At 65.2% G+C, this 57,671-nt stretch carries 37 protein-coding genes (1 of these 37 running past the window's edge); 15 read left to right on the forward strand and 22 right to left on the reverse strand.

The genetic code is table 11. The features are described from left to right. Positions 1 to 205: 205 nt before the first annotated feature. From ACCQ16_RS12325 to ACCQ16_RS12340, 4 genes are read right to left on the reverse strand one after another with little or no spacing between them, the layout of a single operon-like run. Complete coding sequence (locus ACCQ16_RS12325; RefSeq protein WP_008571346.1) at positions 206 to 484, reverse strand: hypothetical protein; 279 nt, start codon at positions 482 to 484, stop codon at positions 206 to 208. After that, entirely contained in the window at positions 474 to 2,822 is a 2,349-nt protein-coding gene (locus tag ACCQ16_RS12330) for an FdhF/YdeP family oxidoreductase (protein ID WP_277572699.1), read from the reverse strand. Before ACCQ16_RS12330 ends, ACCQ16_RS12325 begins: the two co-directional genes overlap by 11 nt. Beyond that, entirely contained in the window at positions 2,819 to 3,664 is an 846-nt protein-coding gene (fdhD, locus tag ACCQ16_RS12335; protein ID WP_127168119.1) for a formate dehydrogenase accessory sulfurtransferase FdhD, read from the reverse strand. Before fdhD ends, ACCQ16_RS12330 begins: the two co-directional genes overlap by 4 nt. A 6-nt stretch (positions 3,665 to 3,670) precedes the next feature. After that, the gene (locus tag ACCQ16_RS12340) at positions 3,671 to 5,350 is read right to left on the reverse strand and encodes an OFA family MFS transporter (RefSeq protein WP_008571350.1); all 1,680 of its coding nucleotides are present in this window, start codon (positions 5,348 to 5,350) and stop codon (positions 3,671 to 3,673) included. A gap of 515 nt (positions 5,351 to 5,865) precedes the next feature. On the opposite strand from ACCQ16_RS12340, the gene aptA reads away from it, so the two are divergent. The 6 genes from aptA to ACCQ16_RS12370 all read left to right on the forward strand — a co-directional run bounded on the left by aptA (position 5,866) and on the right by ACCQ16_RS12370 (position 16,904). After that, positions 5,866 to 7,230, forward strand: a complete 1,365-nt coding sequence (gene aptA / locus ACCQ16_RS12345) for an omega-aminotransferase AptA (protein WP_206516386.1) — start codon at positions 5,866 to 5,868, stop codon at positions 7,228 to 7,230. Positions 7,231 to 7,364: 134 nt separating this feature from the next. Next, positions 7,365 to 8,213 (forward strand): hypothetical protein, encoded by an 849-nt coding sequence (locus ACCQ16_RS12350; RefSeq protein ID WP_008571354.1) that lies wholly within the window; start codon positions 7,365 to 7,367, stop codon positions 8,211 to 8,213. Positions 8,214 to 8,444: 231 nt separating this feature from the next. After that, on the forward strand, positions 8,445 to 9,749 hold the full coding sequence (locus ACCQ16_RS12355; RefSeq protein WP_014090415.1) for a DUF445 domain-containing protein: 1,305 nt from the start codon (positions 8,445 to 8,447) through the stop codon (positions 9,747 to 9,749). A 143-nt stretch (positions 9,750 to 9,892) separates the two neighbouring features. Next, positions 9,893 to 13,987: a CHASE domain-containing hybrid sensor histidine kinase/response regulator gene (locus tag ACCQ16_RS12360; protein ID WP_277572698.1), complete on the forward strand. Its 4,095-nt coding sequence runs from the start codon at positions 9,893 to 9,895 to the stop codon at positions 13,985 to 13,987. Between the two features lie 30 nt (positions 13,988 to 14,017). Beyond that, positions 14,018 to 15,004 carry an HD-GYP domain-containing protein gene (locus ACCQ16_RS12365; RefSeq protein WP_008571357.1) on the forward strand — a complete coding sequence of 329 codons (987 nt, stop codon included), beginning with the start codon at positions 14,018 to 14,020 and terminating at the stop codon, positions 15,002 to 15,004. 472 nt (positions 15,005 to 15,476) lie between these two features. Beyond that, entirely contained in the window at positions 15,477 to 16,904 is a 1,428-nt protein-coding gene (locus ACCQ16_RS12370; RefSeq protein WP_277572697.1) for a DHA2 family efflux MFS transporter permease subunit, read from the forward strand. 229 nt (positions 16,905 to 17,133) lie between these two features. Here ACCQ16_RS12370 and ACCQ16_RS12375 read toward each other — a convergent pair whose 3' ends face one another. Next, entirely contained in the window at positions 17,134 to 22,143 is a 5,010-nt protein-coding gene (locus ACCQ16_RS12375; RefSeq protein ID WP_014090417.1) for an NAD-glutamate dehydrogenase, read from the reverse strand. A gap of 278 nt (positions 22,144 to 22,421) precedes the next feature. Between ACCQ16_RS12375 and ACCQ16_RS12380 the strand changes: the two genes are divergently transcribed. From ACCQ16_RS12380 to ACCQ16_RS12390, 3 genes are read left to right on the forward strand one after another with little or no spacing between them, the layout of a single operon-like run. After that, entirely contained in the window at positions 22,422 to 23,081 is a 660-nt protein-coding gene (locus ACCQ16_RS12380; protein ID WP_008571360.1) for a TetR/AcrR family transcriptional regulator, read from the forward strand. A gap of 14 nt (positions 23,082 to 23,095) precedes the next feature. Continuing rightward, positions 23,096 to 24,403, forward strand: coding sequence for an efflux RND transporter periplasmic adaptor subunit (locus ACCQ16_RS12385; protein WP_011347808.1), 1,308 nt, complete (start codon positions 23,096 to 23,098; stop codon positions 24,401 to 24,403). A 12-nt stretch (positions 24,404 to 24,415) separates the two neighbouring features. Continuing rightward, a complete protein-coding gene (locus ACCQ16_RS12390; protein WP_011347809.1) occupies positions 24,416 to 27,586 on the forward strand; it encodes a multidrug efflux RND transporter permease subunit in 3,171 nt (1,056 codons plus the stop codon). Between the two features lie 344 nt (positions 27,587 to 27,930). Here ACCQ16_RS12390 and ACCQ16_RS12395 read toward each other — a convergent pair whose 3' ends face one another. After that, positions 27,931 to 28,929 carry a LacI family DNA-binding transcriptional regulator gene (locus ACCQ16_RS12395; protein WP_008571279.1) on the reverse strand — a complete coding sequence of 333 codons (999 nt, stop codon included), beginning with the start codon at positions 28,927 to 28,929 and terminating at the stop codon, positions 27,931 to 27,933. A gap of 161 nt (positions 28,930 to 29,090) precedes the next feature. Here ACCQ16_RS12395 and ptsP point away from each other — a divergent pair, with 161 nt between their 5' ends. The 4 genes from ptsP (at position 29,091) to ACCQ16_RS12415 (ending at position 35,905) form a co-directional block, all read left to right on the forward strand. Continuing rightward, the gene (gene ptsP / locus ACCQ16_RS12400) at positions 29,091 to 31,607 is read left to right on the forward strand and encodes a phosphoenolpyruvate--protein phosphotransferase (protein ID WP_277572695.1); all 2,517 of its coding nucleotides are present in this window, start codon (positions 29,091 to 29,093) and stop codon (positions 31,605 to 31,607) included. Further along, positions 31,604 to 32,560, forward strand: a complete 957-nt coding sequence (gene pfkB / locus ACCQ16_RS12405; RefSeq protein ID WP_011347812.1) for a 1-phosphofructokinase — start codon at positions 31,604 to 31,606, stop codon at positions 32,558 to 32,560. The genes ptsP and pfkB overlap by 4 nt, the downstream gene beginning before the upstream one ends. 153 nt (positions 32,561 to 32,713) lie before the next feature. Continuing rightward, a complete protein-coding gene (locus ACCQ16_RS12410) occupies positions 32,714 to 34,456 on the forward strand; it encodes a PTS fructose transporter subunit IIC (RefSeq protein ID WP_029819650.1) in 1,743 nt (580 codons plus the stop codon). Positions 34,457 to 34,627: 171 nt separating this feature from the next. Beyond that, positions 34,628 to 35,905 carry a carbohydrate porin gene (locus ACCQ16_RS12415; protein WP_218505800.1) on the forward strand — a complete coding sequence of 426 codons (1,278 nt, stop codon included), beginning with the start codon at positions 34,628 to 34,630 and terminating at the stop codon, positions 35,903 to 35,905. Positions 35,906 to 36,208: 303 nt separating this feature from the next. Here the strand turns inward: ACCQ16_RS12415 and ACCQ16_RS12420 are convergent, their stop codons facing one another. The 11 genes from ACCQ16_RS12420 to ACCQ16_RS12470 all read right to left on the reverse strand — a co-directional run bounded on the left by ACCQ16_RS12420 (position 36,209) and on the right by ACCQ16_RS12470 (position 47,319). Continuing rightward, positions 36,209 to 36,727, reverse strand: a complete 519-nt coding sequence (locus tag ACCQ16_RS12420) for a hypothetical protein (protein ID WP_218490650.1) — start codon at positions 36,725 to 36,727, stop codon at positions 36,209 to 36,211. 71 nt (positions 36,728 to 36,798) lie between these two features. Then, a complete protein-coding gene (locus ACCQ16_RS12425; protein WP_218196158.1) occupies positions 36,799 to 37,086 on the reverse strand; it encodes a hypothetical protein in 288 nt (95 codons plus the stop codon). Between the two features lie 495 nt (positions 37,087 to 37,581). Continuing rightward, complete coding sequence (locus ACCQ16_RS12430) at positions 37,582 to 37,695, reverse strand: hypothetical protein (RefSeq protein WP_506175198.1); 114 nt, start codon at positions 37,693 to 37,695, stop codon at positions 37,582 to 37,584. Positions 37,696 to 37,775: 80 nt separating this feature from the next. Then, positions 37,776 to 38,878 (reverse strand): IS3 family transposase gene (locus ACCQ16_RS12435; RefSeq protein WP_506175357.1). Its coding sequence is split into 2 segments (ribosomal slippage): positions 37,776 to 38,620 and positions 38,620 to 38,878, totalling 1,104 coding nucleotides; the frame shifts between segments, so codons are not numbered across the junction. Positions 38,879 to 38,926: 48 nt separating this feature from the next. Continuing rightward, a complete protein-coding gene (locus tag ACCQ16_RS12440; protein ID WP_506175199.1) occupies positions 38,927 to 39,145 on the reverse strand; it encodes a MafI2 family immunity protein in 219 nt (72 codons plus the stop codon). 1,701 nt (positions 39,146 to 40,846) lie between these two features. Then, the gene (secF, locus tag ACCQ16_RS12445) at positions 40,847 to 41,815 is read right to left on the reverse strand and encodes a protein translocase subunit SecF (RefSeq protein ID WP_010372305.1); all 969 of its coding nucleotides are present in this window, start codon (positions 41,813 to 41,815) and stop codon (positions 40,847 to 40,849) included. Between the two features lie 89 nt (positions 41,816 to 41,904). Beyond that, the gene (gene secD / locus ACCQ16_RS12450; protein ID WP_014090428.1) at positions 41,905 to 43,749 is read right to left on the reverse strand and encodes a protein translocase subunit SecD; all 1,845 of its coding nucleotides are present in this window, start codon (positions 43,747 to 43,749) and stop codon (positions 41,905 to 41,907) included. 190 nt (positions 43,750 to 43,939) lie between these two features. Beyond that, entirely contained in the window at positions 43,940 to 44,293 is a 354-nt protein-coding gene (gene yajC / locus ACCQ16_RS12455) for a preprotein translocase subunit YajC (RefSeq protein ID WP_003489768.1), read from the reverse strand. Positions 44,294 to 44,424: 131 nt separating this feature from the next. Next, positions 44,425 to 45,570, reverse strand: a complete 1,146-nt coding sequence (gene tgt / locus ACCQ16_RS12460) for a tRNA guanosine(34) transglycosylase Tgt (RefSeq protein ID WP_218505795.1) — start codon at positions 45,568 to 45,570, stop codon at positions 44,425 to 44,427. Positions 45,571 to 45,651: 81 nt separating this feature from the next. Beyond that, the gene (gene queA, locus ACCQ16_RS12465) at positions 45,652 to 46,722 is read right to left on the reverse strand and encodes a tRNA preQ1(34) S-adenosylmethionine ribosyltransferase-isomerase QueA (protein WP_277572694.1); all 1,071 of its coding nucleotides are present in this window, start codon (positions 46,720 to 46,722) and stop codon (positions 45,652 to 45,654) included. 165 nt (positions 46,723 to 46,887) lie between these two features. Beyond that, entirely contained in the window at positions 46,888 to 47,319 is a 432-nt protein-coding gene (locus ACCQ16_RS12470; RefSeq protein WP_008574410.1) for an Lrp/AsnC family transcriptional regulator, read from the reverse strand. A 122-nt stretch (positions 47,320 to 47,441) separates the two neighbouring features. On the opposite strand from ACCQ16_RS12470, the gene ACCQ16_RS12475 reads away from it, so the two are divergent. Then, positions 47,442 to 48,938, forward strand: a complete 1,497-nt coding sequence (locus ACCQ16_RS12475; protein ID WP_218534425.1) for an aminotransferase class III-fold pyridoxal phosphate-dependent enzyme — start codon at positions 47,442 to 47,444, stop codon at positions 48,936 to 48,938. Positions 48,939 to 49,288: 350 nt separating this feature from the next. Here the strand turns inward: ACCQ16_RS12475 and ACCQ16_RS12480 are convergent, their stop codons facing one another. From ACCQ16_RS12480 to ACCQ16_RS12495, 4 genes are all read right to left on the reverse strand, one after another. Beyond that, on the reverse strand, positions 49,289 to 49,996 hold the full coding sequence (locus ACCQ16_RS12480) for a glycosyltransferase family 32 protein (RefSeq protein ID WP_008574407.1): 708 nt from the start codon (positions 49,994 to 49,996) through the stop codon (positions 49,289 to 49,291). A gap of 369 nt (positions 49,997 to 50,365) precedes the next feature. Further along, positions 50,366 to 51,745, reverse strand: a complete 1,380-nt coding sequence (locus tag ACCQ16_RS12485) for a purple acid phosphatase family protein (RefSeq protein WP_277572693.1) — start codon at positions 51,743 to 51,745, stop codon at positions 50,366 to 50,368. After that, positions 51,742 to 52,863 carry a phytase gene (locus ACCQ16_RS12490; RefSeq protein ID WP_041469682.1) on the reverse strand — a complete coding sequence of 374 codons (1,122 nt, stop codon included), beginning with the start codon at positions 52,861 to 52,863 and terminating at the stop codon, positions 51,742 to 51,744. Before ACCQ16_RS12490 ends, ACCQ16_RS12485 begins: the two co-directional genes overlap by 4 nt. Further along, a complete protein-coding gene (locus ACCQ16_RS12495) occupies positions 52,860 to 55,418 on the reverse strand; it encodes a TonB-dependent receptor (protein WP_277572692.1) in 2,559 nt (852 codons plus the stop codon). Before ACCQ16_RS12495 ends, ACCQ16_RS12490 begins: the two co-directional genes overlap by 4 nt. 151 nt (positions 55,419 to 55,569) lie before the next feature. Between ACCQ16_RS12495 and upp the strand changes: the two genes are divergently transcribed. Next, a complete protein-coding gene (upp, locus tag ACCQ16_RS12500; protein ID WP_011347830.1) occupies positions 55,570 to 56,202 on the forward strand; it encodes a uracil phosphoribosyltransferase in 633 nt (210 codons plus the stop codon). Between the two features lie 149 nt (positions 56,203 to 56,351). On the opposite strand, the gene ACCQ16_RS12505 is transcribed toward upp, so the two are convergent. After that, positions 56,352 to 57,671 carry the 3' portion of a glycoside hydrolase family 9 protein gene (locus ACCQ16_RS12505; RefSeq protein WP_218556295.1) on the reverse strand. It continues 441 nt past the right edge of the window, so only the last 1,320 of its 1,761 coding nucleotides appear in the window; its start codon lies beyond the right edge, outside the window — the gene reads right to left on this strand; the stop codon is at positions 56,352 to 56,354.

Here is a 57,671-nt window from a genome sequence, read left to right on the forward strand (position 1 = left end):
TCAACTGCTCAGCCTGCAAGGTGCGAGGTCTTGGCGTTTGCTGCAGGCCCTTGCGCGCCCACCATCGCAGGACACGCCGCAGGTACGCACTTGTAGGCTCCGTGGCGGGCACCCATGCCGCCAAGGGTCCCGCGACGATGGGCCGGCAAGGACCAGTTGAGTTGGTCGGTCTGCAGAGCTTTCAATCAAGCAGCGGGAAGCTCGCTCAACCGCCCTGCAACGTTTGCGCAGCTGATCGCTGCGCATGCTCGGCCAAACCAACCGGCGTCAGTACTGCAAACTGCCGCTCGCCGCGATCTTCCACGCGCACCCAATCCGGACCCGGCTGGCCGTCCAGGTTCGCTGTCCCCAACCAGGCGAGCGTGCGCAGCAGCACGCTCATGCGCACGCCCAGGTGCTTGCATAGCCGGGCCAGCGACACGCCATCGGGCGCGTCGGCAAGCGCATGCAACAGCTGTACGGTGAGCTGTGGATCAGCGGACAAGCACCGCTCCGATATCGCGCGGCGCCGCATCGGCGGTTTCGGCGCGGTGCGGCAGCACGATGACCGGAATCGACTTGGAGGTCGGCGTACGCGCCTCGTCGGCGAAACTGGACAACGGCACCAGCGCATTGGTTTCCGGGTAGTACGCGGCCAGGCAGCCACGCGGGATGTTGTAGTCCACCAACAGGAAACGCCGCGCCTCGCGGCGCACGCCGTCCTCGCACAGGCTTTCCAGGTCCACCCAATCGCCGGCCTTCATGTTTAACGCCGCGATATCCGCCCCATTGATGAACAGCACGCGGCGCTCGCCGAACACACCGCGATAGCGGTCGTCCAACCCATAGATGGTGGTGTTGTACTGATCGTGCGAACGCGTGGTGGCCAGCGTAAACACCATCTGCTCGGCGCGGCTGCGGCGCGCGCGGTGGATGGGATTGTCGGTGGGCACCGCATGCGGCTTGAACACGGCACGTTGTTCCGGCGTCACCCACTGGCGATCGCGGGCGGTGTTGGACAAACGGAACCCACCCGGCGTACGCACGCGTTCGTTGAACCCGGCAAAGTCCGGAAACACCTGCGCGATGAGATCGCGCACGCGGTCGTAATCGCCCACCAGCCAGCGCCAGCGGATCGCGCTGCGTGCGCCCAGCGTGGCTTCGGCCATGCGCGCCACGATCGCCGGTTCCGACAGCAGGTCCGGCGAGGCCGGCGGATTGATGCCGGCCGACAGGTGCACCATGCTCATCGAATCCTCCACCGTCACGCCTTGTGCGCCGGCATCCTGGATGTCGATCTCGGTGCGCCCCAGACACGGCAGGATCAACGCATCGCGCCCATGCACCAGGTGGCTGCGATTGAGCTTGGTGGTGACATGCACGGTCAATTCGCAGTTGCGCAACGCGCGGTGCGTGGCATCGGTATCCGGCGTAGCGGCAGCAAAATTGCCGCCCATCGCGAAGAACACCTTGCCCCGCCCATCCAGCATCGCCTCGATCGCACCCACGGTATCGAACCCGTCTGCGCGCGGGGGCGCGAAACCGAACACCGATTGCAGCTTGTCCAGGAACGCGGCCGGCGGCTTTTCATAGATCATCATCGTGCGGTCGCCCTGCACGTTGCTGTGCCCGCGCACCGGGCAGACACCCGCGCCGGGCCGGCCCAGGTTGCCGCGCAGCAGCAGCAGGTTGGTGATCATGTGGATGGTCGCCACCGAATGCTTGTGCTGGGTGATGCCCATGCCCCAGCAGGCAATCACGCGCTCGGCATTGAGATAGATCTCGCCGGCCTTGCGCAGCGCGGTTTCGTCCAGCCCGGATTCTTCGACGATGGTGTCCCAGCGCTCCGCGTGCACGTCGGCAGCGAACGCCTCGAAATTGGCGGTGTGCGCCTGGATGAACTCCAGGTCCAGCAAGCGCGGCGTGCCATCGCGCTGCGCCTGCGCATCGCGCTCCAGCACGTGCTTGATGATGCCCTTCACCGCAGCTAGGTCGCCGCCGATCTTGAGCTGGAAATAATCCGAAGCGATGCGCGTGGAGCCGTTGTGCAACATCTCCAGCTTGTCCTGCGGGTCGGCGAACTTTTCCAGCCCGCGCTCGCGCAGCGGGTTGAACGCCGCAATCGCCGCACCGCGCTTGGACGCCTGACGCAACTCGCCCAGCATGCGCGGATGATTGGTGCCCGGGTTCTGCCCGAAGATGAAGATGGCGTCGGCCAGCTCGAAATCGTGCAGCGACACCGTGCCCTTGCCCACGCCGATCTGCGACCGCAGCGCGGTGCCGGAGGGCTCATGGCACATGTTGGAGCAATCGGGGAAATTGTTGGTGCCGAACTCGCGCACGAACAACTGATACAGGAACGCTGCCTCGTTGCTGGTGCGCCCGGAGGTGTAGAAGATCGCCTCATCCGGCGTTGCCAGGCCATTGAGATGCCGCGCGATCTGCGCAAAGGCATCGTCCCAGCTCACCGGCACGTAGTGGTCGGTCGCAGCGTCGTAGCGCATCGGGTGGGTCAGGCGACCCTGCCCTTCCAACCAGTAATCGCTGTATTGCGACAGCAGGCTGACGGTGTGCGAAGCGAACAGCTCCGGCCCGGCGCGACGTGCGGTGGACTCGGCCGCCACGGCCTTGGCGCCGTTTTCGCAGAATTCGAACGTGGACGTGTGGTCGCGATCCGGCCAGGCACAACCGGGGCAGTCGAAACCGTCCGGCTGGTTGGCGTGCAGCAGCGTCTTGGCGCCCTGCACGGCGATGTCCTGTTCCATCAGGTGCTTGGCCACCGAGCGCAATGCGCCCCAGCCGCCCGCGGGATTGTCGTATTGCTTGATGGTTTTCTTGCTCATGCGGGCTCTCCCACCGCAATGCCCAGATCCAGGCGCTGCGGATGGCTGTAAACGACACAATCGTGATCGCGGGCAAACCCGATCAGGGTCAGTCCCGCACTCTCGGCCAGGCTGATCGCCAGCGCAGTTGGCGCCGAAATCGCTGCGAGCAGCGGAATTCGGGCCTGCGCGGCTTTCATGGCCATTTCGTAACTGGCGCGGCTGGTGACCACCGCGAACCCGTGCGATGCATCGATGCGCGCGCGCGCCAATGCACCGATCAATTTATCCAACGCGTTATGCCGGCCCACGTCTTCGCGGACCAGCTGCACATTGCCCTGCGCATCGGCCCAGGCAGCCGCGTGCACGGCGCCGGTCTGCGCGGCGATGGGCTGCCGTGCATGCAGCGCATCCAGCGCATGCGCCAAGGCATCCACGTCGATCTGCAGCGACGAGTGCAGCACCGGCGGCACACGCAGCACCGCTTCGATGGACTCGTTGCCGCACACCCCGCAACCGCTGCGCCCGTCCAGATTGCGGCGCCGTTGGTCCAACGCGGCTGCGCGCTCGGGCGGGATTTCTATTTGCAGCGAAGCGCCTTCCAGAAACGTCTCCACCGCGATCACGCGCAAGTCCTGCGCGTGATCGACGATGCCTTCGCTCAACGAGAACCCCAGTGCGAAATCCTCCAGGTCCTCCGGCGTGGCCATCATCACCGCGAACGGCACGCCGTTGTAGATGAAGGCGACCGGCATTTCGGCTGCCACCATGTCCTGCACCGTGGCGCTGCGGCCGCCGCGATGGCGACGGACCGTGCGTACCACACTGCCCGGACGCACGGAGCGGGAAGACGGACTGGTCATCTCACCTCAATGGAACAGCACGAAGGCTTTTTGCAGCGTGACCCAGATACCGAACAGCATCGGGATACCCACCGCCAGCCAGGCAAACGCGACCAGCGCGGGGTTGCCGCCATGACCGATGCGCGCCATTTGTTCCGGTGGAATCGTGCCGTGCCCGGTGCGGTCGACCTTTTCGTGCGCCAGCTGCTTTTCGCGTGCCAGTTCGTCGGGCGTCATGAAGTGACGTGCGGCCACCGGGCGCACCAACAGATTGCAGATCAGGCCGAGCACGAGCATGCCGGCAAGGATGTACATGGTGGTGTTGTAGACCTGTGACGGCGGGCTGCCGTGCGCCAGCTGGTACTCGCGCATGTAACCCACCACCACCGGACCCAGGATGCCGGCGGTTGCCCAGGCAGTCAGCAGCCGGCCGTGGATGGCGCCGACCATCTGGGTACCGAACAGGTCGGCCAGATACGCCGGAATGGTGGCGAAACCGCCGCCGTACATCGACAGGATGATGCAGAAGATGCCCGCAAACAGCGCGATGCCGCCAATACCGCCAGCCGACGGCGCCGCTGCATACAGGCAGATGCCCAGCACGAAGAACAGCGTGTAGGTGTTCTTGCGGCCGAGCTTGTCGGACATGCTGGCCCAGAAGAACCGGCCGCCGATGTTGAACAGGCTGAGCAGACCGGTGAAGCCGGCCGCGATGGCCGCGATGCTGGCCAGCTGGGTGGGATCCAGGCTGGCGAAGCCCACATCCACGCCGATCAGACGGCCGCCGAACACTTCCTGCAACATCGGCGAGGACATGCCGATCACGCCGATGCCGGCCGAGACGTTCAGGCACAGCACGCCCCACAGCAACCAGAACTGCGGGATGCCCCAGACCTTTTTCACGTGCACGTGGTTGGCGGTGATCATGGCGTTGCTGCTGGCCACCGGCGCGGTCCAGCCGGCCGGGGTCCAGCCGCTCGGCGGCACGCGGTAACCGAACGCGCCGGCCATCATGAAGACGAAGTACAGCGCCGCCATCACCAGGAAGGTTTCCATCACGCCCACCGAGGTGGGGGTCGCGAAATGGCGCATCAGCGCATCGGCCAAGGGGCTGCCGATCATCGCGCCGCCGCCAAAGCCCATGATCGCCATGCCCGTCGCCATACCGCGTCGGTCCGGGAACCACTTGATCAGCGTCGACACCGGCGAGATGTAGCCCAACCCCAGGCCGATGCCGCCGATCACGCCCGAGCCCAGCCACAGCATCCAGATCTGATGGAAGTGGATGCCGACTGCCGAGATCACCAGCCCGCCGCACCAGCACAGCGCCGAGACCACGCCGGCCTTGCGCGGGCCGGCCCGTTCCAGCCAGCCGCCCCAGATCGCTGCCGAGCACCCCAGCAGCACGAAGAACAGCGTGTACATCCACTGCAGCTCGCTGATCTTCCAGTCGCAGGTGGTGGCCACCATGCGTGCGAACAGGCCCATATCGGCCGGGCATGCGATCGACTCGGTGATGCCCAGCGCCTTGGACAACGGCAGCCAGAACACGCTGAAGCCGTAGGCCATGCCGATGCACAGGTGGATCGCCAGTGCTGCCGGCGGTACCAACCAACGATTGAACCCCGGCCGCGCAATGATGCGCTCCTTGGACAGTAAACCGGCGTCTGCGCCGCTGGCTGTCGCCACGGTGGACCCTTGCGTCATTCTCATTTCCCCCAAAAAACCAACGATGAACTGCGAAAACACGGCTGACAGGACTACTACCAACGCCTGGCGGGCGATGGCGACGTCCTGTCGGCCGTTCCGAATACGATTGATAGCTGCAATCAAATAACGCGTTGCGATATGGGCAGCGACACCGACCAGGCCCAACTGGCGGTCGTCTGGCGCATCATCGGCGATCCCTGCCTGTTTGCAATGCTTGCCAGCGCCCTGCAGTGTTGCAAAGCGCCGCCCATGCCCATGTCACGTAAGCGTGCCTTGGTGTTAGCGGCCGCAGCTGCGACTAATTGACTAGTCTGTCTGCACTTCGCCAACCGCGTCGCGAAACCCGTCCCCGCGCCTGCTGCACGCGCAGCGCTGTGGCGGGTGCCGGCATCATCCGGTCCTGGTGTCGCTCGACCGGAATACGCACGATGCGCCTGCTACTCCTGTGCGCCTGCCGGCCTGTCAGGTGACGGCCGAGGCGCCAGCTGCGTACAGTCGGGCGATCCTGCACGATGGAGCCTGCCATGCCCCTCCACCTTCCCAGCGATGCCGCCGATGCGCTGCAGGCACCGACGCAGCTGGATGCCTTCTGGATGCCGTTCACCGCCAATCGCCAGTTCAAGGCACGGCCTCGCCTGCTGGCCTCGGCGCAGGGCATGCATTACCGCGATGTCCACGGCCGCCAGATTCTGGACGGCACGGCAGGCCTGTGGTGCTGCAATGCAGGGCATGGCCGCGAGCGCATCGTGGCCGCCATTCGCGAACAGGCCGGCACGCTGGATTTCGCGCCGACCTTCCAGATGGGCTCGCCGCTGCCCTTCGTACTGGCGCAGCGGCTGGCCGCAATCGCCCCGCCCGGCTTGGGCCATGTGTTCTTCACCAACTCCGGCTCGGAGGCGGTGGATAGCGCGATGAAGATCGTGCTGGCCTACCACCGGCTGCGCGGCGAAGGCCAGCGCACCCGTTTTATCGGCCGCGAAAAGGCTTACCACGGGGTCGGCTTCGGCGGCATGTCGATCGGCGGGCTGCCCAACAACCGCAAGTGGTTCGGTCCGCTGCTGGCCGGTACCGATCATCTGCGGCACACGCTGGATCTGCAGCGCAACGCCTATGCGCGTGGATTGCCCGCACACGGCGCGGAGCTGGCCGACGATCTGGAACGGCTGATCACCCTGCACGATGCATCCACCATCGCCGCAGTGTTCGTCGAACCGGTGTCCGGTTCGGCCGGCGTGATCCTGCCGCCGGAAGGTTACCTGCAGCGGTTGCGCGCCATTTGCGACCGCCACGGCATCGTGCTGGTGTTCGACGAGGTGATCACCGGTTTCGGCCGCGTGGGCGACGCATTCGCCGCGCAGCGCTTCGGCGTCACCCCGGACATCATCACCGCCGCCAAGGGCCTGACCAGCGGCACCGTGCCGATGGGCGCGGTGCTGGTGGCCGATGCGATCTTTGATGCCTTCATGCACGGGCCGCAAAACGCGATCGAGCTCTTTCACGGCTATACCTATTCCGGCCACCCGCTGGCCTGTGCAGCGGCGATTGCCACGCTGGACACCTATGCCGAGGAAGAGCTGTTCACGCGCGCGATCACGCTGGGCCCGCAGTGGGAAGACGCACTGCACGGCCTGCGCGGCTCGCCGCATGTGATCGACATCCGCAACATCGGCCTGATCGGCGCGATCGAGCTGGCACCACGCGACGGCGCCCCGGGCGCGCGCGGTTACGAGGTCTTCGAGCGCTGTTTCCACGAGGGCGGCCTGCTGGTGCGCGTCACCGGCGATGTCATCGCACTGTCACCGCCGCTGATCGTCACCCCGGAGCAGATCGGGCAGATGGTGGAGACGCTGGGCAAGATGCTTCGCCAGGTGGACTAGGCTCGGCTGGCCATAGGCAACGACCGCAACGTCGGCGACGGGCGCCCGCGTGTCACGCATGCAGGCAGCCGTCAAGCGCGCAAAGCCGGGGCCGGCTCACTACAATGCCCGCCCCGCATCCCAGCAGTTGCCGTATGAACATCGTTGTCAAAGAAGAACTCAAGGCCTATATCGACCCGCTGACGCCCGACGAGCACGAGGCGCTGGAACGCAGCCTGCTGGCCGAAGGCTGCCGCGATGCCTTGGTGCTGTGGGGCGATGTGCTGGTGGATGGCCACAACCGCTACGGTATCTGCCAGAAACACGGGCTGCCGTTCCAGACGGTGCAGAACCCGCGCTTCCAGTCCATGCAGGACGTGCACCTGTGGATGATCGAACAGCACCTGGGCCGGCGCAGCGTGTCCGACTTCCAGCGTGGCGTACTGGCGTTGCGCAAGCGCGAGATCCTGGCCGCACGCCAACGCAGCCAGCGCGACGCCGAAGCCGAAGCGCCGGCGGTGGCCGGCGACCAGCCGGACACTGGCCTGGAGCAGAGCAGCACGCACACCGCCGACGACACCGACAGCCCGCCGTGGGACGAAACCTCTACCCCGGTCAGCCGTGCCGAGCTGGCCCGCGAAGCGCGTCTGAGCAGCAACCAGGTGGTGATGATCGAACGCATCCACAAGCAGGCCGCGCCGGAAGTGGTGCAGGCGGTCAAGGCGGGCGAGATTTCGATCAGCGCCGCCGCTGCGGTGGCCACGCTGTCGGAGGACGAACAACGCGCCGCCGCGCAGGCCGGCAAGGCCGAGCTCAAACAGGCCGCCAAGCGTGTACGCGATGCCAAGCGCAAACCCAAGGCCGACGAGGCCGAAGGTGGCGAAGCCGAACGCCGCGACATCAAGGCCCTGCAGCGCCGCGTCACCGAGCTGGAAAACGAGAATGCCGCGCTGCAATCGAAGGTGACCGCACTGCAGGCGCAGCTGGAACGCCTGCGCGGCTGAGTGCACCCGACAGTCGACAGCAGCACGTAGGAGCGCACCTGTGTGCGACAGGCATTCCCGATAAAGCCCGTCGCGCCCAGGTGCGCTCCCGCGACAGCAACAGCCGCTGGGTCGCCCCAACCCAGGCGCAGCTGGAGCACAAGGCACGCAAGACGCGGCCACAACCTGCACACGCGATGGCGCCACCTGCCGTGGACATGCCCTGGTCAAACGACTGGGTACACTTCACCGATGGAACCCAGTCTCAGCACTCCCCGTCCGATCGATCCTCGTCGTGCCCAGTTGCAGCGCATGAAGCTGCTGGCGGTGGCCTTGTTGCTGGCAATGTTCGCCGGCTTCGTCGTCAGCCACCTGATGGGCGAACACGGCATCTGGGCCTGGGTGTCGGCCTTCTGCGAAGCGGCCACGGTGGGCGCATTGGCCGACTGGTTCGCGGTGGTGGCGCTGTTCCGCCACCCGATGGGCCTGCCGATCCCGCACACCGCCATCCTGCCGCGCGGCAAGGAACGGCTGGCCGACGGGTTGGCAGTGTTCGTGCGCGACCAGTTCCTCGCCCCGGATGCGTTGATGGAAAAGCTGCGGGTATTCGATCCCGCCAGCCGGCTGGGCGATTGGCTGGCCAAACCAGAGCAGGCACGCATGCTGGCGCAGATGACGCGCGGCTGGATGCTGCAGGCGCTGGAACTGCTCGACGAGGCAGCCGTCCGCCGCGCGATTCAAGGCTTCGTGGTCGACCGCCTGCGCAAATGGAACGCCGCCGCCACCATCGGCGATGTGATGGCCCTGCTCACCACCGACGGCCGCCACCAGAAGCTGCTGGATGAAGTGCTGCTGCGGCTGGGCGAATGGCTGGACCAGGAGCAGGTCAAGACGCGCGCGTCTGCATTGATCGTGCGTTACGCGCGCCGCGAATGGCCCAAGCTGGTCGGCACCGTGAATTGGGTCAAGCCGATCGAAGAGATCGGCGACAGCCTGGCCGACCGCATGGCGCGTGCGGCGATCGAAGAACTGCAGGACATCCTCAAAACGCCCGAGCATCCAATCAGGCTCGACTACGAAGCGTGGCTGCAGGGCTACATCACGCGCTTGCGCGACGAACCGGAGATGGCCGTGCGCGTGGAAGAACTCAAGCAACGCGCCATCGAACACCCGGCACTGCAGGACTACGTGCAAGGTTTGTGGGGCGAAATTCGCGACGCACTGCGCAATGACCTGGCGCGCGAACAATCGTCGATGGCCGCGCACGTGGAGCGTTCCATGCAATCGCTCGGCCGGGCCTTGTCGCAGGATCCCTCGCTGCGTGAAGCGCTCAATCAACATATGTTGCAGGCCGCCGACAAACTCACCGCGCGCTTGCGCACATCGGTCACCGACCATATTGCGTCGACGATGAAAAGTTGGGACGAACGTCACCTCGTCGAACAATTGGAATTGGGGGTGGGACGCGATCTGCAATACATTCGGTTCAATGGAACGTTGGTCGGTGGACTGATCGGACTGATCCTTCACGCGTTGTCGATCTGGCTGTCGTTTTGATGCGGGAACGTCGATCGCCCATCCGAAAATGACGTGCAGGCTTGGGGGACTGCACACAGCCGCCGGATATCGGGCGGCACCACGAGGTCGACGCAGGTCGGCCAGCACTCTGGGCACGTAACAGGCAAGGCGAAGGAACGAACATGCCGAAGGGCCGCTGGGATTTGCGCAGGACATACGGGCGTCGCGCATTCTTTGGTGCACTGCTGATTCTGAGCGCCGGCCTGGTTGCCGCCATCGTCACCGGCGTGTGGCTGCAACGGCAGAACGAGCTCGAGCGCCAGCAACGCTTCGACTACGTAGTGCGTACGCTGGCGCGCAACATCAGCGAGCGCATGTCCACCTTCGAGCATGGCTTGCGCGGCGCACGCGGTGCGGTGATCGGCGCGGGCAGCGACATCATCAGTCGAGAACGCTTCACCTTGTATAGCCGCTCGCGGGATTATCCGCGCGAGTTTCCCGGGGTGCTGGGTTACGGCTATATACATCGGGTCGCCCCGGCCGACGAAGCCGCATTTCTGCAGGCCGCGCGTGCCGACGGCGCGCCGGACATCCATCGCCGGTCGTTGGCGCCATGGGATGGCGAGCGTTACATGGTGCTGTATTTCGAGCCGGAATCCTCGGGCAACCGCCCGCTCGGCATCGATATCGCCTCCGAGCCGCGCCGGCGTGCTGCCGCCCTGCAGGCCGCACGCAGCGGCGAGCCGGTCATGACCTCGCCGATCTCGCTCTCCGGTTACCGCGTTCCCAGCGAAAGCGGCTTTCTGGTGCTGCTCGCGGTCTATCGGGAAGGCATGCCGTTGCAGACCCCGCAACAGCGCATGCTCGCCACCAGCGGCTGGGTGTATGCGCCTTTCAGCGTCGAGCAGATGGTGCGAAGCGCATTGGGTGAGCGCGACGACGTGGCGCTGGACCTGTCCGACCGCAATGAGCCCACCCACAATTTCTATCGCAGCGGCACGCCAGCCAGCGACAGCGCGCTGCGTCCGCCGGTGGTGCGGCTGTTGCCGATCTACGGCCGCACCTGGGTCATCACCGCCCACCCCACCGCCGGCTTCGTCGCATCGCTCAACCAGAGTTCGCCCTGGTTGATCGGCGGGCTGGTGATGGCCGCCGCGGTCCTGTTTGCCGCCCTGCTGGTGCTGTATTTCAGCAATGGGCTGCGCCGCGAGGAAGTGCTGCGCAAGCAGATGGAACTGGCCGCGCTGGTCAGCCATTCCAGCGAAGCCATCGTTGCCGAAACCCCGGATGGCCGTATCACGCACTGGAATCCGGCCGCCGAGGCGATGTTCGGTTACACGGCCGACGAGGCGATCGATCAGGACCTGACCATGCTGCTGTCGCCGCAGCCGTATGCGATGCCTGAGGTCGACCATGCCGACGCGGCACTGGCGGGCAACGCATCGGCGGCGCAGACCATGCGCCATCGCGACGGGCATCAGGTGCATGTGCTGGCCAGCAAGGCGCCGATCATCGAAAGCGAAGGCACGCTCAGCGGCCATTCGCATTTCTTCCGCGACATCTCCGACCGCGTGCGCTCGCATCAACGCATCATCGACCTCAATGCCTCGCTCGAACACCAGGTCGCCGAACGCACCAGCGAGCTGGTGAAGTTCTCGGTGCTGCAACGCGCGATCCTGGCACACGCCGGCTACGCCATCATCGCCATCGATTCCAGCGGCTTCGTCACCCTGTTCAATCCGGCCGCCGAAAAACTGTTGGGCTACAGCGCGACAGAAGTGATCGGACGACGCAAGGCCAGCCAGTTCGTCGAGCCCGAGGAACTGCAGGAGCGCGCGCACATGCTGGCCGAACAGACCGGTACGCCGGTGGCGCATACGCTGGAGGCGATCGCCGCGCTCACCAGCCTGGGTCGCAGCGACACCAGCGAGTGGACCTACGTGAGCCATGACGGGCGCCGCCTGCCGGTGCTGCTGACCTTGAGCACCCTGCGCGACGACCACGACCAGGTGATCGGCTATCTCGGCGTGGCGGTGGATCTCACCGAGCAGAAGCTGCACGAAAAACAGCTGCGCCTGGCGATGGATGCGGCCAAGAGCGCCAACCAGTCCAAATCCGATTTTCTGGCCAACATGAGCCACGAAATCCGCACGCCGATGAACGCCATCCTGGGCATGCTGTACCTGCTTCAGCGCAGCGAACTGCCCGGCGCCGCGCAGGACATGGTCGCCAAGATCGATCGTTCCGCGCGCACGTTGCTGGAGATCATCAACGACATCCTGGACTTTTCCAAGATCGAGGCCGGGCGTATCGACCTGGAATGCGCGCCGTTCGATCTGAACCAGCTGTTCGATAACATCGCCGACCTGATGCGCTCCTCGCTCAGCGCCAAACCGGTGGAAATGATCGTCGAACCCCTGCCACGCGACAGCCGTTGGCTGCTGGGCGATGCGCTGCGCATCAACCAGGTGTTGGTCAACCTGGTCGGCAATGCGATCAAGTTCACCGAACAGGGCGAAGTGGTGCTGTCGGTACGCCGCTTCCCCAGCGGCGACCCCAACAAGTTCAAGCTGCTGTTTTCGGTCCGCGACACGGGCATCGGTATTTCCAAGGAAAAGCAGAGCGTGATCTTCTCGCCGTTCCTGCAGGCCGACACGTCCACCAGTCGGCGTTACGGCGGCAGCGGCCTGGGTTTGACCATTAGCCGGCGCCTGGTCGAATTGATGGGCGGCGAACTGGAAGTGGAAAGCGTGCCCGGCCGCGGCAGCGAATTCTATTTTGTGGTGACGCTGGAAAAATCCGCGCCACCGCAGGCACAGCGCGAATTGCCGGCCTTGCCGCCGGAAGCGATGCCGCGCGTGCTGATCGCCGACGACCACGATGCAGCGCTCAACAACCTGGTGCGCATCGCCACCGAACTTGGCTGGCGCGTGGATGCGGTGGCCAGCGGACAGGCCGCACTGCAGGCCATCGAACACGCTGCAGAGCCCTACGATATTTTCCTGCTCGACTGGCGCATGCCCGATATCGACGGGGTGGCCATCGCGCGCGAGATTCGTGCACGCGCCACGCCCGGCCCGCATCCGGTCATCGTGATGGTCACCGCCTACGAGCGCCGCCTGCTGGAGCAGCATCCCGAGCAGCAGGATCTGGATGCGGTGATGACCAAGCCGGTGACCGGCGCGGCCCTGCACCGGCTGGTGGAACAGCTGCTCGAGCAACGCCCGGGTACCCGCCCTGCCACGCCGACATTCGTTGCGCGACGCCTGGAGGGCGCCCACCTGCTGCTGGTCGACGACAGCGACATCAATTGCGAAGTCGCCCAGCGCATTCTGGAGGGCGAAGGCGCCATGGTCACCGTCGCCCACGATGGCGAACAGGCAGTGAGTACGCTCAAACGCGCGCCCAACCTGTTCCACCTGGTGCTGATGGATGTGCAGATGCCGGTGGTGGACGGTTACGAGGCCACGCGCCGGTTGCGCCAGATCCCGGCCCTGGCCAGCCTGCCGGTGATCGCGCTGACCGCCGGCGCGTTCCGCCCGCAGCAGGAAAAAGCGCTGGAAGCAGGCATGAACGGCTTTATCGCCAAGCCATTCAACGTCGAAGAACTGGTCACTGCCATTCGTCATTTCCTGCAGCCGGGCACACGGCGCATTCCATCGCTTCCGCACGAGGCGCAGGCGCACGCCGGTCCCGAATGGGAATACAGCGACCCGGAACTGCTGGACGCCGCACGCGCGCGCAGCCTGTGGCGCGAGCGCGAACCCTATGCGCGCTATCTGATCAAGCTGCTGCGCGACAACCCGGACCCGGCTGAGGTAGCCGCCGAGCATCTGCGTCGCAACGAACTGCCGGCCATCGGCGCGATGGCGCACAAGCTGCGCGGCGCGGCCGGCTCGCTCGCGCTGCCGGCCCTGGCCGGTGCAGCCGGCGACCTGGAGACGCGTATCGAGGAAGGACACGACATCACCGCATCGCTGATTGCGTTGAAGGACGTCATGCAGCGCACCGCCGACGCGATCCGGGCATTCTTGCAGCATGGCGACAGCGACGTTGCCGCCGACGAGGAGGGCGTTGCGTTGGATGCAGACAGCGTGCAGATCCTGACATCGGCCTTTGCCAGCGACGATGCCGACCAGATCGACCATGCGCTGTTGATCTGTGCGCCACGCTTGCCGCGCGCACTGCAGGAAGCCCTGCAACGCGCGGTCGAAGATTTCGACTTCCGCCGCGCCGAAGCCACGTTGCGCGAGTGGCAGGCCACCCACCCGCACTGATCGCTCCCCGAGCGTCTGGCAAGGATCACCATGCCGTCCCGCCCCCTGCTCTGTGTCGACGACGAGTCCAGCAACCTGGCCACCCTGCGCCAGCTGCTGCGCGATGACTTCGCGCTGGTATTCGCCAAATCCGGCGGCGAAGCCCTGGATGCGGTCAGCCGCCACGCCCCAAAGCTGATCCTGCTGGATGTCGAATTGCCCGACATGGACGGCTATGCGGTGGCGCGCGCGCTCAAGCAGCAGCCGTCCAGCAACGCCATCCCCATCCTGTTCGTGACCTCTCGCAACAGCGAACACGACGAACGCCTCGGGCTGGAAGCGGGCGCGGCCGATTACGTCAGCAAGCCCTACTCGCCTGCGCTGCTCAAGGCACGCATCGGTACCCAGTTGAAGCTGGCCGAAAACGCACGCCTTGCCCAGCAATACCGCGAGGCGATCCATCTGCTTGGTACCGCCGGCCAGGGCCAGGACGCCGACACCGGCGCGCATATCTGGCGCATGGCGGTGTATGCACGTGTCCTGGCGGAGGCGGTGGGCTGGTCGCCGCAGCAGGCGCAGACCCTGCAGGACGCCGCCCCGTTGCACGACGCCGGCAAGATCGCAGTGCCAGGCAGCATCCTGCAAAAGCCCGATTCGCTGGACGAACACGAACGCTCGGTGGTGCGCCAGCACCCGCAAGCCGGCCATGACCTGTTGCGCCACGGCCGCGGCCCGGTGTTTCAGTTGGCAGCGGAAATCGCGCTGCATCATCACGAATGCTGGGACGGCAGCGGGTATCCGCAAGGCTTGTCGGGCGAGGCGATTCCCGAATCGGCACGCATCGTGGCGGTGGCCGACGTCTTCGATGCGCTCTGCGGACGACGCGCCTACAAGGCGCCCTGGACGGTGGAAGACGCCCTACGCAAGCTCGACAGCATGGCAGGCAAGCAACTGGAGCCGCGGCTGGTCCAGCATTTCCACGACGCGTTGCCGCAGATTCTGCAGATCAAGGACGCTTGGGACAGCCCTGCGGCTTAGCGCTGATTCGGGCAGGTCAGGCAACCGCCCATTCGCGATGTCAGGTGGGCTGTCTTTCGCCTTACCCTCACCCCTCTCCCGCAGGAGAGGGGCGTTTCCCAGCCGCGATCACTGTCCGCGTGCCGCATCTTGATTCTTCTCCCTCTGGGAGAGGGTGGCGCGTCGCGCCGGATTGGGTGCGGGCAGCTCGGGGACAACCGCCCCACGATGCATCACTTCGCGCATCCCACATCGCCATCGCGCGCTCACCTCACCGCCAGCCGCGTTAGCCGCCACCTTTTGCATCACGCCAACACCCACCACCAAAACGCCGCGTCTGCATCCACAAGCACGCACTGTTACCCACGTGCGCTTGAACCCCGCCCCACACCAGCAGACAATACCTATGTTGCGCCGCACAACACCGTGCGACGCGGGCCGCTCCTGCTGTCGTCTGCGGCGCAGGCGGCGCGGCCCCGCAACCGAGAGTCCGATGTCCTCCAGCGTGTCCGAGGCAGGCGCTACGCCGCCGCGTTATCCCGATTACCGCATCATCTCGCTGATCCTGGCGTGCTCCATTTTCATGGAGCAGATGGATGCCACTGTGCTGGCCACCGCGCTGCCGACCCTGGCGCGCGATTTCGGCGTAGCGGCACCAGCCATGAGCATCGCGATGACCAGCTACCTGCTGGCGCTGGCGGTGCTGATCCCGGCCAGTGGCGCCATCGCCGACCGCTTCGGCCTGCGCCGCGTGTTCGGCGCCTCCATCTGGGTATTCGTCGGTGGCTCGATCCTGTGTTCGCTGGCCGACAGCTTGCCCACCATGGTCGCCGCACGTGTGTTGCAAGGTGCGGGCGGCGCCATGATGGCCCCGCTGGGCCGGCTGATCCTGCTGCGCACGGTGGAACGACGCCACCTGGTGTCGGCCATGGCCTGGACACTGGTGCCGGCCTTCATCGGCCCGATGCTCGGCCCCCCGCTGGGCGGTTTTTTCGTCTCGTACCTGGACTGGCGCTGGATCTTCTACATCAACGTGCCGATCGGTATTGCCGGTTTCCTGCTGGTGCGGCGTTTCATTCCGGAGATTCCCACCGAATCGACGCCGGCGCGTTTCGATCTGCGCGGCTTCGTGCTGTGCGGTACCGCACTGGGGTGCCTGCTGTTCGGCCTGGAAATGGTCAGCCAGCAAAACGGCATCGGCGAAGCCAGCTGGCTGCTGGCGATCGGCGGCAGCGCTGGGTTGGGCTATCTCTGGCACGCACGTCACCACCCCGCTCCGCTGCTGGACCTGAGCTTGTTGCGCATTGCCTCGTTCCGGTTGTCGGTGATCGGCGGCGCGCTAATGCGCATCACCCAGGGTGCGCAGCCGTTTCTGTTGCCCTTGCTGTTTCAGATCGGCTTCGGCATGAGCGCCGCGCACAGCGGCCGGTTGATCCTGGCCACCGCGCTCGGCGCACTGCTGATGCGCAGCATCACCCCGCAATTGCTGCGTCGCTTTGGCTATCGCAACAGTCTGATCGGCAACGGCGTCCTCGCCAGCCTGGGCTATATGGTGTGCGCGTTCTTCCGCCCCGATTGGCCGCCGGCATTGATGTTCGGCCTGCTGCTGTGCTGCGGCGCCTTCATGTCGTTTCAATTTGCCGCCTACAACACCATCGCCTACGAGAACGTGCCGGCCGCGCGCATGAGCCGCGCCAGCAGCCTGTATACGACCTTGCAGCAACTCATGCTCTCGGTCGGCGTGTGTGCCGGCGCGATGATCCTCAACCTGGCGATGCTGGCCGGCGGCCACGCAACGCCGCATCAGAGCGATTTCTCGCTGGCCTTTTGCATCGTCAGCCTGATTTCGCTCAGCGCCACCTGGTGGCACGTACGCTTCGACAAGCACGCCGGGCAGGAAATGAGCGGGCATCGGGCGTAAGCCAGGCCCGCCTGCAGGGCGGCGTGTGTTGGCCCTGTGCTTGAGCCGCACGACATAGCGCCTGGACATCCAGCGGGGGCCGCACTCAGGGCACGTGGGCGTACGCCGTGCACCGTGCCCTGCACGCAAGAGGCCGCCCGGAGGCGGCCTCTGCATCGACTCAATCACGGCGCTGTCGCGACCACCACGATAGCGAAGCGCTCGCTCCGCCACCGCGGCATTAGGCCACTTACACCCCGTGCGCAGCCAATTGGCCCAACCGCTGCACTGCCACCGACACGGTCGGATAGTCCAGGGTCTTCTGCTCGGCGACGTCGGCGAGCATCGCCAGGGTGAAGCGCAGGCTGGAATCGTCGCGCGCCATCCAGTTGGCGACCTTGTCCTCGGCACTGCTGCCGGACATGGTCAGCACCTGGCCCACCAGCGCACGCTGATGCGCGGCCAGCTCGTCGCGCAACACGCCACGTGCCACGGCATGCCAGCGGCCGTTGACCTCCAGTGCGTCGATCTGTTCGAACAGCCACGGCAGCCGCAGCGCTTCGCCCAGGCGGAAATGCACCTTGGAAACGTCCACCGGCTTGAGCTTGCGGGTGCGTGCGGTTTCGATGATGTCGAAGGCCGGTTCCAGATAACGCAGCTCGGACAACTGCTGCGCCAGTGCCGGGGTCAGGCCCTTGTCCTGCCACTCCTGCACGCTGGCTTCGTACTGCGGGCGCTGCGCGTCCGACAGCACGCCCGACGCCACGCGAATGTCGTTGAACGGGCCGTGGTAACGCTCCACCGCCGCGGTGATGCCGGGCATCTGGCCGGGGCGCAGCAGCAACCAGCGCACGAACGAGCGTTGCAGGCGCCAGATCACTTCCAGCGCGTCGATCTGCACCGACTCGGGCACCTTGCCGTCCAGCGCATCGATCTGCGTCCACAGCGCGCGCGCATCCAGCGTTTCGCGGCTGATGGTATAGGCCTTGGCAACCTCGCCGATGCTGCGACCGGTGTCTTCCTGCATGCGCATCAGGAAGGTGGCGCCCATGCGGTTGATGGTGGTGTTGGTGACCGCGGTGGCGATGATCTCGCGCTTGAGGCGGTGACGCTCCATCGCATCGGCGTACTTCTTCTGCAGCGGCTGCGGGAAGTAGCGCTGCAATTCCTTGGACAGGTACGGGTCTTCGGGAATGTCCGATTCCAGCAGCTGCTGGAACGCCACCAGCTTGGAGTACGACAACAACACCGACAGCTCCGGCCGGGTCAGGCCCTGGCCGCGCGCCTTGCGTGCCGACAGCTCGGCATCGGACGGCAGGAACTCGATCTGCCGGTCCAGCAAACCCTGCAGTTCCAGCGTGCGGATGAAATGCTGCTTGGAGCCGAGCCGCTTGACGCTCATGCGCTCCATCAGGCTGATGGCCTGGTTCTGGCGGTAGTTGTCCCACAGCACCAGATCGGCCACTTCATCGGTCATCGACGCCAGCAGCTTGTTGCGCGCGTCATAGGTCAGCTTCTTGGCCTGCACCATGTCGTTGAGCAGGATCTTGATGTTGACCTCGTGATCGGAGGTGTCCACGCCGGCCGAGTTGTCGATGAAGTCGGTGTTGAGCAGCACGCCGGTCTGCGCCGCTTCAATACGACCCAGCTGGGTCAGGCCCAGGTTGCCGCCCTCGCCCACCACCTTGCAGCGCAACTCGCCACCGTTGACGCGCAGGCCGTTGTTGGCGCGGTCGCCCACATCGGCGTGCGATTCGCTGGCCGCCTTGACGTAGGTGCCGATGCCGCCGTTCCAGAACAGGTCCACCGGCGCCTTGAGGATGGCGTTCATCAGCTCGTTGGGCGAGAGCTGCTTGACGTTGGCGTCCAGGCCCAGCGCTTCGCGCACCGGCGCACTGATGTCGATGGATTTGAGCGTACGCGGATAGATGCCGCCACCGGCGCTGATCAGCTTGGCGTCGTAATCGGCCCAGCTGGAACGCGGCAACTTGAACAGGCGATCGCGCTCGGCAAAGGAAACCGCCGCATCCGGGTTCGGGTCCAGGAAGATGTGGCGGTGATCGAACGCGGCCAGCAGGCGGATATGCCTTGAAAGCAGCATGCCGTTGCCGAACACGTCGCCGGACATGTCGCCGATACCGACCACGCTGAAGTCCTGGCTCTGGCAATCGCGGCCCATGGCGCGGAAGTGGCGCTTGACCGATTCCCACGCGCCGCGCGCAGTGATGCCCATGCCCTTGTGGTCGTAGCCGACCGAGCCACCGGAGGCGAACGCGTCGCCCAGCCAGAAGCCGTGGTCCAGCGCCAGACCATTGGCGATATCGGAGAAGGTGGCGGTGCCCTTGTCGGCCGCAACGACCAGGTACGGGTCGTCCTGATCGTGACGCACCACCTGCGGCGGAGGCACGATCTTGCCGCCGACGATGTTGTCGGTGATATCGAGCAGGCCCTGGATAAAGAGCTTGTAGCAGGCGATGCCTTCTGCCTGGATGGCATCGCGGTCACCGCCGACCGGCGAACGCTTGACGTAGAAACCACCCTTGGCACCGACCGGCACGATGACGGTGTTTTTCACCATCTGCGCCTTGACCAGGCCCAGCACTTCGGTGCGGAAATCCTCGCGCCGGTCAGACCAGCGCAGGCCGCCACGCGCCACCGCGCCGAAGCGCAGATGCACGCCTTCCACGCGCGGGCCGTAGACGAAAATTTCGCGATACGGACGCGGCTTGGGCAGGTCCGGCACGCGCGCCGAATCCAGCTTGAAGCTGATGCAGTGGGGGTGCTTGCCGTTCTTGTCGGTCTGGTAGTAATTGGTGCGCAAGGTCGCATCGATCACATCGATGAAGCTGCGCAGGATGCGGTCCTCGTCCAGGCTGGAGACGCGGTCCATCAGCTTCAGCAAGGTGGCGCGGGTGGCGTCCTGCTGCGCGTTGCGATCGCCGCCACGTGCCTCCAGCACGGCGTCCAGCGCCTTGAGCGTGGCCTCGTCGCCGCCTGCCAACGCAGACAGTTCTTCGCGCAGGCGTTCCTGGCCGGCGAAGATCTGCGCCTTGGTTTCAGAGCCGGTGGACGGATCGAAGCGTGCTTCGAACAATTCCACCAGCAGGCGCGCCAGCAACGGATAGCGGGTGAAGGTGGCTTCGACGTAGGCCTGCGAGAACGGCACCGCCGTCTGCAGCAGGTATTTGCAGTAGCCGCGCAGCAAAGCCACCTGGCGCCAGTGCAGGCCGGCCGCCAGGATCAGGCGATTGAAGCCGTCGTTTTCGGCATCGCCGTTCCAGATGCGCTCGAATGCTTCGCCGAAGCTGGCATCGGCGTGTGCGGCATTGATCTTGCCGGACGTCGATTCGACCTCGAAATCCTGGATATAGACCGGCGTTTCGCCGACCTGCAACCGATATGGCCGCTCGGAAATCACGCGCAGGCCCATGTTTTCCATCATCGGCATCGCATCGGACAGCGGAATGTCGTCGAGCTGGCGGTACAGCTTCAGGCGCAGGCCTTCGCCCGCGTCCAGACGCATGCCGTCGTCGCGACGGATTTCCTGCAGGCTCAGATGCAGATCGTCCGGGCCATCCAGCGAGGCGAGATGCTCGACGTCGGACACCGCCGATTCGATCGAGGAATCTTCGATATAGCCGGCCGGCAGTGCGCGACCGAAGTTGGCCGCCATGCGCAGGCCGTTGGCCTCGCCATGCCGCGCAACCAATGCCTCACGCAGGGCATCGCGCCAGTTGCGCAGCAGGTGCGCCAGCCGCGATTCGAGTTCGGTGGTGTTGAACTCCAGCGCCTCGCCGCTCTTGGGGCGCACGATCAGGTGCAGCTGCGCCAGCGGCGATTCGCCCAGCACCACGCTGGAGTCGATGTATTCGCCGTGCAGCGCATCCTTCAACAAGGCTTCGATGCGCAGGCGCACATCGGTGTTGAAGCGTTCGCGCGGGATGTACACCAGCGCCGAGATGAAACGCCCGTACTTGTCGCGGCGCAGGAACAGGCGGCTACGCACGCGCTCCTGCAGCCCGAGAATGCCCATCGCGGTGCGGTACAGCTCTTCTTCGTTGGACTGGAACAGCTCCTCGCGCGGCAGCGTTTCCAGGATGTGGCGCAAGGCCTTGCCGCTATGGCTGCTCGGGGTGAGCCCCGACTTGCTCATCACGTATTCGTGGCGCTGACGCACCAGCGGAATTTCCCAGGGGCGGCGGTTGTAGGCGCTGGAAGTGAACAGGCCCAGGAAGCGCTGCTCGCCGACGATGCGGCCCTTGGCGTCGAATTCCAGGATGCCGATGTAATCCATGTAACCGACCCGATGCACGCGCGAGCGTGCATTGGTCTTGGTCAGGATCAACGCATCCTTGAGCTTGGACGAGGCATTCAGGCCATGCGCGGCCAGCGTGGTCACCGGACGCGCCGGCGAGGTGTCGCGACCGCGCAGCAAACCCAGGCCGGTCTCTTCCAGCGGTGCCAGCACATCCTGGCCACCCTGCTTTTCCACCCGGTACTCGCGGTAGCCGAAGAAGGTGAAGTGGTCGGCCGCGGCCCAGCGCAGGAACTCCTGCGCCTCGTGCCGGTTGATGTCGTCGATCGGCAGGCGGCGGGTCGCCAGATCGTCGGCCAGCATGACCATGCGCTCGCGCATCGCCGACCAGTCCTGCACGATGGCGCGCACCTCGGCCAGCACCTTGCGCACGGCCGCTTCCAGCTTGGGCATTTCTTCCGGCGGCTGGCGGTCGATCTCCAGCACCATCAGCGATTCGCCCTTGCCCTCGCCCACTGCGGTGAGCTTGCCGGACTTGTCGCGCGCGATGCGCAGTACCGGGTGGCCCAGCACGTGCACGCCGATGCCCAGGTCGGCCAGGGTCATGCTGACCGAATCCACCAGGAACGGCATATCGTCGTTGACGATCTGCAGCAGGGTATGCGGCGACTCGTAGCCGTGGCTCTTCAAGGTCGGGTTGAAGACACGCACGTTGACCGTGCCGGCCTTGCGCGCGCGCGCGAACTCCAGCATGTCCGATGCCAGCGCCGCCCACTGCTCCGGCGGATGGTTCGGGAATTCGTCTTCCTCCATGCGCCGGTAGAAGTCGGCGGCGAACGCCTGGACTTCGGCCTGACGGGCGGCCGGGTAGCGCTTGCGCAACGCGGCAAACACCGGCTCGAGGGTAACCGCCTGCGGTTCGGTGGCAAGCACGGGGACGGCACGTTCGGCGACCGGTTTGACCGACGTCGTGGACGATTTCGAAGCGGCTTTCTTGGCTGTCATGAGTAGAGCTGGAATGCTCGGTGGAAAACCTGAATTGTACCGGTGCGCGGTGACGACGCCTTGCTGCATAGCGCAAATGTGCGGCCCACGATCGCCCCCGGCGGCATGCAAAAGCACGACATCCATGTAGCGACGAGAACGCAGCGGCGGGAAGGCGGGGCTGGACCGCCACAACCGGCAAAGTCCGGCCAAAGGCTTGGCACAGAAGGCGTTGTGCAGACAACGCTGCGGCCGTCAAGCCTGTTTAAAAACTAAACTGGACGGTATAGTCTACCGCCATGATCCCTCGTTCCCACCGTGCTGCCCGGCGTTCGGACTGCGACCGCCGCATCCATGCGGCAGTGCATGCGCTGCTTGCCGAGCGTGGCATGCGGCTGAGCATGGACGCGGTGGCCGAGCGGGCCGGCTGTTCCAAGCAGACCCTGTACAGCTACTACGGCTGCAAGGAAAACCTGCTGCGCGACGTGCTTCAGGACCACGTGCACCTGGCGGCCGGGCCGCTGGGCACGGTCTCGGGCGATCTCCGCGCAGATCTGCTGGCCTTCGCGCTGGCCCATCTTGACCGTTTGAACAACCCCGATGTGCTACAGACCTGCCGTCTGGTGGAGGCCGAGTCGCACCGGTTTCCCGACCAGTCGCAGCAGATCTTCCACGACGGCGTGGTCGGCATGCAGCAGCGCCTGGCGCATCGCTTCGAACAGGCGATCGACGCCGGCCAACTGCGGCATGACGATCCGCACTTCATGGCCGAACTGCTGCTGAGCATGATCGTCGGGCTGGATTTCGACCGCCAACGGTTTCAAGTCCCCCATCGCGCCGGCCTTCCCGCCAGGCAGCAATGGGCGCAGTTCGCCGTGGACACCTTCCTGCGTGCGTTTGCTCCGGCTCCTGCCGCGCCGACGTCGCCACCACCTTCGCTTCTCACTTCAAGACCCTAACGGAGTTTCCCCTGATGATTGCCCCGCTCCGCACATTCGGCCTGGCCTGTGCCATCACCGTGGCGCTGGCTGCCTGCAGCAAGCCCGAACAACAGCAGGCACCGCCGCCGCCGGAAGTCTCGGTGCTGGAGATGAAGCCGCAGACGCTGCCGCTGGAACGCGACCTGGTCGGCCGCCTGTCGGCGTACCGTTCGGCGGACGTGCGCGCGCGCGTGGACGGCGTGGTGCTCAAGCGCCTGTACACCGAAGGCGCCAACGTCAAAGAGGGCCAGCCGCTGTTCCAGATCGACCCCTCGCAGCTGAAGGCCACGCTGCTGCAGGCGCAGGGCCAGCTGGCCGCCGCCGAAGCGACCTATACCAACGCCAAGATCGCCGCGACGCGTGCACGCAGCCTGGCGCCGCAGCAGTACGTCTCGCGCGCCGACATCGACACCGCCGAAGCCAACGAGCGTTCGTCCGGGGCCAACGTGCAGCAGGCGCGCGGCGCGGTCGAAGCTGCGCGCATCCAGCTCGGCTTCGCCACCGTGACCTCGCCGATCACCGGCCGCGCCGGCATTCAGCGCGTGACCGAAGGCGCACTGGTCGGTGCCGGTGAAGCCACCCTGCTCACCACCGTGGACCAGATCGACCCGCTGTACGTGAACTTCGCCATGAGCAGCGAAGAACTGGCCGCCCTGCGTCAGGCGCAGAGCAGCGGCAACGTGCAGCTGAGCGGCGACGGCAAGTCGTCCATCAACGTGGAGCTGGGCAACGGCACGCAGTACCAGCACCCCGGCACGCTGGACGTGTCTGCGGTGACGGTGGACCCGAGCACCGGTGCGGTGTCGCTGCGCGCCACCCTGCCCAACCCCGAACAATCGCTGCTGCCAGGCGCGTTCGTGACCTTCAAGGCCAGCCTGGGCCAGCGCAACAATGCCTACCTGCTGCCGCAGCAGGCGGTGCAGCGCGATGCCACCGGACCCTACGCCCTGGTGCTGGGCAAGGACGGCAAGGTGGTCCGCAAGAACCTGACCGTCGACGGCCAGCAGAAGGGCCAGTGGATCGTCACCGGCGGCATGACCCCGGGCGATCAGGTCATCGTCGATGGCGTGCAGAAGGCCAAGGAAGGGCAGCCGGCCAAGGGCGTGCCGTGGGATCCGAACAAGCCGGCACAAGGCGGCCAGCCCGGCGCAGCGGGCGCGGCGCCCGGCGCGGCACAGGGCGGCGACGCGAAAGCCGCACCGTCCGCCGACAAGGCCGATGCAGCGGCGCCGGCCGCCCAGCAACAGCCCACGCAGGATGCGGCCGCGCAGCCGGCCGACTCCCAGTCCAAGCAGCAGTGACGGAACCCGGACATGCCTAAGTTTTTTATCGAACACCCGGTCTTTGCGTGGGTGGTGGCGATCCTGATCTCGCTTGCGGGCGTGATCTCGATCCTGAATCTGGGTATCGAGTCGTACCCGACGATCGCCCCGCCGCAGGTCACCGTCACCGCCAACTTCCCCGGCGCCAGCGCCGACACCGCCGAAAAGGCGGTGACCCAGGTCATCGAACAGCAGCTCACCGGTATCGACCACCTGCTGTACTTCAACTCGTCCTCGGCCGCCAACGGCCGCGTGACCATCACCCTGACCTTCGAAACCGGCACCGACGCGGATATCGCGCAGGTGCAGGTGCAGAACAAGGTGTCGCTGGCCACGCCGCGCCTGCCCTCGGAAGTGACCCAGCAGGGCGTGGTGGTGGCCAAGGCCAACGCCGGCTTCCTGATGGTGGCCGCACTGCGCTCGGACAACCCCTCGATCGACCGCGACGCGCTCAACGACATCGTCGGTTCGCGCGTGCTCGAGCAGATCTCGCGCGTGCCCGGCGTGGGCAGCACCAACCAGTTCGGCGCCGAGTACGCGATGAACATCTGGTTGAACCCAGAGAAACTGCAGGGCTACAACCTGTCGGCGACCCAGGTGCTGACCGCGGTGCGTAACCAGAACGTGCAGTTCGCTGCCGGTTCGGTGGGCGCCGACCCGACCCCGGAAGGCATCAGCTTCACCGCCACGGTGTCGGCGGAAGGCCGCTTCAGCTCGCCCGAGCAGTTCGAGAACATCATCCTGCGCACCGACAACAACGGCGCCACCGTGCGCCTGAAGGACGTTGCACGCGTGACCGTGGGGCCGAGCAATTACGGCTTCGACACCCAGTACAACGGCAAGCCCACCGGTGCCTTCGGTATCCAGCTGTTGCCGGGCGCCAATGCATTGAACGTGTCCGAGGCGGTCGGCGCCAAGCTCGACGAACTTCAGCCCACCTTCCCGCAGGGCGTGACCTGGTTTGCGCCGTACGAATCGACCACCTTCGTGCGCATCTCCATCGAGGAAGTGATCCACACGCTGGTGGAAGCCATCGTGCTGGTGTTCCTGGTGATGCTGCTGTTCCTGCAGAACTTCCGCGCCACCGTGATTCCCACGCTGGTGATTCCGGTCGCGCTGCTGGGCACGTTCTTCGGCATGTACATGATCGGCTTCACCATCAACCAGCTGACGCTGTTTGCGATGGTGCTGGCGATCGGCATCGTGGTGGACGATGCGATCGTGGTGATCGAGAACGTCGAACGCATCATGAGCGAGGAGCACCTGGAGCCCAAGGCGGCCACCCAGAAGGCGATGACCCAGATCACCGGCGCGGTGGTGGCCATCACCGTGGTGCTGGCAGCGGTGTTCATCCCCTCCTCGCTGCAGCCCGGCGCCTCGGGTGCGATCTACAAGCAGTTCGCGTTGACCATCGCCATGTCGATGGGTTTCTCTGCGTTCCTGGCGTTGAGCTTCACGCCGGCGCTGTGCGGCGCGTTCCTCAAGTCGACCCACTCGACCAAGAAGAACTGGGTCTACCGCACCTTCGACAAGTACTACGACAAGCTGGCGCATCGCTATGTCGGCGTGGTGGGCCATACCCTCAAGCGCTCGCCGCCATGGATGATCGCGTTCGTGGCGCTGGTGGTGCTGTGCGGCTTCCTGTTCACGCGCATGCCGGGCAGCTTCCTGCCGGAAGAAGACCAGGGCTTTGCCGTGGCCATCGTGCAGCTGCCGCCGGGCGCGACCAAGATCCGCACCAACGAGGCGTTCGCGCAGATGCGTGCGGTGCTGGAGAAGCAGCCGGCCGTGGAAGGCATGCTGCAGATCGCCGGCTTCAGCTTCCTGGGCTCGGGCGAAAACGTCGGTATGGGCTTCATCCGGCTCAAGCCGTGGGAAGAACGCGACGTCACTGCCGAGCAGTTGATCCAGCAACTCAATGGCGCCTTCTACGGCATCAAGGGCGCGCAGATCTTCGTGGTCAACCTGCCCACCGTGCAGGGCCTGGGGCAGTTCGGCGGCTTCGACATGTGGCTGCAGGACCGTTCCGGTGCCGGCCAGGAAGCGCTGATCAATGCGCGCAACATCGTGCTCGGCAAGGCGGCGGAGAAGCAGGACACCCTGGTCGGCGTGCGTCCGAACGGCCTGGAAAACTCGCCGCAGCTGCAGTTGCACGTGGACCGCGTGCAGGCGCAATCGATGGGCCTGGATGTCAGCGATATCTATAGCTCGATCCAGCTGATGCTGGCGCCGGTGTACGTCAACGACTACTTCGCCGAGGGCCGCATCAAGCGCGTCAACATGCGTGCCGACGATCAGTTCCGCGCCGGTCCCGAGTCGCTGCGCAACTTCTTTACCCCCAGCGCCACGGCCACCGGTGCCGACGGTCAGCCGGCCATGATCCCGCTGAGCAACGTGGTCAAGGCCGAGTGGAACTACGCCTCGCCGGCCCTGAACCGCTACAACGGCTATTCGGCCGTGAACATCGTCGGCAACCCGGCTCCGGGCGGCAGTTCCGGCCAGGCGATGAGCGCGATGGAAGATATCGTCAACAACGATCTGCCGCCGGGCTTCGGTTTCGACTGGAGCGGCATGTCCTACCAGGAAATCATCGCCGGTAATGCGGCCACGCTGCTGCTGGCGCTGTCGGTGGTGGTGGTGTTCCTGTGCCTGGCCGCGCTTTACGAGAGCTGGTCGATTCCGGTGGCGGTGCTGCTGGTGGTGCCGATCGGCGTGCTGGGCGCGATCACCTTCTCGATGTTGCGCGGGTTGCCGAACGATCTGTACTTCAAGATCGGCATGATCACGGTGATTGGTCTGGCGGCCAAGAACGCGATCCTGATCGTGGAATTTGCAGTTGAGCAGCGTGCGGCGGGCAAGACCCTGCGCGAGGCCACCCTGGAAGCGGCGCACCTGCGCTTCCGCCCGATCCTGATGACTTCGTTCGCCTTCATCCTGGGCGTGTTGCCGCTGGCCATCTCCACCGGTGCCGGCGCCAACTCGCGTCACTCCATCGGTACCGGCGTGATCGGCGGCATGGTGTTCGCCACCGTGCTCGGCGTGATCTTCATCCCGCTGTTCTTCGTGGTGGTGCGCCGCATGCTGGGCGACAAGCTGGACGAGCAGTCCAAGGAATATCTGGCCGTGCAGAACGATGGCGGAACCCACCGCCCGGATCGCTGAGTCAGGCAGTAGATGCAAATCAAAGCCCCGGCAATGCCGGGGCTTTTTTTGTGCAGCATCGGTGGAAACCATTGCGAATCCGCCCCTTGTAGGAGCGCACCGGAGCGCGAACGCACTACCGAAAACGCCCGTCGCGCCCAGGTGCGCTCCTACGAGGCGGCGATGTCGGCAGGTTGCAATGATCGGCGCAAGGGGCCTGAACAATCACGGCAAGTGACACCTCCGGTTCGCCGGCATCGCGCAGGTCCGCAATCCACGGCAGACGGCCCTCTTTGTAGGAGCGCACTCGGGCGCGAACGCATTCCCGTCAAACCCACCGCACCCAACAGACCCTCGCCGCCGCTCTACACCACGCCCGGCATACGCGCAGCAGTCGACCCACGCACCACGCAACGTCCGGTCATGACCAAGCGGCGGATCGGCAATTGCCGATTGCTTAACCGTTCCAGCAGCAGCGACATCGCCGCCCGGCCCATGTCTTCCACCGGCTGCTCGACCACAGTGATGCCCGGCTCGACCAGATCGGTCCAGCGCTCGTTGTCGAACCCGGCCAGGGCCAGATCCTGCGGCAGGCGCAGGCCGGCGGTGCGTGCAGCCTTCAGTGCGCCCATCAGCAGCAGGCTGTTACTGGTCACGATGGCCTCGGGCCGCTGGTCGTTGGCCAGCCATGCACCCAACTCGGCAATCGCCGCCTCGGCGGTGGGCGCCACTTCGCGGTAATCCGGCTGCAGCCCCTGCGCGCGCATCGCGGCCAGGTAACCATCGCGGCGCTCGGCCGCCGTGGTGCTGGTGCTGCCGAACAGCCCGCCGATGCGCCGGTAGCCCTGCGCCTGCAGATGCGCCACCAGCTCGGCCATGGCCGCGCCGTTATCCAGCACCACACTGTCGTAGCGGCTGCCGGGGCCGGCGCGATCCACCAGCACCGTGGGGTAATCCAGCGCCAGCTCGTGCATGCGCCCCACCGTGACCCGGGTCGGCGCAAAAATCAGCCCGGTGATGCGTTCTTCCTGCATCAACTCCAGGTATAGCGCCTCTCGCTCGGGATCTTCATCGGTATTGCACAGCGTCACGCGCATACCGGCCCGGTAGGCGACCTCTTCCACCGCACGGATCAGCGCCGTGAAGTACGGGTTGCGGATGTCGGCCACGATCACCCCCAGGATGCCGGATTGCTGGGATCGCAATCGCCGCGCCATCAGGTTGGGCCGATAGCCGGTCTGGCGCACCGCCGCTTCCACCTTGGCACGCACTTCCTCGCTGACCGGGCCGCTGCCCAGCGCGCGCGACACCGTGGACTTGGACACTCCGGCCACGCGGGCCACGTCATTGATGCTGATACTCACTGGGACCGTTCCCGCTCCATTTTGCGCACCCTGACCCAGGCGCGGTGTCGGTCTTGATGCTAACCCGAAAGCACTACAGCGTTTTTGTGCACCGCACATTGACCTGGATCGTGGGAACGTTCCCACTATACTTCCCAGCCCGACCTCATCCGGAGCCCGCCTTGTCCTCTCCGTCGCCCGCCCCCGTCACCCCCGACCTTGTGCGCCTGCGCGCTTCTGCCCGCGACAAGGACGACGCCATCGCCCAGGCCGCCCAGTTGCTGGTCGCGGCCGGCTGCGTCGCGCCGGGCTACGACGCCAGCATGCGGCGGCGCGAAGGCCTGGCCAATACCTTCCTGGGCCACGGCCTGGCGATCCCGCACGGCGTCGGCGAAGACCGCCACCTGGTGCGCCGCGACGGCATCGCGGTGCTGCAGCTCACCGATGGCGTGGAATGGAACCCCGGCCAGATCACCCGGCTGGTGGTCGGCATCGCCGCGCAGTCCGATACCCACATCACCCTGCTGCGCCGGCTGACCCGGTTGATCCAGGACCCGGCCCAGCTCGAAACGCTGTTCAGCACCGACGACCCCGGCGTGATCGTCGCCGCGCTCACCGGCGACCGCGCGCCCGAGACCAATGCCGCGCCGGCCACCGATCTGGCCGAAACATTCGAGTGGACCATCGCCTACCCCAGCGGCCTGCACGCGCGCCCGGCCACCCGCTGGGCCGAAACCGCGCGCGGCTTCTCGGCCCGTGCGCAGGTGCGCGCCGGCGACCAGGCCGCCGATGCCAAGAGCCTGGTCGGCTTGCTGCAGTTGGGCCTGCGTGCCGGCGACAGCATCACCGTGTCGGCCGAAGGCAGCGACGCAGCGGAACTGCTCAAGCGCCTGCGCGCCGTCATGGACAGCCTGACCGCGCAGGAAAAGGCCGATGCCGAGCGTGCCGCGCAACGCCGCGCCGCCCCGGTGGCCGGCTGGACGCCGCCGCAGGCGCAGCCGGCCATCGTCGGCATCGGCGCCAGCCCGGGCGTGGCGATCGGCATCGTGCACCGGCTGCGTGCGGCGCAGACCGAGGTGGCCGATCACCCGGTCGGCCTGGGCGATGGCGGCGCGCTGCTGCACGACGCGCTGACCCGCACCCGCCAGCAACTGGCGGCGATCCAGGACGACACCCAGCGCCGGCTCGGCGCCTCGGACGCGGCCATCTTCAAGGCCCAGGCCGAACTGCTCAACGACACCGACCTGATCACCCGCACCTGCCAGCTGATGGTCGAAGGCCACGGCGTGGCGTGGTCGTGGCACCAGGCGGTGGAACAGATCGCTTCCGGCCTGGCCGCCCTCGGCAACCCGGTGCTGGCGGGCCGCGCGGCCGATCTGCGCGATGTCGGCCGCCGCGTGCTGGCCCAGCTCGACCCGGCCGCCGCCGGCGCCGGCCTTACCGACCTGCCCGAGCAGCCGTGCATCCTGCTCGCCAGCGACCTGTCGCCTTCGGACACCGCCAACTTGGACACCGCGCGCGTGCTCGGCCTGGCCACCGCGCAGGGCGGGCCGACCTCGCACACCGCCATCCTGTCGCGCACGCTCGGCCTGCCGGCATTGGTCGCGGCCGGCGGCCAGCTACTGGAGATCGAAGACGGCGTCACCGCCATCATCGACGGCAGCAGCGGGCGCCTGTACATCGACCCGTCCGAGCAGGATCTGGATGCGGCCCGCACCCATATCGCCGAGCAGCAGGCCATCCGCGAGCGCGAAGCCGCGCAGCGCGCGTTGCCGGCCGAAACCACCGACGGCCACCACATCGACATCGGCGCCAACGTCAACCTGCCCGACCAGGTCGCGATGGCGCTGACCCAGGGCGCCGAAGGCGTTGGCCTGATGCGCACCGAATTCCTGTTCCTGGAAAGCGGCCGCACGCCCAGCGAAGACGAACAACATGCCACCTACCTGGCGATGGCGCAGGCGCTGGATGGCCGCCCGCTGATCGTGCGTGCGCTGGATATCGGCGGCGACAAGCAAGTGGCGCATCTGGAATTGCCGCACGAAGAAAACCCGTTCCTGGGCGTGCGCGGCGCGCGCCTGCTGCTGCGTCGCCCCGACCTGCTGGAGCCGCAACTGCGTGCGCTGTATCGCGCCGCCAAGGACGGGGCGCGGCTGTCGATCATGTTCCCCATGATCACCTCGGTGCCGGAACTGGTGGCGCTGCGCGCCATCTGCGCACGCCTCCGCGCCGACCTCGACGCACCGGAGGTGCCGATCGGCATCATGATCGAAGTGCCGGCCGCCGCCGCGCAGGCCGATGTGCTGGCGCGCCACGCAGACTTCTTCTCGATCGGCACCAACGACCTCACCCAGTACGTGCTGGCGATCGACCGCCAGAATCCGGAACTGGCCGCCGAAGCCGACAGCCTGCACCCGGCGGTGCTGCGCATGATCCGCAGCACCATTGACGGTGCGCGCAAGCACGATCGCTGGGTCGGCGTCTGCGGCGGCCTGGCCGGCGATGCGTTCGGCGCCAGCCTGCTGGCCGGCCTGGGCGTGCAGGAATTGTCGATGACGCCCAACGACATCCCGGCGGTCAAGGCACGCCTGCGCGGCGCCGCGTTGAGCCAGCTGCAACACCTCGCCGAACAGGCGCTGGCGTGCGAAACCGCCGAACAGGTGCGCGCATTGGAAGCCAAGCGCGAGGACAAGGCATGAGCCTGCAGGCCATCACCGTCACACTGAACCCGGCGATCGACCAGACCATCCAGCTCGAACACCTGCAGCCGGGCGCCGTGCACCGCGCCAGCAGCGTGCGCAACGATGCCGGCGGCAAGGGCATCAATGTGGCCGCGTGCCTGGCCGACTGGGGCAGCCAGGTTGCCGCGCTGGGCGTGCTCGGGGTCGGCAACGCCGGCGTGTTCGAAGCCCTGTTCCGCGAACGCGGCATTGCCGATCACTGCCAGCGCGTGGCCGGCGAAACCCGCACCAATCTCAAGCTGGTCGACGCGCGCAGCAACGACACCACCGACATCAACCTGCCCGGCCTGCGCTTGGGGCCTGCGCACCTGCAAGGCGTGGCCGACCATCTCGCCCCTCTGCTGCGCCCCGGCCTGCCGGTGGTGCTGTCGGGCAGCCTGCCGGCCGGGCTGCCGGACGACAGCTGGGCGCAACTGCAGGCCCAGGCCAGCGCGGCCGGTGCGCGCGTGCTGCTGGACACCAGTGGCATGCCGCTGGTGAGAGCGCTGGAAGCCGCGCGCCAGGCGCTGCCGTACGCGGTCAAGCCCAATCGCGACGAACTCGCAGCCTGGACCGGCCGCCCGTTGAACGATCGCGGCGCACTCAGCGCCGCCGCGCACGAACTGATCGCCCGCGGCATCCAGCTGGTGGTCATTTCGATGGGCACCGAAGGCGCCCTGTTCGTGCAACGCGACCAGCGGCTGATCGCCCGCCCGCCACGCCTGGCGCACGGCAGCAGCGTGGGTGCAGGCGATGCGATGGTGGCCGGCCTGGCCGCCGCCTCGCTCGATGCCGCGACCACGCTGGAGCAGTGCGCACGGCTGGCCACGGCGTTTTCGATGTGCCGGCTGGAAAGCGGCGACGCGCGCCGGATTACGCCAGAGGGCGTGCGCCGCGCCGCAACCGAGGTCGTGATCGAAATGCTGTCATGAGCCGCCATTGGCCACTGCCGATGCATGCACCCAGGCGGCCGTCGGGCCGGCAGTTGCATGCCGCGGCAGATCGCGCGCGTCACCGCCACGCATAACGCTTGAAATTCCCCCCGCCGACAACACCGGCGACCGCAACACAGCAGGAGTTTTGCCATGTCCTCTTCCATCGTGGTCATCGCCGCTGGCGAACGCAGTACCGAAGCCGTCCTGGCGGCCGAAGCGCTGCGCCGCGCGGCCACTGCCGCCGGCCGTCGCGTGACGATCGAAATCCGCAGCGACCAGGGCGTGCTCGGCGCCTTGCCGGGCGAACTCGCCAGCAGTGCCGCCCAGGTCCTGGTGGTCGGCGACGCCGATGCCGACACCACCCGCTTTGGCGATGCGCAACTGGTGCGCCTGAGCCTGGGCGCGGTGCTGGACGACCCGGCCGCTGCGATCGGCAAGCTGGCCGCACACGCCGACCCGGCCGTCGCCGGCAATCCCGGTGGCACCGCTAGCGGCAACAAGCGCATCGTGGCCATCACCTCCTGCCCTACCGGCATCGCGCACACCTTCATGGCCGCCGAAGGCCTGCAGCAGGCCGCCAAGAAACTCGGCTACCAGATGCGGGTGGAAACCCAGGGCTCGGTGGGTGCGCAGGACGCACTCACCGACGAAGAAATCCGCGCAGCAGACGTCGTCATCATTGCCGCCGACCGCGAAGTGGACCTGGCCCGCTTCGGCGGCAAGCGCGTGTTCAAGAGCGGCACCAAGCCGGCGATCAACGATGGCCCGGCGCTGATCAACAAGGCGCTGGCCGACGCCAGCGTGCAGGGCGGCGCGACTCCTGCCACCGGCACCGCTGCCAGCGGCACCGCGAACAAGGGCACCGGCCGCACCGGCGCCTACAAGCACCTGATGACCGGCGTCTCGTTCATGCTGCCGTTCGTCACTGCCGGCGGCCTGCTGATTGCTTTGGCATTTGCCCTCGGCGGCATCTACGCCGGCGACGATGCGCACCAGGGCACGCTGGCCTGGTCGCTGTTCCAGATCGGCGCCAAGGCCGGCTTCACCCTGATGGTGCCGGCCCTGGCCGGTTACATCGCCTACTCCATCGCCGACCGCCCCGGCATCGCGCCCGGCATGATCGGCGGCCTGGTCGCGGCCAATCTCAACGCCGGTTTCCTCGGCGGGATCATTGCCGGCTTCATCGCCGGCTACGGCGTGGCGGCGCTCAACCGCTACATCAAGCTGCCGCGCAACCTGGAAGGCCTCAAGCCGGTGCTGATCCTGCCGGTGCTGGGCACCCTGCTGGTCGGGCTGGCGATGATGTACGTGTTCGGCCAGCCGGTGGCCGACCTGCTGGCCTGGCTCACCGCCTGGCTGCGCGGCATGCAGGGCAGCAGCGCCTTGCTGCTGGGCCTGCTGCTCGGCGGCATGATGGCTTTCGACATGGGCGGGCCGGTCAACAAGGCGGCCTATGCGTTCTCCACCGGCCTGATCGCCAGCCAGGTCTACACCCCGATGGCCGCCGCCATGGTCGCCGGTATGACCCCGCCGCTGGGCATCGCGCTGGCGACCTGGGTGTTCCGCAACCGCTTCACCGCCGAAGAGCGCGGCTCGGCCACTGCCGCCGGCGTGCTCGGGCTGGCCTTCGTGACCGAGGGCGCCATCCCGTACGCTGCGCGCGACCCGTTGCGCACCATCCCGGCGCTGGTGATCGGCTCGGCCGTGGCCGGCGCCATCTCGATGACCGCCGGTGCCGAATTGAAGGCACCCCACGGCGGCATCTTCGTGCTGTTGATCCCCAACGCCGTCACCCACCTGCTCAACTACGTGCTGGCCCTGGTGGTCGGTGTGGTGGTCACGGCCATCGCGCTGCGCCTGCTCAAGAAGCCAGTGACCGACGTCGTTGCCTGAGGCACCTCCGGCGGCATGGACCTGCCGCCGCACCTGACGCGCCTGAGTTTTCCCGCGCGCCCCTGACCTGCTTCACCGCTGCGCGCACCCAGGTGCGCTACCAGCGGCTTGCCCACCCATGTGTTGTCGCGTTCGCCACCACGGCCACGCCCTTTTGTCCGGAGTCCTGCCATGACCGCTCTCGCCCCCCGCCGTGCCCGCCCCCGCCTGCTGTGCCTGTCGCTGACCTTGGCACTGACCCCGCTCGCCCACGCGCAGGACGCCGCCGACGCCTTCAAGCTCAAGCTGGGCTACACCGGCGAAGCCGCCTCGATGATCGACGGCGGCCGCAAAAGCGGCAACGCCTATGCCGGCCAGTTGATGGTCGGCACCGATGTCGACATGGACCGCCTGTTCGGCTGGAACGGTGCCACGGTGAAGTTGTACGTCAGCAACCGCCACGGCACCAACCTGGCCAACAGCAGCATCGGCAACAGCACCTCGGTGCAGGAAATCTACGGCGGCCAGGGCACGCGCCTGGCCAACTTCACCCTGCTGCAGAAGCTCTTCAACGACCGCCTCGAACTGGAAGCCGGCCGCAGCGTGGCCAACATCCACTTCCTGGGCTCGGACCTGTGCCAGTACTTCCAGGGCAACTCGGCCTGCGGCAACCCCACCTTCGTGTTCCGCACCAGCAACTTCACTTACTGGCCGGTCTCCAGCTGGGCCGCGCATGCCACCGCCTGGGTCACACCGAAGGTCTATCTGCATGTCGGCGCCTACGAGGTCAACCCCATCCAGGCACAGGACGGCCAGCACGGCCTGAACTGGAGCACCAACGACACCACCGGCGTGGTCGTGCCCTATGCCGTCGGCTACAAGAACAAGGGTGGCGACGGCAGCATGGCCGCCATGTACGAACTGGGCGGCTGGCAGGACAACTCCGACTACACCGACCCGCTGCGCGACCGCAACGGCAACCCGGCCGTGCTCAGCGGCCTGGGCTACGAGAACAAGCAGGGCCGCTCGGGCATGTTCGCCCGCTTCGAACAACAGGTCACCAACCCCGACCCGTCGGGTACGCGCGGCCTCACCGTCTTCGGCGCCATGCTCAAGAGCACCGGCGGCCAAGCCATCGAAGACCATTTCATCCAGCTCGGCCTGGTGCAGAAAGGCACCTTCGCCAGCCGCCCGCAGGACAACATCGCCTTCGTGATCACCCAGCAGAAGTACAGCGACGAAGCGATCGAAAACCTGCGCCTGGCCCGCGCCTCCGCCGGCGGCACCGGCACCCCCGCCGACAACCAGATCATGATGGAGCTCAGCTACGGCATCCAGGTCACCAAGCGCCTGCGCATCGCCCCGAACCTGCACTACGTGATCAACCCCGACCAGTTCAACGAACCGACCCGCACCAACGATCTGAAGAACGCGTTGATTGCGGGCATGCGGATCGACTGGAATCTGTGAGCCGAAGAGAGCTGCGCGCGTTGCGCGCATGCTTGGTGGGCATCACTGCCTGAAGTGAGCGGCGGGTGCGTTGCATTTACTGCAGTGCAACGCATTGCGTCGACTCGGTTGGCCTGGGCATTTGCCGGATTTGGCCAATGAGTTCGATGAGCCGCTAGGCGCGCAACCGTATGCAATGAAGCGTTATCGGCCGATCGGGTCGCGCGCAAGCCGGTCGCTGTAATGACCCACCACTGCCTAACGCCCGAGTTAAGCCCAGCCGCAAAGCGGGTTCGGCTTGAATGAATTGCTAAAAGGAAGCTGTCACCTCCAGAACTGCCACCACTTCTTTGCCGACGAGCCTTGCACCAACTCCAAAACATCACGGGGCTCATACTTTCCGTATTCGTTGGTGCCAAGGACGTGCATCCCATGAGCCTCAGTCAGCGCAATGAATGCTCCAATCCCGCCATACGGATAACCATGCGGATCGATCCGGAGTTCTGCCGTGTCGCCATCCACCTTTTCAACTTCACGCAGCTGATAGTCACCCCTCTCCACAGCATCCAGGATTTCGCCGAAATCCCAAGAAGAGCCGACGGCATCATGAGGTGACATGGTAATAATCGGCCTAGTGGATCTGAGGTGATGATCGGCAGCCCGCTCCTTATCTGAAAGCGTGAATAGACGAGAAGCTACCTCAGGATGTAGCTTTCCCTTCCAGTCCAAGGGGGAGCCAAAATCTTCCGTGTCCTTTGATCGCTTTAATTCCTGGAAAATTTCCACTAACGGAACATACAAGTCTTGGCGATCAATCCGAAAGAAAATTCCAATACTGTGCATATCGCCCACTCCATCCAATACTGAATTGAGCCGAGCCGCGACGCTGTTACGGCTTGAATGAATTGTTAGGCCTACCAGCCTTGAACTTGCGCAAAAGACTCTAGCTGCCGCTGGATTTTGGCAGCCAGCCCCGGCGACGTGTAGAACGAAAGATCAGGAGCATCAATGTCGTCCTTGAATGCGACTATTACTAACCGCTCTGTCTGTCCGTCTGAGTTGACGGAGAACTCCCAATTGCCTGTTTGCTCCACTGGCAGCGCAGCAATTGCCTCGGTAAGTGCGTCAGCATCCAAGTTGGAAGCAATGGAACTAGAGAGCTCGTGCAGAAATGGCCTTATCCCCTCTTGGTCGAAGTTCATGGAAGCTTCGGTGAGTCCAGAGACGTCAATTGGCGACCTAGGCGTTGAGCAGGCCACGCCCGAAACTGACAGAAGCAAAGCCAAAGTTGCTAAGAACTTTCTCATAGTGAGTAAAGCCAGAATTAGGCCGCGCCGCGAAGCGGCATCGGCTTGAATGAATTGTTAGGCTCCAGCTAACGCTGTGACCGACTCGACTGTGATGCTGCCATTAAAGCCCTCTGCAATGCACGCTGCAATGGCGTCCGAGAACTCGTCCGTCAGGGCAGAACCATCTGTGTCTTAGTCGTTGTCCGCTTGCAGCAGCAGCCGAGAGCCATTCCACAAGCACTGAACGTTCTGGTGCCAGGGTCGGTGCGTGAATTCATCAGCGATGTCACAGGCAGCGGCAGCGCCGACCCGCGCAGGAACTCCACTACAGGCAAGGACTACTCGATACATGGGGCTTAACGCCTGAATTAAGCCGCGCCGCGAAGCGGCGTCGGATTGAATGAATTGCTAGGCCGCACTCTCAGGCTCCCAACGTCGGTAGACCACATGTCTCAGCGGCTTTAGGGCACTAGGGGCGGGAACAGACACGTGCTGCTCATCTAGGTCCCAGGGTGCAGCCAAGTCCGCAATGACCTCTGTGGCTGCGCAAGAACAGCACTCTTGCGCGAGCGACGTCCCCCCGCTCTGAGTAGCGGCCGGGTTTAGAGTCCGGGGTTGATGATATCGGTGTTGGCCAGCTGTTGGGCATACGCAGATGGCGTCATGCCGCCAATGGCCTTCTTGGGTCGCTCCTCGTTGTATTCGCGTCGCCAGCGTTCGATCTCGGTACGCGCATGCAGCAGGGTTGGGAACCAGTGCTCGTTGAGGCATTCGTCGCGCAGCCGGCCATTGAACGATTCGACGTAGGCGTTCTGGTTTGGCTCGCCAGGCTGGATCAGCCGTAACTGCACGCCACGCGCATGTGCCCAGGCCACCATCGCTTTGCCGCAAAACTCCTTGCCGTTATCTGTGCGGATCACCTGTGGCAAGCCGCGACTGTGCGCCAGCCGATCCAGCACGCGTGTCACGCCATGGCCCGAGATTGCGCGCTCCACCTCGATGGCGATCGCTTCGTGGGTTGCATCGTCCACGATCACCAGACACTTGATCACTCGGCCTTCGGCGCTGCGGTCGAACACGAAATCCATCGACCACACCTGATTGGCCTGCGATGGCCGCAGCAGCGGCTGACGCTCTCCTATCAGCACCTTTTTGCGCTTGCGGCGCCGGACCTGCAGCTGCTGCTCGCGGTACAACCGCTCCACACGCTTGTAGTTCACGATGCGTCCTTCCTGTCGTAATTTGAGATAGATCATCCCCACACCATAACGGCGATGGCGATGCGCCAACGCACAGATGCGTTCGCGCAGTTCGACGTTGCGATCTTCGCGCGGGCAATATCGCAGCGCACTGGCGCTCATGCCGATCACTGCCAACGCACGACGCTCGCTGGCACCACGCCCGATCCACTCGCGCACCAGCATGCGACGCGCCGGTGCGCTCACCACTTTTTTCGCAGTGCATCCTTGATCAGGTCGTTCTCGAACAGCTGCTCGGCCAGCAACTTCTTCAGCCGCGCGTTCTCGGACTCAAGGTCCTTGAGCCGCTTGGCATCGGGCACGCTCATCCCGCCGAACTTGCTGCGCCACAGATAATAGGAAGCCTCGCTGAAGCCATGCCGCCGGCACAGGTCCTTGATCGCCACACCGGCATCAGCTTCGCGCAGGAAGCCGATGATCTGTTCTTCAGAAAAACGCTTCTTCACGTCCAATCTCCTCGAGTTAGGGAATTGGACTCCAAACTGAGGTGCTACTCAAAATCGGGGGGGCGTCGCGAGACCGGCAGCTAAACCGTCGTACTCGAAGCGGAGGCGTACGATAAATGCGTTTTCATCGGCCTCGATCGAGGCTTGACGCAATTCCGGGTGGACCTCGCCACAGAGGGCGCGGACTAGAGAGAGCACTAATGTCTGACGCGATGCGGTGCTGTCCATGCGGTCTAACGCTGGAAATAAACCGCGTGCCGTAGGCATGTCGGCTTGATTGAACTGTTAGGCCGACGACTTAGGTCGCCGCAGTAGGGATTGAATGTATGGCGAGCTGGAGCCATTCCAGCCGCAGATGACACATTACCCTGAAATGAACTCATGCGAGCATTTCGGTGTGGCATACATAACATGAGCGCACTCTGGACACAGCCACGACATGTTTGAAGCGGTGGCGACATATTGGCTCTCGCATTCATCGCATCTCCTCAAGATTCCGTCCATTGCGGCCTAACGCCTCAGTTAAGCCGCGCCGGAAAGCGGCGTTGACTTGGATGAATTGTTAGGCTCCATTAGTTGAAGCCCCATGGAAACGGCGGCTCTGTCGCAACAGTGAAACCCAATGGCACCAACATGCCATAAAACCTGATCACATCACTTGCAGTGAATGTGGAGTTGAGAGGTTTGCCATCCCTCAAAGCTTGGAGTGCCTCATGACCCGAAACGCCAAGCTCCGCTGCAACTCGACCTGCCGCCCTGGTAAGGTTATCGCTAGTTGCAGTTAGGAACACCAGGTAGTTTTTCTCATCCCATTCAGGGCGCTCATAGTTTGTCGTTGCAACTGCCCAAGCACACTCGCTGCAGGACAGCACGACAGATCGACCAGAGATCGATCTGAGCACGGAAGCACCGCAGTCTGGGCAAGCATTCTCTGTCATGTGGAGCCTAACGCTTGAATTAAGCCGAGTTGCGAAGCAATTTCGGCTTGAATGAGTTGTTAGGACTCATCACGAGTATCGCGCCGGTAGTGGTGCCTTAGCCTGGATAGCCTCAAGCACTGCGTCTGGATTGCTCTGGCACCAATAGCGGAAATACAAAGATGGCTCCTTGCCCTTAAACAGATCAGTCGCGCTTGTCTCAGGATGAATCAAAAGCCTGGGCTGATGCCACTGTTGAGCCATAACGCCAATGGGGCTTTCAGAGCCAGCAACATCAATTAGCCATGTTGCTTGCCCTCCGGAAATGTCTGCCAGCGGGCAAGCGCGCCAAGCAGCGACTAGCACCTCTAGGATATTTGAGGATGCCGCAATGGAAAACGTTGCTCGGTGTGAGTTACAGTCATCTCCAGCACAAACGCTGTCTCGGTCTGCTGTGATTTGGATTACGACAGCCTCTGACATGAGCCCTAACTACTATTGGACCGCCGAAATGCGGTGTTGCATGGAGTATCTGCGATCGCTGGCGCTTTGTGAATGGGGGAAATCCTGGCCGCGATCACGGGATAGCACGATGAGATCGACCCCGACCATGCAGACGCTTGGAGTGTTATCCAGCAAGGACACAGGCGTATGAAATACGCCACCAAAAACAATGGCGTAACAGCACGTCCGCCAACGCAGTTACTCGGTCAAGTGCGCAACCGCCTGCGAGCAGGACAGCGCCGAGCAGGCCTATCCGAGCCGGTGTTGTTTGTGCAGATGGGCCAGGCGCGCGTCGAGGCGTTCCTCACCCGCTTGGCGACGATGCGCAGGTGTCTGCGGCACGCAGAACCAGGCGTTTGGCTGTGCTGTTGTTTTTCTACCGCGAAGTACTGCGTATCGATCGGCATGACGTGCCCGACGAAATCCCGAGTTGTCACAATCTTGGGTAGTGACGTCATGGTGCACAACCATGCAGTCACGACGCCCAACGCCAGAAACGAAAAAACCGCGCGATGCGCGGTTTTCTCGTCACACCTTTGCCAACCCATCAAGGACGGCGCGCCAGCGCCTCCACGTCCTTGGCCTTGGGCAGCAGGTCCTGCTTGGTCACCGCAAACGGCCCGATGCTCAGCATCGGCACGGCCACGATCACCGAGGAGATCACCACGATCACCGCGCCAATCATGTGGGTCTCGGCCAGGCCTTCCATCGACTCGCCGCCGTAGATGTACAACGCCAACGCCGACAGGAAGAACATCACCGCGGTGATCACCGTGCGCGAGAGCGTCTGGTTGATCGAGCGGTTAAGCACTTCCAGCGGCTCCACGCGCAGGGCGCGGAAGTTTTCGCGCACGCGGTCGAACACCACGATGATGTCGTTGATCGCAAAGCCCATCACCGACAGCAGGCCGGCCAGCACGGTCAGGTCGAACTCGCGGCCGGTCAGCGACACGAAGGCCACGGTGACCAGCAGATCGAACAACGCAGTCAGGCTGGCGACCACCGCGAACTTCCACTCGAAGCGGAACGCGATGTAGATCAAAAAGCCCACCAGCATGAACACCGTGGCATACACGCCGTTCAAGGCCAGATCCTTGCCGACCTGCGGGCCGACGAATTCGCCAGGCTGCACGGTGGCCGGATTCTCATCGCTGGTCACCGCCTTGCGCACATCTTCGGCAACGGTGCGCGCGGCATCGTCGCGATTGTTGTTCTGGCCATGCGGCTGCAGGCGGATCATGACTTCATTGCCGCCGCGGGCGTTCTGCACCTGGGCGTTTTCGAAGCCGGCCTTGGACAGCTTCTCGCGCACCTGGTCCACGTCCACGGTCTTCTGGAACGAGGTCTGCACCAGCGTGCCGCCCGTGAACTCCAGCGCATAGTTGAAACCCTTGCCGACGATGATGCCGACCGAGGCGACTGCCAACACCAGCATCAAGATGAGCACCGGCTTGCGCCAGCTCATGAAATCGATCTTGGTGTCGTTCGGGATCAGGTGAAGCGGAAAAATTTTCATCGAAAGATCTTCCTAAGCAGTCCGCACATGGATGTGCGGGCTCTTGCGAGGGACTCGCATTACAGACGGGCTCTTGCGAGGGACTCGCATTAAATAGCGACAGACTTCAGCTTCTTGCGGCTGCCGTAGATCAACACCGCCAGCGCACGCGAGACCGTGATCGCGGTGAACATCGAGGCGAAAATACCGATCATCATGGTCAGCGCGAAGCCCTTCAGCGGGCCGGTACCGAACGCATACAACGCCACCGCCACGATCAGGCCGGTAAGGTTGGCGTCGAGTATGGTGCCGCCGGCCTTTTCGTAACCGGCCGCGATCGCCGACTTGGCCGGTACGCCCAGGCGCAACTCTTCGCGGATACGCTCGTTGATCAGCACGTTGGCGTCCACCGACAGACCGACCGACAGCGCCAGGCCAGCAAAGCCCGGCAACGTCATGGTGGCACCGAACAGCGACATCACCGCCACTACGATCAGCAGGTTGAACAGCAGCGCCACCGAGGTGATCGCGCCGAACACGCGGTAGTAGATGGTGAAAAACACCAGGGTGAACAGGAACGAGTAGACCACCGCCGTGACGCCGCGCTCCACGTTCTCCGCACCCAGGCTCGGTCCGATGACGTATTCCTCGACGAAGTCCATGGGCGCGGCCAGCGAGCCCGATTTCAGCAGCTTGGCCAGGTTCTCGGCTTCGGTCTTTTCCAGACCGGTGGTCTGGAAGTTCTTGCCGAACACGCCGGCAATGCGGGTCGGCGACAAGGCTTCTTCCTTGACCCGTACGCTGCGCACTTCCTTGCCGTCGACCATGGTCACGGTGGGAATGCGCTCGATGTAGACCACCGACATCAGCTTGCCGACGTTGGCGCTGGTGTAGTCGAACATGCGCTGGCCGGCGACGTTGTTGAGCGTCACCGCCACTGCCGGCATGCCGTTCTGGTCGGTGCTGACCGATGCGCTGACCATCTGGTCGCCGGTCACCAGCGCGCGCTTGTTCAACAATACCGGCGCGTTGCTGTCGCGCAGGCGATAGACCTTGGCCTCCGGCGGAATGTTGCCGCTGCGCACGGCATCGTCGGCATTACCGTCGACCACGGCGCGGAATTCCAGCGAGGCGGTGGCACCGATCAGGCGCTTGGCTTCGGCGGTGTCCTGCAGACCGGGCAGTTCAACCACGATGCGGTCCTCGCCCTGGCGCTGGATGGTCGGCTCGGACACGCCCAGTGCGTTGACGCGGTTGCGCAAGGTGGTGAGGTTCTGCTCGATCGCACCGCTGGCGATCTGCTTGAGCTCGGCCTCCGGCACCTTCACGGCGATGTTCTGGCCGCTGACGTCGTAGGTCAGGGTCGGCTGCGCCTTGGCCAGCGTCACGCGCGCGGCGTCGGCATTGGCGCCCTCGCCCAGGTTGACCTGGATACTGTTGTCGGCGCGACGTTCCACCGAGCGATACGGGATACGCGCATCGCGCAAGGTGGTGCGGATGTCTTCGGCAAACCCGTCCAGGCGCTTTTCCAGCGCGGCCTTCTGGTCGACCTGCATGGCGAAGTGCACGCCGCCCACCAGGTCCAGACCCAGCACCATCGGCCGGCCGCCCAGCTTGGCCAACCAGTCCGGCACGGTGGAAGCCAGGTTCAGCGCCACGGTGTAGTTCTCGCCCAGCTGCTGACGCAACACGTCGTTGGCGCGTGTCTGCGCCTGCAGCGAAGGCAACCGCACCATCAGGCTGTCGCCTTCTTTTGTGATCGCCTTTGGGGTGATGCCGGCGCTCTTGAGCTCACCGTCGATGCGGCTGCGCAATGCGTCGTCGAGCTGCGCACCGCGGCTGGCGGTGATCTGCACGGACGGGTCCTTCTGGTACACGTTGGGCAACGCATACAGCGCGCTGACGGCCAGTACCAGCAGGATCAGGAAGTACTTCCAGCGAGGAAATTCGAGCATTGCGACAGTCCCGCGTGGCACCATCCCGGCGCCGCGCCTAGCAGTGAGAACGACTTCAAGCGACCGGTACAACGTCGCCAATGGTCTTCAGATGGATACGGGCGGTACGGCGGAACCGGTGGGTCACAACCTCCGGTTCCACCTGGCGACTGCGCCTGCCTGACAGCGGCGCAGCCGTTGCAAGACGCGTTTAGCTCGCCGACTTCAGCGTGCCCTTCGGCAGCACATGGCCCACGGCGCTCTTCTGCACGCGGATACGCACGTTGTCGGCCACTTCCACGCTGATGAAGTTGTCGCCGATGTCGGTGATCACGCCCGCAACGCCGCCGGAGGTGATCACTTCATCGCCGCGCGCCAGCTTGTCCAGCAGCGCCTTGTGTTCTTTCTGACGCTTCATCTGCGGGCGGATCATCAGGAAGTACATCACGGCGATCAGGATGATCGGCAGCGCGAAGGTGGACAGGCCTCCCATCGGGCCGGGTGCCGGCGCGCCGCCAGCGGCCTGCGCCTGGGCAGCGGGGATCAGGAAATCGAGCAGATTCATTCAGTGCATCCTAGTTTGGTGCCAGCGCGCCCGTGGGCCCGCTCGCTATTCAGGTACCGCCGGGGCGGAACAGCAGGGAATTATGCCACGCAGGTTCCACGCCGTCCGCGCCGGGGCGCGGACGGCCGGTCTCAGCTGGTTTCCCCCGGCAACGGCGGCGTGATGGCGCCGCGTGCCGCATAGAAGGACCGCCGGAACTCCACAAAGGTTCCCGAAGCGATCGCCGCACGCATGTCGGCCATCAGTTTTTCGTAGTACCAGAGGTTGTGCAGGGTGCCCAGCATCGGCGCCAGCATTTCGTTGCAGCGGTCCAGATGGCGCAGGTAGGCGCGCGTATAGCCGCTACTGCAGGCATGGCAGCCGCAGCCCGGCTCGATGGTGTCCAGGTCGCGCTCGTACTTGGCGTTGCGGATACGCACGGTGCCGAACGAGGTGAAATAGTGGCCGTTGCGCGCATTGCGGGTGGGCATGACGCAATCGAACATGTCCACTCCGCGCGCCACCCCTTCGACCAGGTCTTCCGGGCGGCCCACGCCCATCAGGTAACGCGGGCGCTCGGCCGGCAGGCGCGGATGCAGGTGTTCGAGCATGGCGTTGCGCTCGTGCTCGGGCTCGCCCACTGCCAGCCCGCCGATCGCATACCCGTCGAAACCGATGCCTTGCAGACCATCCAGCGAGCGGCTGCGCAGGTCCGGATGCACCCCACCCTGCACGATGCCGAACAGCGCCGCATCGTTGCCCAGCCCGTCGTGCGCGTCGCGCGAGCGCTGCGCCCAGCGCAGGCTCAGCTCCATCGAGCGGCGCGCGACGTCCTCGGTGGCCGGGTACGGCGTGCACTCGTCGAAGATCATCACGATGTCCGAATCGAGCACCTCTTGAATTTTCATGCTCTCTTCGGGGCCCAGGAACACCCGCGCGCCATCGGTCGGCGAGGAAAAGGTCACGCCCTGCTCGGTGATCTTGCGGCGATGCGCCAGCGAAAACACCTGGAACCCGCCGGAATCGGTGAGGATGGGCCCATCCCAGCGCGCAAATCCGTGCAGCCCGCCGTGATCGCCGATGACCTCCAGGCCCGGGCGCAGATACAGGTGGAAGGTGTTGCCCAGGATGATCTCCGCACCCAGCGCGCGGATCTGCTCGGGCAGGATGCCCTTGACCGAGCCATAGGTGCCGACCGGCATGAACGCAGGCGTCTCGACCGTGCCACGCGGGAAGGTCAGGCGCCCACGTCGGGCATGCCCGTCGGTGGCTTGGAGCTGGAACTGGAGTCGGGACATTGAGGGGCCGGGAATGGGGAGTCGGGAATCGGGAATGGGAAGAGCGGTTGGCAGGTGGCTGATCGTTCGGCGGGTCCCGCCTTACGATTCCCCATTCCCGACTCCCGATTCCCCGCCCCACAACAACATCGCATCGCCGTACGAAAAGAAGCGATAGCGCTGCGCGATGGCGTGGTGGTAGGCGGCGAAGATGCGCTCGCGGCCGGCGAAGGCGCAGACCATCATCATCAAGGTGCTTTCGGGCAGATGGAAGTTGGTGACCATCGCGTCGACGCTGCGGATGCGGTAGCCGGGCAGGATGAAGATCTGGGTTTCGCCGGCAAATGGCTGCAATTCGCCTTCGGGCGCGGCCTTGGTCTTGCGCCAGGCGCTTTCCAGCGAGCGCACCACTGTCGTGCCCACCGCGATCACGCGGCCGCCGCGGGCGCGGGTGCGGCGTACCTGTTCGACCAGCGTGGCACCGACGTTGAGCCACTCCTTGTGCATCACGTGCTGGTCGAGCTTGTCCACCCGCACCGGCTGGAAGGTGCCGGCGCCCACATGCAAGGTGACGTGGCCGAACTCCACCCCGCGCTCGCGCAGGCGCGCCAGCAGCGGCTCGTCGAAGTGCAGCCCGGCGGTGGGCGCGGCGACCGCGCCGACTTCGCGCGCGAACACGGTCTGATAGCGCTCGCGGTCTTCGGCACCCGGCTCGCGGCGGATATAGGGCGGCAGCGGCAGGCGGCCAGCCTCCAGCAGCCAGTGCTCCAGCGGGGTCGGGATCTGGAAACGCAGCAGATAGAACTCGCCATCGCGGCCCAGCACCTCGGCCTGGCCGCCGGCATCGAGCGCGATCACGCTGCCGGCCTTGGGCGACTTGCTGGCGCCGATCTGCACGCGCGCCTCGCGCTCGCCAAGCAGGCGCTCGATCAGGATCTCCACTCGCCCGCCGCTGGCCTTCTGCCCGAACAAGCGCGCCGGAATGACCCGGGTGTCGTTGAAGATCAGCAGATCGCCGGGCTGCAGCAGCTCGGGCAGATCGCGCACCTGGCGGTCGCCGAAGGCCGCTGGCGCCGGCGGCACCACCAGCAGGCGGCTGGCGGCACGTTCGGCCAGCGGCGCCTGGGCGACCAGTTCTTCGGGCAGCTCGTAATGGAAATCGGACTTCTTCAAGGCCGCAGGATCGTTGGCGGAGTAGCCGCATAGTGTAACTGCGGCGGGGATTGGGGATTGGGGATTGGGGATTCGTAAGAGCAGGGTCCAGGGACCGAACGCTGTACGACGCAAGCTGGCCCGCTTTTACGAATCCCTAATCCCGAATGCCCAATCCCGGCTCATTCAACGCTCGAACTTGGTCGACAGGATGATCGCGCTGGTCGTGCGCTCCACGCCGTCGATGGCGCCGATGGCGTCGGTGAGCACGTCCATCTCGTTGACGCCGCCGACCACGCCCAGGGCGACCAGGTCGTAGGCACCGCTGACCGAGTGCAGCAGGCGCACTTCCGGGATATCGCGCAGCGCCTTCACCACGGCCGGCATCTTCTTGGGCAGCACGGTGATCAGGATGTGCGCACGGATGCGGCCCTGCTCGTAGTCGTCATGCGTGCGCACGGTGTAGCCGCTGATCACGCCGTCGCGCTCGAGCTTTTCGATGCGGCTCTGCACGGTCGTGCGCGAGAGCCCGAGCCGCCGCGCGATCTGGGCGGTGGACGCGCGCGCGTCCTCGCGCAGCAGCGACAACAGGCGTTCGTCGGAGGGGGTGATCTTCACTATTGCGCATTCGTTTCGGCGAATCGACGAAAATACCGCACTTCCTGCCCAGATTCACGCTGCCAAACGCCGATCTTCTGCCGATAATAGGAAGGGAACGCCACCTTTGAAGGAGATGCGCCATGTCCGTCCTTGCCCCGCTCGCCCCGCTGCGTGCCCATGCCGGCCGCCGCCTGACCGAAGGCCTGGACGATGCGACCATCGCGCGCCTGGCCGGCAGCCACCCTGACCTGCAGCAGGCCATCCATGCGGCAGCAGCCGAGTACGCGCTGGTGCGCGATGACGCCGCCGACCTGCTGGACCTGGACGAAGAGGCTCAGATCGGCGCGGTGCAGGAAGGTTTCATCAATTTCTATGCCGACGACGCAGTGACGCCTTACGTGGCACTGGCCGCACGCGGGCCATGGGTGGTCACGCTCAAGGGCGCAGTGCTCTACGACGCCGGCGGCTACGGCATGCTCGGCTTCGGCCATACGCCGGCCGCGGTGCTCGAGGCCATGGCGCGCCCGCAGGTGATGGCGAACGTGATGACGCCCAGCCTGGCGCAACGTCGGCTCGATCGCGCCCTGCGTGCCGAGATCGGCCACAGCCGCGGCGGCTGCCCGTTTGCACGCTTCATGTGTCTCAATTCCGGCTCCGAAGCGGTGGGCCTGGCTGCCCGCATCGTCGATACCAACGCCAAGCTGCACACCGACCCCGGCGCGCGGCATGCCGGTGCCACCATCAAACGCCTGGTGGTCAAGGGCAGCTTCCATGGCCGCACCGATCGCCCGGGCCTGTACTCGGATTCCAGCCGCAAGACCTACACCAAGTACCTGGCCAGCTATCGCGACGAGGATTCGGTCATCGCAATCGCCCCGTACGACGTGGCCGCGTTGCAACGCGCTTTCGATGAGGCCGCGCGCAATCACTGGTTTATCGAAGCGGTGTTCCTGGAGCCGGTGATGGGCGAAGGCGACCCGGGGCGTGCGTTGCCGGCCGAGTTCTACGCCGCCGCGCGCGCGCTGACCCGTACCCATGGCAGCCTGTTGCTGGTCGATTCCATCCAGGCCGGGCTGCGCGCGCATGGCGTGCTGTCGGTGGTGGACTACCCGGGATTCGAGCAGCTCGACTCGCCGGACCTGGAAACCTATTCCAAGGCGCTCAATGCGGCGCAGTACCCGCTGTCGGTACTGGCGGTGACCGAGCACGCCGCGCAGGTGTATCGCAAGGGCACCTACGGCAACACCATGACCACCAACCCGCGCGCGCTCGATGTGGCCTGCGCCACCTTGGCGTTGTTCACCCCGCAGGTGCGCGACAACATCCGCATTCGCGGTGCGCAGGCGATTGCCAAGCTGGAGGCGCTGCAGGCCGAACTCGGCGGCTTGATCACCAAGGTGCAAGGCACCGGCCTGTTGTTCTCCTGCGAACTGGCACCGCAATTCAAGTGCTACGGCGCCGGTTCCACCGAGGAGTGGTTACGCCACCGCGGCGTCAACGTGATCCACGGCGGCGAGAATTCGCTGCGTTTCACCCCGCACTTTGCGATGGATGAAGACGAACTCGATCTGTTGGTCGGTCTGATCGCGCGTGCGCTCAAGGAAGGCCCACGTCAGGTGCAGGCCGCAGCGGCCTGATTTGCTCCACGCGGCACGCCGGCGCGCATGTCGTCGGCGTGCGGCAGATGGCTGACAGGTCTTCCACCGGCGCTGTGCGCGGCGCCCTGGAACCGTGATCGGCGCCGGCGACAGTGGCGCAAGCCTTCGGTTGCGTCCAGCCGATCCAGGATGGGTCATCGGCCATTGTCCCGCCTGCGTTGCCTGGTTTGAATTTGCGCAATACCTGCAACACACGATGCGAAGCCACGAGAACATGCAAGCTTGCGCTTGCATAAATCGCCTGCGCATGCAGGGCGATGACCTCACCCCGATTCGACCTGAGCGGCCCTGCCCCAGGTCGATTGCCGTATCACCGTGCACGCTGCCACTCAGATCGGCACCGCATTCAACTTGCGGCGCAGGTAGTTGGTGAGCGCACGCCGCGGCGACTTGCCGCGCCACGATGCCCAGCACAGGTGCGAGCCGACCGCGATCTTGCCGCCACGATGGCCAAGCCCGAACCAGGTGCGGTCCGGATGGAAGGCATCGCGTGGCGGGAACAGGATGTCGGCGAACTGCCCGCCATGCGCGTTGTAGAAACGCGTCAGCCCACGCGGGCCCGAAATCATCGGGATCTCGCGGTGATCCTGCAGCGTTTCCGGGGCATGCGCGGTAAAGATGTGCTCGATGAACGCGCGCCAGAACGGATGCCCGGGCTCGGAGCCAAACACGGCATTGCCGATCTTGAAGTCTTCCTGGCCCGGCGCGCCTTCCTCGACGGGCAACACGCAATGCTGCGACAGCACCTGCGCATCGAGCGGTCGTAGTAGTTTGTAGTCGGTGTCGAAGTAGAAGCCGCCATGTGCGTGCATGTACGCGCACCGGGCGATGTCGGCTTTCATCACGCCGAAGCGGATCTGCTCGTAGCGCTGGGCAAACTCGGGAAACGCACGCCGCATCAGTTCTGCGTTATCGGCATCGTCCCAGACGTAACAGGTCCATCCAGGCAACAGGCGCTGCAGGCGATCGCAGATCCTGCGCTCTTCCCATAGCAGCTGCTTGGTGGGTGCGGTCAGGTGAATCAATTGGGGAATCATGGGGGCGACTCGGGCGGTGGGGGAACCGAGCCGCCACCGCAGTGCCGCATCGATTCGGCTACCTGGTCGCTGTCCCGGCCGTACCAACCGTAGTCGCACTATCGACGTGACATAAATCGCAGTACATGATGATCGACCGCAAGCTCATAGAAACAATCTATACAGATGCGAAGTTTTGAAACAACGCATAAATACAGTCGAAATCCGGATTAAACCGCGTGCTGCCTTGTCATATTCAAGGCGGCGGTGGGCACCTCGAAGAAGCTGGCAGCGGACACGCAACCACGTGCAGCTTGCAGACCGTCTGCGCACTGCTGCCCCGCCGCCAGTAGCAAGGTAATGCTTGGGCAGGCTGTTGCCTGCCCTCGCTCATTCCCAGCATCGATCCGCACGCCCTTTGAGCGTTGCGCTGCGCGGGCAATTGCGTGGCGCGATGCGTCCCGCCTCGCGTTCGATCAAGCGTTTGCTGCCGTCGCTGTCGCGTTGCAGTTCGAACGCGTCGTACAGACGACCGGTGGCCGTGCGCGATTCGTACACCAGATGCTGGCTGTCCAGACGCAGCACCTGATAGAGCTGGGTGTCTTCGCCCACCGGGCGCATGGTGGTGCGCGCCATGTCCGACAGGCGGTACTGCTTGGGCCCGGCGACCGAGACCACGAAGACCGGCGTCGCCTGCCCGGCCGCATCGCCGCGTCGGCCGTAGGTGTGGTCGTGGCCCTGCAACACCAGATCCACCTTGTGGCGTCGGATCACCGGCAGCACCTGTGCGACCAACTTTTCGTTTTCGCGATCGGCACGCGGCGAGAAGAATGGCTGGTGGATCAGCACGATCGACCAGGGATGCGGGTTGTCGGCCAGCACCTTGTCCAGCCACTGCGCCTGCGCGGGGCCGGTCCCCAGGTCCAGCGCCGAGGTGCCGTCGAGCACGGCAACGCGCACGCCCTGGTAGTCGAACCAATAGCTGGTGCGCGCGGTGGCCGAAGGCCCGTTACGCGGCAACGCAAAGGTCACCGGCCAATGACTGCCGAGCACGCGGGTTGCCTGCGGCGTGTCTTCGCCCTCTTCGTGATATTCGTGATTGCCCGGCGCCGGCGCCACTGCAGTGCCTTCCAGCAGCCAGCGCCCGGCCTCGAACCACTCGGCCCATTCGTTGTCGTCCTGGCCGTCCTTGCCGCTGACCAGGTCGCCGGCGAACAAGGCCAGCCGCGCGTCCGGCGCCGAGCGCCAGGCCTGACGGATCACCCGCGAGACCAGACTGAGATTCTTGTTCTGGGTATCGCCGAAATACAGCAAGGTCAGCGGCGTGGTGGCTGTGGCAGCCGTGCGGAAGTGATTCCACGCGCCCCAGGTCCCCTGCCCCTGCACGCGGTACGCGTACATCGTGTCCGGCTGCAGCCCGTCGACATCGGCGCGATGGTGATGCGAACTGCCGTTTTCGCTGGCAAGCGTCAGCGTGCTCGCCCGAATGCGTCGTGGCGTGCCTACATCCGGCGAATCGCCGGCGACCACCAGTTCCAGCCACGGTCTGTCGACGCTGGCATCGGTGCGCCAGGCCACCGCAAACCCTGTGGCCGCGTCCTGCGCCGGCGTGGCGACGATGCGGTCCGGGAAGCCATCGGCAACATAATGCGTCGAACCCGCCGGCACCTGCGTATTGGGTTCGGCAGCACGGTCGGCAGCCGAGGCTGAAACGCTTATGGTTGCGATCGCCGCAAGCAACGCAGAGACCGATCTGCGCGCGGCCATCATGGCGTGCACTCTTTCAGGCGCAATGTCCGCGCGATATCGCGCCAATCGAACGCGGCCACTGCCTGGTCGTCATGCAACGCATAGAACACGCCACCCGGAAAGCGCGTATCGCTGCGTTGATCCAGCCACACGCCATCGGTGTTGGCGGTCACACGGCCGGCAAAGGCGCCGACATGCGCCAGCGTCTTGCGATCGAAGACCTGGAACACGCTGCGGTCCTTGAACTGATCGGTGGCGATCCAGTAGCCGCTCCCGTCGCTGCATGCGAACAAGCTGATGCCCTCGGCCTGCGCCTTGAACAGCCCGGCGCCGACGTTGCGGCCGCGATACCGCCCGTCCATGCCGTAGTCGCGCAACTGCGTGCCCACGGCCACGTCTTCTTCGGCAATCATCAGCCGCGCATTGGCTTCATCGCCGAACACCGATTCGGCAATCCGTACCGCGCCCGCTTCGCTGGTGTCGCCAAAACTCTGCGTCAGTCGTGCCTGCCAGCCCTGCCCTGCAGCATCGAGCTGATAACGCCGAAAGCGCTGGCCAAGCTCGGCCAGCGGCGGCGGCAGATCCTTGTTGGCCGGCGACATGTAGTTGTCGCTGACCACCACCTCGTAGCCGCCCTCGTGCTTGCGCACCCACAGGCCGTAGGGCTCGCGCAATTGGTTCTGGCCAAACGCCGTCACCGGCGTCAGATCGGGCAAGGAGAAGACCTGCACGCGCCGGTTGTCGCGCTCCACCACGAACACCAGGTCATCGACCACCGAAATGCCGTTGGGGCGGTCGAGCTTGCCCAGGGCCTTGCCCTTGCCGCCGACCACGCGCAGCCGCTTGCCGCTGTCGCCGTCGAACACCACCAGCGCATGCGTGTCCTTGGCCGTGGCGATCACCCAACGGCGACCATCCGGCGCCATCCAGCTGGCCGGCGAATCCAGGTTGTCCGCTGGCGTCAGCGCGGTAATGAAGGCTTCCGGCACCACTTCGTGCGCTACGTTGGCCTTGCTGAGCAAGGGATCCTTCAGCAGCGCTTCGTCGGCTTCGCGGCCGGCCGGGGCACTGGCGCAACCGACCAATGCGGCGGCAGCGGACAGCAGCGTGATCTGCACGAAGGTGCGTGGTGCGATCACAGCGCCACCTTCAGGCCAAGCGCGTAGGTGCGGCCGTACTCTTCATTTTGCAGGGTGCGCGAGCGGATGCCCTGATACAGCTCCAACGGCTCGTCCAACAGGTTCTGCGCTTCCAGATACAGGCTGACGTGGCTGTTGAATTGATAGTTCATGCTGAAATCCAGCTGCGTGTGTGGGGCAACGTAGATATCGTACGCACGGCTCTGCCCGATGGTGTCCAGATATTGGCTGCGATACACCGCCGCCACGCGCGCACTGAACCCGTATTTTTCGTAGCCCAGGTGGCCGCTGTAGATGCGCTTGGACGAACGCGGCAGGGTGAAGTCGTCGCCGGCACGATTTTCCAGACCCGGATTGAAATCGCTGTCCAGCACCGTGGCGCTGGCACCAACCAGAAAACCATTCCAGCCCTCGGGCAGGAAGTCCAGGGTCTGCTGCCAATTGAATTCCGCGCCGCGCACCTTTGCGGTTTCGCCATTGATCGAGCGTGTGACCTGCAGGCCCGGAAATTCCGCATCGTTGGTGTTGATGGTCTGCACGATGTAGTCGTCGATCGACTTGTGGAACACGCCCAGCGAGATCACGCCGGTACTGCCGAGGTATTTTTCGAACGACAGGTCCAGGTTCTGCGAACGGTACGGATCGAGATCGGGGTTGCCCAGACTCACCTCGTTATCGCCACGGTTGATGCTCACGCGTGGCGACACATCGCCGAACGCCGGGCGCGACAAGGTCTTGTTGGCCGCAAAGCGCAGCACCCAGTCGTTGCCACTGTCGTAACGCAGATGCAGGCCGGGCAGCACGTTGGTGTAGCTGCTGGAAGCCTCGCGTGGCGTCACCGTGGCGGTGCGGCCATTGGCTGCCACGTCCACCTGGTTGCCGGTGGCATCGAACTGGGTATTTTCCACGCGCACGCCGGCGATCATGCGCAGTGCGCCGATGTCCCAGGTGCCCATCGCATAGGTGGCGAAGACATCTTCGGTGGCCGTGTAATCGTCCTGCAGCGAGGTCTGCAGATTGCCGCCCACATCCTGCGGGCGTGCACTGTACAGATCGCCGGAGGTGTTCCAGTAACGGCGCATGCCGTCCGAGCCGATGCTCTGGCCCAAGGTGCCGCCACGGTGCTCGGGCGCGGGAGTGGTCCAGTCGCTCAGGTCGATGGCCGGCCCACGACGCAGCTCGTTTTCGTCCACGTTCACCCCGCGCTCGCGCCAGCGGCCCAGCACGCCCATCTTCAGGCTGGAATGCTCGCCGTCAAAGCGCACATTGATCTGCGCGCTGCGCTCGCTGTCGTCCACCTGCGTGGGCGCAATCACGAAGCGATCGAACACGAAATCATCGTTGCTCTGCCAGCCGTTGTCGGAGAAGCCCAGCTTCGGAATGCCACTGCGCTGATCCACCGTGGCCGCCAGATCGTCGCCGTCGTAATTGAAGCGCGCCTCCTTTTCATCGTTCACGCGCTCGCGGGTCTTGGTGTAGCCCAGCTTGTAATCCACGGTGGCGGCGCTCAGGCGGTTTTCGCCACCCACGCTCAACGCCATGGTGTCTTCCTTCTTGGTGCGGTAGCGCACGCGCTTGGAAATGCTGTCGGCCGGCAGGTCGTCCACGCGATAGGTGCCGTCGCCATTGGCACTGACCTCGCCATCGCTCAACCCGAAGATGGTGCGCTGACGCGTTTCGGCATCGTCGAAACGGCTGTAGAGCGTGCGCAGGTAGTAGCGGTTATCCGCGTCCGGGCGCCAGTCCAGATTGAGGTTCGCGCCCATGCGGGTGCGTTCGATGAAGTATTTGCGGCGTTGCACTTCGCCGGCGAACAGATCGTCGTCCGCGCCACCGTCAAAGGTGTCGTAGGCCACTTCGGTATTGTCCGATTCGAACTCGCGGTCCTGATAGTTCACGCCCACGGCCACCCCGAAGGTGCCATTGAAGATGTCGCTGTAGTTGAAGGCGCCCTTCGGGCTGGTCTTGCCCGACAGCGACTGGTGGCTGGCTTCGATGGAGCCGCGCAAGGTGCGTCCGTCGCGATCGAAGGCGGAGGTGGATTCCACCTGGATCGCGCCGCCGATGGAATCGCCCGGCATGTCCGGGGTCGGCGACTTGACCACCTTCAGGCGCTCGGTGGAATCGGAAGGAATCACGTCCAGCGGTGCCGAACGCGTGCCGTCTTCCGGCGTGCCCATGGTCATGCCGTCGATAGTGACGCTGTTGAGCGACGAATCCAGTCCGCGGATGACCACAAAGCGGCCTTCGCCCTGGTCGCGCGTCACGCTGACGCCGGGCAGGCGCTGCAAGGATTCTGCAACATTCTTGTCCGGGTAACGTCCCATCGCATCGGAGGCGACGGCGTCCTGGATGGCATCGGAGGCGCGTTTGAGATCGACTGCGCGCTCCTGCGCTTCCAGCTGCGGGCGCACCTCCAGCCGCTCCAGGTCGATTGCCGCAGCGCTGGCAGCGCCGCCCGTGGCCGCACCCTGGGCCGCGTGCGCCAGCGGACTCCACGTGGCCGCAGCCAACGTCAGCGTGATCGCCAGGCAGAGCGGAGTCTTGTTCAACACGGGTGCTTCCCCAATCGGTTAAGAATGGGTGGGCACACTATGTCTACGACGTTTCACTGACATGACATATGCATCAGCGATCACACCCGAAGTGTGGCGACACACCGCGCGGCTGCGGCACACTGTGCCCCTCTCCCGCCTGCCGCTGCCCATGAAAATCGTCGAAGTCCGCCACCCCCTCGTCCAGCACAAGATCGGCCTGCTGCGCGATGCCGCGTTGAGCACCAAGGGCTTCCGCGAACTGGTCACCGAACTGGGCACGCTGCTGGCCTACGAGGCCACCGCCAATCTGGACACCGAATCGCACACCCAGCCGGGCTGGGCCGGCCCGGTGACGGTGCAGCGCATTGCCGGCGCAAAGATCACCTTGGTACCGATCCTGCGCGCCGGTCTGGGCATGCTGCCCGGCGTACTGGCACTGATTCCTGCCGCACGCGTGAGCGTGGTCGGTCTGCAGCGCGATGAAGAGACCCTGCAACCGGTGCCCTATTTCGAACGCCTCACTGGCCGCCTGGAAGAACGCGACGCCCTGATCCTGGACCCGATGCTGGCCACCGGCGGCACCCTGATGGCCACCATCGACATGCTCAAGCGCGCCGGCGCACGGCGCATCAAAGGCATCTTTCTGGTCGCCGCGCCGGAAGGCCTGAAGGCGCTCGAAGCGGTGCACCCGGATGTCGAGGTCTATACCGCGGCCATCGACGACCACCTCAACGACAAGGGCTACATCCTGCCCGGCCTGGGCGATGCAGGCGACCGGATTTTTGGGACGCGGCTGGAGTGAGTTTAAGCCCCTCTCCCCCCGGGAGAGGGGTTGGATGAGGGTACGGTGTATCAGTATTCCTGCCGACGCCGTACCCTCATCCGGCGCTGCGCGCCACCTTCTCCCGACGGGAAAAGGAACAGCCGCGGCATCGGCTTGATAGCGACGCTTTAGCGCGTCGACGCCTCGATCGCCGCGCTCACATACACCAGCGGCGCATTCCAGTTGATCGCCACCTCGTTGGTGGAGTAGCTGCAGAAGTTGTCCAGGTACGACAACGCCGGCCGTTTGGAGGGGTACGGCACCTTGCACTCCTTGGCATCCTGCTGCCCCGGCTGCGGGCCGCCGACCAGCCAACCCGGCACCGGCGCTTCGATCCCATCGGCCTCGGAGGGGCGGTGATGGATATGCATCGGGGTGCGTTTGCCTATCCCGGTCACGAACGACAGCCCCAGCGGATTGCGGCCCAGGATGTAGTCCAGCTGCGATTGCGCCGCATCCAGAAATTGCCGCTGCTGCGTCAGCCGGTAGCCCTGTAGCAGCATCATCGCGCGGTTGAGCACCCCTGCATTGCTGCCCCAGACGAAATCGCTGTCGTTCATCGCCAGCCGCCATGCCGATGATTGCCAAGTGTCGGCCAACTGTTGTGCCAGTCCGGTGATCTCCCGTGCGATCCGCGCGCGATCGGCATGCGGCGTGAGTCGGTCGCGATGCGCGGCCAACGACATCCAGGCCAGCCCACCGACATTGCCCCATGAGGGCACGGTGGCCGGCACGTTGCGCGCGATCATCGCGTCGTAGAACCCATCCTCGCCGGTGGCGATGTACAACTCGGCCGCCGCCCAGGCGAATTCGTCATCCAGGTGTGCATCGTCGTAACCGCCGGTACGCACGTCGCTGGGCTGCCGGTAGATCACGTCCGGATGCTGCTTCGCCCACGCCCACGCAGCCCGCGAGGCTTTCATCATGTGCGCCGACAGCCCCGGATACTGCTTTTCAAATGGCGCATATACGCGACTGGCGACGGCCATCACCGCAGCGAAGTCCAAGGTCGCGGCAGTGGTCTTCATCACCACGTAGCGTTGCTGGGTGGCCTGATCCGGCATCACCAAGCCATCGAACTGCTTGTCGGTGAGCTTGTGGTACACGCCGCCATCGGCCGGGTCCTGCATGGCGAGCATCCAGTCCAGATTCCACCAGGCCTCCTGCAGGATGCCGGGCACGCCGGGCGCATCGTCGGGGATGGTCAGCGGCTTGGACCTGAAGAACGCCGGATACTGCTCGTAGGCCGCCAGCAAGGTGTAGGTGCTGATGCCGGAATTGACGATGTACTTGTTGTAGTCGCCCGCGTCGTACCAGCCCTTGGGCGCGCTGATCACGCTATCGGTCGGACGCGTTGCAGACGCTGCGGACGGATGGATGCGCACCTGCGTATCCGGGTGCCCGGCCGCGCGCGCATAGCGCCCGGCGTAGCGTGCCGGCAGCGCGGT

Origin of the sequence: Xanthomonas sp. NCPPB 1062 (assembly GCF_041481705.2) — a bacterium.
Taxonomy (GTDB): Bacteria; Pseudomonadota; Gammaproteobacteria; order Xanthomonadales; family Xanthomonadaceae; genus Xanthomonas; species Xanthomonas euvesicatoria.

What these genes read in the sequence shown, in the direction of transcription:
- ACCQ16_RS12330 (WP_277572699.1), bottom strand. Translation starts at nt 2,822, where the DNA reads ATGAGCAAGAAAACCATCAAGCAATACGACAATCCCGCGGGCGGCTGG.
- fdhD (WP_127168119.1), bottom strand. Translation starts at nt 3,664, where the DNA reads ATGACCAGTCCGTCTTCCCGCTCCGTGCGTCCGGGCAGTGTGGTACGC.
- ACCQ16_RS12340 (WP_008571350.1), bottom strand. Translation starts at nt 5,350, where the DNA reads ATGACGCAAGGGTCCACCGTGGCGACAGCCAGCGGCGCAGACGCCGGT.
- aptA (WP_206516386.1), top strand. Translation starts at nt 5,866, where the DNA reads ATGGAGCCTGCCATGCCCCTCCACCTTCCCAGCGATGCCGCCGATGCG.
- ACCQ16_RS12350 (WP_008571354.1), top strand. Translation starts at nt 7,365, where the DNA reads ATGAACATCGTTGTCAAAGAAGAACTCAAGGCCTATATCGACCCGCTG.
- ACCQ16_RS12355 (WP_014090415.1), top strand. Translation starts at nt 8,445, where the DNA reads ATGGAACCCAGTCTCAGCACTCCCCGTCCGATCGATCCTCGTCGTGCC.
- ACCQ16_RS12360 (WP_277572698.1), top strand. Translation starts at nt 9,893, where the DNA reads ATGCCGAAGGGCCGCTGGGATTTGCGCAGGACATACGGGCGTCGCGCA.
- ACCQ16_RS12365 (WP_008571357.1), top strand. Translation starts at nt 14,018, where the DNA reads ATGCCGTCCCGCCCCCTGCTCTGTGTCGACGACGAGTCCAGCAACCTG.
- ACCQ16_RS12370 (WP_277572697.1), top strand. Translation starts at nt 15,477, where the DNA reads ATGTCCTCCAGCGTGTCCGAGGCAGGCGCTACGCCGCCGCGTTATCCC.
- ACCQ16_RS12375 (WP_014090417.1), bottom strand. Translation starts at nt 22,143, where the DNA reads ATGACAGCCAAGAAAGCCGCTTCGAAATCGTCCACGACGTCGGTCAAA.
- ACCQ16_RS12380 (WP_008571360.1), top strand. Translation starts at nt 22,422, where the DNA reads ATGATCCCTCGTTCCCACCGTGCTGCCCGGCGTTCGGACTGCGACCGC.
- ACCQ16_RS12385 (WP_011347808.1), top strand. Translation starts at nt 23,096, where the DNA reads ATGATTGCCCCGCTCCGCACATTCGGCCTGGCCTGTGCCATCACCGTG.
- ACCQ16_RS12390 (WP_011347809.1), top strand. Translation starts at nt 24,416, where the DNA reads ATGCCTAAGTTTTTTATCGAACACCCGGTCTTTGCGTGGGTGGTGGCG.
- pfkB (WP_011347812.1), top strand. Translation starts at nt 31,604, where the DNA reads ATGAGCCTGCAGGCCATCACCGTCACACTGAACCCGGCGATCGACCAG.
- ACCQ16_RS12410 (WP_029819650.1), top strand. Translation starts at nt 32,714, where the DNA reads ATGTCCTCTTCCATCGTGGTCATCGCCGCTGGCGAACGCAGTACCGAA.
- ACCQ16_RS12415 (WP_218505800.1), top strand. Translation starts at nt 34,628, where the DNA reads ATGACCGCTCTCGCCCCCCGCCGTGCCCGCCCCCGCCTGCTGTGCCTG.
- ACCQ16_RS12420 (WP_218490650.1), bottom strand. Translation starts at nt 36,727, where the DNA reads ATGCACAGTATTGGAATTTTCTTTCGGATTGATCGCCAAGACTTGTAT.
- ACCQ16_RS12425 (WP_218196158.1), bottom strand. Translation starts at nt 37,086, where the DNA reads ATGAACTTCGACCAAGAGGGGATAAGGCCATTTCTGCACGAGCTCTCT.
- ACCQ16_RS12440 (WP_506175199.1), bottom strand. Translation starts at nt 39,145, where the DNA reads ATGCCTACGGCACGCGGTTTATTTCCAGCGTTAGACCGCATGGACAGC.
- secF (WP_010372305.1), bottom strand. Translation starts at nt 41,815, where the DNA reads ATGAAAATTTTTCCGCTTCACCTGATCCCGAACGACACCAAGATCGAT.
- secD (WP_014090428.1), bottom strand. Translation starts at nt 43,749, where the DNA reads ATGCTCGAATTTCCTCGCTGGAAGTACTTCCTGATCCTGCTGGTACTG.
- yajC (WP_003489768.1), bottom strand. Translation starts at nt 44,293, where the DNA reads ATGAATCTGCTCGATTTCCTGATCCCCGCTGCCCAGGCGCAGGCCGCT.
- tgt (WP_218505795.1), bottom strand. Translation starts at nt 45,570, where the DNA reads ATGTCCCGACTCCAGTTCCAGCTCCAAGCCACCGACGGGCATGCCCGA.
- ACCQ16_RS12475 (WP_218534425.1), top strand. Translation starts at nt 47,442, where the DNA reads ATGTCCGTCCTTGCCCCGCTCGCCCCGCTGCGTGCCCATGCCGGCCGC.
- ACCQ16_RS12480 (WP_008574407.1), bottom strand. Translation starts at nt 49,996, where the DNA reads ATGATTCCCCAATTGATTCACCTGACCGCACCCACCAAGCAGCTGCTA.
- ACCQ16_RS12485 (WP_277572693.1), bottom strand. Translation starts at nt 51,745, where the DNA reads ATGATGGCCGCGCGCAGATCGGTCTCTGCGTTGCTTGCGGCGATCGCA.
- upp (WP_011347830.1), top strand. Translation starts at nt 55,570, where the DNA reads ATGAAAATCGTCGAAGTCCGCCACCCCCTCGTCCAGCACAAGATCGGC.